Source organism: Rhodococcoides corynebacterioides, assembly GCF_019834675.1.
Taxonomy (GTDB): domain Bacteria; phylum Actinomycetota; class Actinomycetes; order Mycobacteriales; family Mycobacteriaceae; genus Rhodococcoides; species Rhodococcoides corynebacterioides_A.
Window position 1 is genome coordinate 1 of sequence record NZ_JABUBU010000010.1, and the last position, 55,572, is coordinate 55,572.

57 protein-coding genes and 2 pseudogenes (1 of these 59 only partly in view) are annotated in these 55,572 nt (G+C 71.4%); 29 read left to right on the forward strand and 30 right to left on the reverse strand.

The annotated features are described in order from the left end of the window. Positions 1 to 215 precede the first annotated feature (215 nt). Positions 216 to 1,052 (forward strand): DUF559 domain-containing protein, encoded by an 837-nt coding sequence (locus tag HQ603_RS11755; RefSeq protein ID WP_308126483.1) that lies wholly within the window; start codon positions 216 to 218, stop codon positions 1,050 to 1,052. Positions 1,053 to 1,212: 160 nt separating this feature from the next. Here the strand turns inward: HQ603_RS11755 and groL are convergent, their stop codons facing one another. The 3 genes from groL to HQ603_RS11770 form a co-directional block, all read right to left on the reverse strand. Further along, positions 1,213 to 2,838, reverse strand: a complete 1,626-nt coding sequence (groL, locus tag HQ603_RS11760; RefSeq protein WP_068099370.1) for a chaperonin GroEL — start codon at positions 2,836 to 2,838, stop codon at positions 1,213 to 1,215. Between the two features lie 213 nt (positions 2,839 to 3,051). Further along, the gene (locus HQ603_RS11765; RefSeq protein ID WP_308126484.1) at positions 3,052 to 3,573 is read right to left on the reverse strand and encodes a DUF6764 family protein; all 522 of its coding nucleotides are present in this window, start codon (positions 3,571 to 3,573) and stop codon (positions 3,052 to 3,054) included. A gap of 310 nt (positions 3,574 to 3,883) precedes the next feature. Then, positions 3,884 to 4,822 (reverse strand): LysR substrate-binding domain-containing protein, encoded by a 939-nt coding sequence (locus HQ603_RS11770; RefSeq protein WP_308126485.1) that lies wholly within the window; start codon positions 4,820 to 4,822, stop codon positions 3,884 to 3,886. Between the two features lie 90 nt (positions 4,823 to 4,912). On the opposite strand from HQ603_RS11770, the gene HQ603_RS11775 reads away from it, so the two are divergent. Further along, the gene (locus HQ603_RS11775) at positions 4,913 to 5,323 is read left to right on the forward strand and encodes a DUF5997 family protein (protein WP_371831044.1); all 411 of its coding nucleotides are present in this window, start codon (positions 4,913 to 4,915) and stop codon (positions 5,321 to 5,323) included. A 38-nt stretch (positions 5,324 to 5,361) separates the two neighbouring features. Here the strand turns inward: HQ603_RS11775 and HQ603_RS11780 are convergent, their stop codons facing one another. Further along, the gene (locus tag HQ603_RS11780) at positions 5,362 to 5,694 is read right to left on the reverse strand and encodes a hypothetical protein (protein ID WP_222684730.1); all 333 of its coding nucleotides are present in this window, start codon (positions 5,692 to 5,694) and stop codon (positions 5,362 to 5,364) included. A gap of 293 nt (positions 5,695 to 5,987) precedes the next feature. On the opposite strand from HQ603_RS11780, the gene HQ603_RS11785 reads away from it, so the two are divergent. Beyond that, positions 5,988 to 6,371, forward strand: coding sequence for a DUF1304 domain-containing protein (locus HQ603_RS11785; protein ID WP_308126486.1), 384 nt, complete (start codon positions 5,988 to 5,990; stop codon positions 6,369 to 6,371). A 79-nt stretch (positions 6,372 to 6,450) separates the two neighbouring features. Here the strand turns inward: HQ603_RS11785 and HQ603_RS11790 are convergent, their stop codons facing one another. From HQ603_RS11790 to HQ603_RS11815, 6 genes are read right to left on the reverse strand one after another with little or no spacing between them, the layout of a single operon-like run. Beyond that, positions 6,451 to 7,002 (reverse strand): hypothetical protein, encoded by a 552-nt coding sequence (locus HQ603_RS11790; protein ID WP_222684731.1) that lies wholly within the window; start codon positions 7,000 to 7,002, stop codon positions 6,451 to 6,453. After that, positions 6,999 to 7,793, reverse strand: a complete 795-nt coding sequence (locus HQ603_RS11795) for a hypothetical protein (protein WP_222684732.1) — start codon at positions 7,791 to 7,793, stop codon at positions 6,999 to 7,001. Before HQ603_RS11795 ends, HQ603_RS11790 begins: the two co-directional genes overlap by 4 nt. Next, on the reverse strand, positions 7,786 to 7,965 hold the full coding sequence (locus tag HQ603_RS11800) for a DUF2273 domain-containing protein (protein ID WP_068099361.1): 180 nt from the start codon (positions 7,963 to 7,965) through the stop codon (positions 7,786 to 7,788). The genes HQ603_RS11795 and HQ603_RS11800 overlap by 8 nt, the downstream gene beginning before the upstream one ends. Positions 7,966 to 8,012: 47 nt before the next feature. After that, positions 8,013 to 8,315 (reverse strand): hypothetical protein, encoded by a 303-nt coding sequence (locus HQ603_RS11805; protein ID WP_222684733.1) that lies wholly within the window; start codon positions 8,313 to 8,315, stop codon positions 8,013 to 8,015. After that, entirely contained in the window at positions 8,312 to 8,698 is a 387-nt protein-coding gene (locus HQ603_RS11810) for a hypothetical protein (protein ID WP_261773751.1), read from the reverse strand. The genes HQ603_RS11805 and HQ603_RS11810 overlap by 4 nt, the downstream gene beginning before the upstream one ends. Beyond that, a complete protein-coding gene (locus tag HQ603_RS11815; RefSeq protein ID WP_222684734.1) occupies positions 8,695 to 9,168 on the reverse strand; it encodes an Asp23/Gls24 family envelope stress response protein in 474 nt (157 codons plus the stop codon). Before HQ603_RS11815 ends, HQ603_RS11810 begins: the two co-directional genes overlap by 4 nt. Positions 9,169 to 9,330: 162 nt before the next feature. On the opposite strand from HQ603_RS11815, the gene HQ603_RS11820 reads away from it, so the two are divergent. From HQ603_RS11820 to HQ603_RS11855, 8 genes are all read left to right on the forward strand, one after another. After that, the gene (locus HQ603_RS11820; RefSeq protein WP_222684735.1) at positions 9,331 to 9,903 is read left to right on the forward strand and encodes an RNA polymerase sigma factor; all 573 of its coding nucleotides are present in this window, start codon (positions 9,331 to 9,333) and stop codon (positions 9,901 to 9,903) included. Further along, a complete protein-coding gene (locus tag HQ603_RS11825; protein ID WP_222684736.1) occupies positions 9,894 to 10,349 on the forward strand; it encodes a hypothetical protein in 456 nt (151 codons plus the stop codon). The genes HQ603_RS11820 and HQ603_RS11825 overlap by 10 nt, the downstream gene beginning before the upstream one ends. A gap of 68 nt (positions 10,350 to 10,417) precedes the next feature. Continuing rightward, positions 10,418 to 10,870, forward strand: a complete 453-nt coding sequence (locus HQ603_RS11830; protein WP_222684737.1) for an SRPBCC family protein — start codon at positions 10,418 to 10,420, stop codon at positions 10,868 to 10,870. A 47-nt stretch (positions 10,871 to 10,917) separates the two neighbouring features. Beyond that, the gene (locus HQ603_RS11835; protein WP_222684738.1) at positions 10,918 to 12,099 is read left to right on the forward strand and encodes a PQQ-dependent sugar dehydrogenase; all 1,182 of its coding nucleotides are present in this window, start codon (positions 10,918 to 10,920) and stop codon (positions 12,097 to 12,099) included. 146 nt (positions 12,100 to 12,245) lie between these two features. Continuing rightward, the gene (locus HQ603_RS11840; protein ID WP_222684739.1) at positions 12,246 to 12,515 is read left to right on the forward strand and encodes a GlsB/YeaQ/YmgE family stress response membrane protein; all 270 of its coding nucleotides are present in this window, start codon (positions 12,246 to 12,248) and stop codon (positions 12,513 to 12,515) included. A gap of 115 nt (positions 12,516 to 12,630) precedes the next feature. Beyond that, positions 12,631 to 13,344: a phosphatidylserine decarboxylase gene (locus tag HQ603_RS11845; protein ID WP_222684740.1), complete on the forward strand. Its 714-nt coding sequence runs from the start codon at positions 12,631 to 12,633 to the stop codon at positions 13,342 to 13,344. Next, positions 13,344 to 14,252 carry a CDP-alcohol phosphatidyltransferase family protein gene (locus HQ603_RS11850; RefSeq protein ID WP_308126498.1) on the forward strand — a complete coding sequence of 303 codons (909 nt, stop codon included), beginning with the start codon at positions 13,344 to 13,346 and terminating at the stop codon, positions 14,250 to 14,252. The genes HQ603_RS11845 and HQ603_RS11850 overlap by 1 nt, the downstream gene beginning before the upstream one ends. Before the next feature lie 582 nt (positions 14,253 to 14,834). After that, a complete protein-coding gene (locus HQ603_RS11855; protein ID WP_222684741.1) occupies positions 14,835 to 16,994 on the forward strand; it encodes an AAA family ATPase in 2,160 nt (719 codons plus the stop codon). 8 nt (positions 16,995 to 17,002) lie between these two features. Here HQ603_RS11855 and HQ603_RS11860 read toward each other — a convergent pair whose 3' ends face one another. Beyond that, positions 17,003 to 17,755, reverse strand: coding sequence for an isocitrate lyase/PEP mutase family protein (locus HQ603_RS11860; RefSeq protein ID WP_222684742.1), 753 nt, complete (start codon positions 17,753 to 17,755; stop codon positions 17,003 to 17,005). Positions 17,756 to 17,825: 70 nt separating this feature from the next. On the opposite strand from HQ603_RS11860, the gene HQ603_RS11865 reads away from it, so the two are divergent. The 7 genes and pseudogenes from HQ603_RS11865 (at position 17,826) to mnhG (ending at position 25,760) form a co-directional block, all read left to right on the forward strand. Beyond that, positions 17,826 to 19,223 (forward strand): hypothetical protein, encoded by a 1,398-nt coding sequence (locus HQ603_RS11865; protein ID WP_222684743.1) that lies wholly within the window; start codon positions 17,826 to 17,828, stop codon positions 19,221 to 19,223. A gap of 164 nt (positions 19,224 to 19,387) precedes the next feature. After that, positions 19,388 to 22,213 carry a Na+/H+ antiporter subunit A gene (locus HQ603_RS11870; RefSeq protein WP_222684744.1) on the forward strand — a complete coding sequence of 942 codons (2,826 nt, stop codon included), beginning with the start codon at positions 19,388 to 19,390 and terminating at the stop codon, positions 22,211 to 22,213. Beyond that, positions 22,210 to 22,782 (forward strand): Na(+)/H(+) antiporter subunit C, encoded by a 573-nt coding sequence (locus HQ603_RS11875; protein WP_222684745.1) that lies wholly within the window; start codon positions 22,210 to 22,212, stop codon positions 22,780 to 22,782. Before HQ603_RS11870 ends, HQ603_RS11875 begins: the two co-directional genes overlap by 4 nt. Then, on the forward strand, positions 22,779 to 24,428 hold the full coding sequence (locus tag HQ603_RS11880; protein ID WP_222684746.1) for a Na+/H+ antiporter subunit D: 1,650 nt from the start codon (positions 22,779 to 22,781) through the stop codon (positions 24,426 to 24,428). The genes HQ603_RS11875 and HQ603_RS11880 overlap by 4 nt, the downstream gene beginning before the upstream one ends. Further along, on the forward strand, positions 24,425 to 25,045 hold the full coding sequence (locus tag HQ603_RS11885; RefSeq protein ID WP_222684747.1) for a Na+/H+ antiporter subunit E: 621 nt from the start codon (positions 24,425 to 24,427) through the stop codon (positions 25,043 to 25,045). The genes HQ603_RS11880 and HQ603_RS11885 overlap by 4 nt, the downstream gene beginning before the upstream one ends. Continuing rightward, a pseudogene (locus HQ603_RS11890) lies at positions 25,042 to 25,293 on the forward strand (monovalent cation/H+ antiporter complex subunit F); the annotation flags it as partial. The gene HQ603_RS11885 and the pseudogene HQ603_RS11890, both read left to right, overlap by 4 nt. Before the next feature lie 107 nt (positions 25,294 to 25,400). Next, positions 25,401 to 25,760 carry a monovalent cation/H(+) antiporter subunit G gene (gene mnhG, locus HQ603_RS11895; RefSeq protein ID WP_222684749.1) on the forward strand — a complete coding sequence of 120 codons (360 nt, stop codon included), beginning with the start codon at positions 25,401 to 25,403 and terminating at the stop codon, positions 25,758 to 25,760. 17 nt (positions 25,761 to 25,777) lie between these two features. Here mnhG and HQ603_RS11900 read toward each other — a convergent pair whose 3' ends face one another. From HQ603_RS11900 to HQ603_RS11915, 4 genes are all read right to left on the reverse strand, one after another. Further along, positions 25,778 to 26,944, reverse strand: coding sequence for a glutamate--cysteine ligase (locus HQ603_RS11900; RefSeq protein ID WP_222684750.1), 1,167 nt, complete (start codon positions 26,942 to 26,944; stop codon positions 25,778 to 25,780). Further along, positions 26,913 to 27,632: a superoxide dismutase[Cu-Zn] gene (sodC, locus tag HQ603_RS11905; RefSeq protein ID WP_222684751.1), complete on the reverse strand. Its 720-nt coding sequence runs from the start codon at positions 27,630 to 27,632 to the stop codon at positions 26,913 to 26,915. The genes HQ603_RS11900 and sodC overlap by 32 nt, the downstream gene beginning before the upstream one ends. A gap of 88 nt (positions 27,633 to 27,720) precedes the next feature. Beyond that, entirely contained in the window at positions 27,721 to 28,287 is a 567-nt protein-coding gene (locus tag HQ603_RS11910; protein ID WP_308126487.1) for a LytR C-terminal domain-containing protein, read from the reverse strand. A gap of 23 nt (positions 28,288 to 28,310) precedes the next feature. After that, on the reverse strand, positions 28,311 to 28,619 hold the full coding sequence (locus tag HQ603_RS11915; RefSeq protein ID WP_068099346.1) for a DUF3263 domain-containing protein: 309 nt from the start codon (positions 28,617 to 28,619) through the stop codon (positions 28,311 to 28,313). A gap of 214 nt (positions 28,620 to 28,833) precedes the next feature. Between HQ603_RS11915 and HQ603_RS11920 the strand changes: the two genes are divergently transcribed. The 3 genes from HQ603_RS11920 to HQ603_RS11930 are packed head-to-tail and all read left to right on the forward strand — an operon-like array spanning position 28,834 to position 31,311. Next, the gene (locus HQ603_RS11920) at positions 28,834 to 29,427 is read left to right on the forward strand and encodes a peptide deformylase (protein WP_222684752.1); all 594 of its coding nucleotides are present in this window, start codon (positions 28,834 to 28,836) and stop codon (positions 29,425 to 29,427) included. Between the two features lies 1 nt (position 29,428). Then, positions 29,429 to 30,400: an N-acetylglutamate synthase, CG3035 family gene (locus HQ603_RS11925; RefSeq protein ID WP_308126488.1), complete on the forward strand. Its 972-nt coding sequence runs from the start codon at positions 29,429 to 29,431 to the stop codon at positions 30,398 to 30,400. Positions 30,401 to 30,411: 11 nt separating this feature from the next. Beyond that, positions 30,412 to 31,311, forward strand: a complete 900-nt coding sequence (locus HQ603_RS11930) for an exodeoxyribonuclease III (protein ID WP_222684753.1) — start codon at positions 30,412 to 30,414, stop codon at positions 31,309 to 31,311. A 29-nt stretch (positions 31,312 to 31,340) separates the two neighbouring features. On the opposite strand, the pseudogene HQ603_RS18955 reads toward HQ603_RS11930, so the two are convergent. Both HQ603_RS18955 and HQ603_RS11935 read right to left on the reverse strand, forming a co-directional pair. Then, positions 31,341 to 31,592, reverse strand: a pseudogene (locus HQ603_RS18955) (GNAT family N-acetyltransferase); the annotation flags it as partial. A 100-nt stretch (positions 31,593 to 31,692) separates the two neighbouring features. After that, positions 31,693 to 32,019, reverse strand: coding sequence for a GNAT family N-acetyltransferase (locus HQ603_RS11935; protein ID WP_222684754.1), 327 nt, complete (start codon positions 32,017 to 32,019; stop codon positions 31,693 to 31,695). A gap of 141 nt (positions 32,020 to 32,160) precedes the next feature. Here HQ603_RS11935 and thiD point away from each other — a divergent pair, with 141 nt between their 5' ends. Continuing rightward, positions 32,161 to 33,024 (forward strand): bifunctional hydroxymethylpyrimidine kinase/phosphomethylpyrimidine kinase, encoded by an 864-nt coding sequence (gene thiD / locus HQ603_RS11940; protein ID WP_308126489.1) that lies wholly within the window; start codon positions 32,161 to 32,163, stop codon positions 33,022 to 33,024. Here thiD and HQ603_RS11945 read toward each other — a convergent pair. From HQ603_RS11945 to thiO, 7 genes are all read right to left on the reverse strand, one after another. Beyond that, complete coding sequence (locus tag HQ603_RS11945) at positions 32,986 to 33,804, reverse strand: adenylate/guanylate cyclase domain-containing protein (protein WP_222684755.1); 819 nt, start codon at positions 33,802 to 33,804, stop codon at positions 32,986 to 32,988. The genes thiD and HQ603_RS11945 overlap by 39 nt on opposite strands. A 10-nt stretch (positions 33,805 to 33,814) precedes the next feature. Further along, positions 33,815 to 35,347, reverse strand: a complete 1,533-nt coding sequence (locus HQ603_RS11950) for a M28 family metallopeptidase (protein ID WP_222684756.1) — start codon at positions 35,345 to 35,347, stop codon at positions 33,815 to 33,817. 79 nt (positions 35,348 to 35,426) lie between these two features. Then, the gene (locus HQ603_RS11955) at positions 35,427 to 36,221 is read right to left on the reverse strand and encodes an ABC transporter permease (RefSeq protein WP_222684757.1); all 795 of its coding nucleotides are present in this window, start codon (positions 36,219 to 36,221) and stop codon (positions 35,427 to 35,429) included. Next, the gene (locus HQ603_RS11960) at positions 36,218 to 37,186 is read right to left on the reverse strand and encodes an ABC transporter ATP-binding protein (RefSeq protein ID WP_222684758.1); all 969 of its coding nucleotides are present in this window, start codon (positions 37,184 to 37,186) and stop codon (positions 36,218 to 36,220) included. The genes HQ603_RS11955 and HQ603_RS11960 overlap by 4 nt, the downstream gene beginning before the upstream one ends. Before the next feature lie 157 nt (positions 37,187 to 37,343). Beyond that, on the reverse strand, positions 37,344 to 38,102 hold the full coding sequence (locus tag HQ603_RS11965; protein WP_222684759.1) for a thiazole synthase: 759 nt from the start codon (positions 38,100 to 38,102) through the stop codon (positions 37,344 to 37,346). Then, the gene (gene thiS, locus HQ603_RS11970; protein WP_222684760.1) at positions 38,095 to 38,301 is read right to left on the reverse strand and encodes a sulfur carrier protein ThiS; all 207 of its coding nucleotides are present in this window, start codon (positions 38,299 to 38,301) and stop codon (positions 38,095 to 38,097) included. The genes HQ603_RS11965 and thiS overlap by 8 nt, the downstream gene beginning before the upstream one ends. Next, positions 38,298 to 39,425: a glycine oxidase ThiO gene (thiO, locus tag HQ603_RS11975; RefSeq protein ID WP_308126490.1), complete on the reverse strand. Its 1,128-nt coding sequence runs from the start codon at positions 39,423 to 39,425 to the stop codon at positions 38,298 to 38,300. Before thiO ends, thiS begins: the two co-directional genes overlap by 4 nt. Positions 39,426 to 39,598: 173 nt before the next feature. Between thiO and thiE the strand changes: the two genes are divergently transcribed. Next, entirely contained in the window at positions 39,599 to 40,279 is a 681-nt protein-coding gene (gene thiE / locus HQ603_RS11980) for a thiamine phosphate synthase (protein ID WP_222684762.1), read from the forward strand. Here thiE and HQ603_RS11985 read toward each other — a convergent pair. Then, positions 40,262 to 40,966: an NUDIX hydrolase gene (locus tag HQ603_RS11985; RefSeq protein WP_222684763.1), complete on the reverse strand. Its 705-nt coding sequence runs from the start codon at positions 40,964 to 40,966 to the stop codon at positions 40,262 to 40,264. The two genes, thiE and HQ603_RS11985, sit on opposite strands and share 18 nt — an antisense overlap. Positions 40,967 to 41,111: 145 nt before the next feature. On the opposite strand from HQ603_RS11985, the gene HQ603_RS18960 reads away from it, so the two are divergent. The 4 genes from HQ603_RS18960 (at position 41,112) to HQ603_RS12000 (ending at position 47,267) form a co-directional block, all read left to right on the forward strand. Next, the gene (locus HQ603_RS18960) at positions 41,112 to 42,416 is read left to right on the forward strand and encodes a hypothetical protein (protein WP_261773753.1); all 1,305 of its coding nucleotides are present in this window, start codon (positions 41,112 to 41,114) and stop codon (positions 42,414 to 42,416) included. Then, positions 42,413 to 43,396, forward strand: coding sequence for a glutamate ABC transporter substrate-binding protein (locus HQ603_RS18965; protein WP_371831045.1), 984 nt, complete (start codon positions 42,413 to 42,415; stop codon positions 43,394 to 43,396). The genes HQ603_RS18960 and HQ603_RS18965 overlap by 4 nt, the downstream gene beginning before the upstream one ends. After that, a complete protein-coding gene (locus HQ603_RS11995) occupies positions 43,393 to 45,777 on the forward strand; it encodes a serine/threonine-protein kinase (RefSeq protein ID WP_308126492.1) in 2,385 nt (794 codons plus the stop codon). The genes HQ603_RS18965 and HQ603_RS11995 overlap by 4 nt, the downstream gene beginning before the upstream one ends. A 326-nt stretch (positions 45,778 to 46,103) precedes the next feature. After that, positions 46,104 to 47,267 carry a DICT sensory domain-containing protein gene (locus HQ603_RS12000; protein ID WP_222684817.1) on the forward strand — a complete coding sequence of 388 codons (1,164 nt, stop codon included), beginning with the start codon at positions 46,104 to 46,106 and terminating at the stop codon, positions 47,265 to 47,267. Positions 47,268 to 47,318: 51 nt separating this feature from the next. Here HQ603_RS12000 and HQ603_RS12005 read toward each other — a convergent pair whose 3' ends face one another. From HQ603_RS12005 to fgd, 3 genes are read right to left on the reverse strand one after another with little or no spacing between them, the layout of a single operon-like run. Beyond that, entirely contained in the window at positions 47,319 to 48,506 is a 1,188-nt protein-coding gene (locus tag HQ603_RS12005) for an acetate kinase (RefSeq protein WP_222684764.1), read from the reverse strand. Beyond that, entirely contained in the window at positions 48,503 to 50,593 is a 2,091-nt protein-coding gene (gene pta, locus HQ603_RS12010; RefSeq protein ID WP_222684765.1) for a phosphate acetyltransferase, read from the reverse strand. Before pta ends, HQ603_RS12005 begins: the two co-directional genes overlap by 4 nt. Before the next feature lie 15 nt (positions 50,594 to 50,608). After that, complete coding sequence (fgd, locus tag HQ603_RS12015) at positions 50,609 to 51,622, reverse strand: glucose-6-phosphate dehydrogenase (coenzyme-F420) (RefSeq protein ID WP_068099333.1); 1,014 nt, start codon at positions 51,620 to 51,622, stop codon at positions 50,609 to 50,611. A 179-nt stretch (positions 51,623 to 51,801) separates the two neighbouring features. On the opposite strand from fgd, the gene HQ603_RS12020 reads away from it, so the two are divergent. Continuing rightward, a complete protein-coding gene (locus HQ603_RS12020) occupies positions 51,802 to 52,464 on the forward strand; it encodes a hypothetical protein (RefSeq protein WP_222684766.1) in 663 nt (220 codons plus the stop codon). On the opposite strand, the gene HQ603_RS12025 is transcribed toward HQ603_RS12020, so the two are convergent. After that, on the reverse strand, positions 52,451 to 53,452 hold the full coding sequence (locus HQ603_RS12025; protein ID WP_222684767.1) for an isopenicillin N synthase family dioxygenase: 1,002 nt from the start codon (positions 53,450 to 53,452) through the stop codon (positions 52,451 to 52,453). The genes HQ603_RS12020 and HQ603_RS12025 overlap by 14 nt on opposite strands. Before the next feature lie 52 nt (positions 53,453 to 53,504). Beyond that, positions 53,505 to 54,788: a GNAT family N-acetyltransferase gene (locus tag HQ603_RS12030; protein WP_222684768.1), complete on the reverse strand. Its 1,284-nt coding sequence runs from the start codon at positions 54,786 to 54,788 to the stop codon at positions 53,505 to 53,507. Positions 54,789 to 54,881: 93 nt separating this feature from the next. Here HQ603_RS12030 and HQ603_RS12035 point away from each other — a divergent pair, with 93 nt between their 5' ends. After that, positions 54,882 to 55,572, forward strand: partial view of an HAD-IIA family hydrolase gene (locus tag HQ603_RS12035; protein WP_068104775.1) — the 5' portion only. Its footprint extends 71 nt past the window's final position; 691 of the gene's 762 nt are visible here — the first part of the coding sequence; the start codon lies at positions 54,882 to 54,884; the stop codon falls past the right edge of the window.

The window sequence follows — 55,572 nt, forward strand, 5'->3', positions numbered from 1 at the left end:
CCCGAGACCCCCGACCGCAATCTCCCCCTCCCGGACCGGCGCGACAGCCCCCGTCACTACGTCCCCGGCCGCTGACCGCGGGCGTGGGCGTCCACTACCCGCTCGATTCGACGGGATCCCGTCGATGGCGCGGAGTTGTGGATGGTGGCGCCCGCTCTCCACAGGCCCCGGATGCACCCTGGTCTCGCCCTCGGGTCCGCCGCCACACTCGGGTGGTGGTCGTTCTGAGTCGAGCCGAGTTGCTGCGCAATGGAATCAGTGGGAGTGCGCTCTCTCGTCGTGTCGCGGCGGGAGCGCTCCACCGAGTGCTGCCCGCGGTGTACTCGACCACTCCGCCGAGCTACGAGGACCGGTGCCGCGCCGTCCTGGTCTGGAAACCCCACGCGGTTCTGAGTCACGACACCGCCGCCTGGTGGTGGGGTCTGCTGAGCAACGAGCCACACCTGGTGCACGCCACCGTCCCACCGTCCGCCTCGTATCGGGGCCCGACGTGGTGCGTGCTCCACCGACGCGACATCACCACTGTCGTGTATCGGGAGACGCTGCCCCTGGTGACCGCGGAACAGTGCTTCGTCGACGTCGCGACGACCCTGAACGAGGACGCCCTGGAACGCTTCGTCGACCACGCGCTCACCCGACGGATGCGCTGGCGCGCGGTTGCCCGGGCCTGTGACGCGGTGCGGGTAATGCACGGTGTTCCTGCCGTCCGGGAGCAGCTTCGGCGGGCCTGCCCGCGCACGCTCTCCGAGCCCGAACGTCTCGTGGCACGCGCACTGGCACGACGGAACTTCCCCCTCGAGATCAACGGCGAGGTGGGGCCCTATTACGGCGACCTGGTGGACCGACGAGGCCGCGTGATCGTCGAGATCGACGGCCGCGAGTTCCACATCGACGCGTACACGTTCACGCAGGACCGCATCCGGCAGAACCACCTGATTCTCGACGGATGGCTGGTGCTGCGGTACTCGGCGGCCACCGCCATGGCGCGGACCGACGAGGTGGTCGAGCAGATCATCACGGAGGTACGGCGGCGGCGCAAAGCGCGGGCGTGACGTACCGCAACTCGGGCATTCCGACGGGATCCCGTCGATCCGGTCGATTCGAGGGCAGAAACGCCCGGCAGTTCGGCCCGGGCGGAGACCTCACCGCACACACGCCGACGCCCGGCCCACCGCGAGGGTGGACCGGGCGTCGAACGAGGTGGAGCAGGACTCAGAAGTCCATGCCGCCCATGCCGCCGGTCGGGTCGCCCGCGGGCGCTCCGGCCTTCTCCGGCTTGTCGGCGACGACGGCCTCGGTGGTGAGGAACAGAGCCGCGATCGACGCTGCGTTCTGCAGAGCCGAGCGGGTGACCTTGACCGGGTCGTTGATGCCGGCAGCGAGCAGGTCCTCGTACTCGTTGGTCGCGGCGTTGAGGCCGTGGCCGGTGGGGAGGTTGCGGACCTTCTCCGCGACGACGCCGGGCTCGAGGCCGGCGTTGAACGCGATCTGCTTCAGCGGTGCCTCGAGGGCGACGCGCACGATGTTGGCACCGGTGGCCTCGTCACCCGAGAGGGTGAGTCCGTCCAGAGCCGGCGACGACTGCAGCAGAGCCACGCCACCACCGGCGACGATGCCCTCCTCGACGGCGGCCTTGGCGTTGCGCACGGCGTCCTCGATGCGGTGCTTGCGCTCCTTGAGCTCGACCTCGGTGGCAGCACCGGCCTTGATGACGGCGACGCCGCCGGCCAGCTTGGCCAGACGCTCCTGCAGCTTCTCGCGGTCGTAGTCCGAGTCGGAGTTCTCGATCTCCGAGCGGATCTGCGCGACGCGACCGGCGATGGCGTCGGCGTCGCCGGCACCCTCGACGATGGTGGTCTCGTCCTTGGTGACGACGACCTTGCGAGCCTGGCCGAGCAGCTCGAGTCCGGCGCCCTCGAGGGACAGGCCGACCTCTTCGCTGATGACCTCGCCACCGGTGAGGATGGCGATGTCGGCGAGCTGAGCCTTGCGGCGGTCACCGAAGCCCGGGGCCTTGACGGCGACGGACTTGAAGGTGCCGCGGATCTTGTTGACCACGAGGGTGGAGAGCGCCTCGCCCTCGACGTCCTCGGCGACGATCAGCAGCGGCTTGCCGGACTGGATGACCTTCTCCAGCAGCGGCAGCAGGTCCTTGACCGTGGAGACCTTGGAGCTGACCAGCAGGATGTAGGGATCCTCGAGGACGGCTTCCTGACGCTCGGCGTCGGTGACGAAGTAGCCCGAGATGTAGCCCTTGTCGAAGCGCATGCCCTCGGTGAGCTCGAGCTGCAGGCCGAAGGTGTTGGACTCCTCGACCGTGATGACGCCTTCCTTGCCGACCTTGTCCATGGCCTCGGCGATGAGCTCGCCGATGGACGCGTCGCCCGCGGAGATACCGGCGGTAGCAGCGATCTGCTCCTTGGTGTCGATCTCCTTGGCGGACTTCAGCAGGGACTCGGTGACGGCGGCGACGGCGGACTCGATGCCGCGCTTGAGGCCGAGCGGGTTCGCGCCGGCCGCGACGTTGCGCAGGCCTTCGCGGACGAGTGCCTGAGCGAGGACGGTCGCGGTGGTGGTTCCGTCACCGGCGACGTCGTCGGTCTTCTTGGCAACTTCCTTGACCAGCTCGGCGCCGATCTTCTCGTACGGGTCCTCGAGCTCGATCTCCTTGGCGATGGAGACGCCGTCGTTGGTGATCGTGGGGGCGCCCCACTTCTTCTCGAGCACGACGTTGCGACCCTTGGGGCCCAACGTCACCTTGACTGCGTCGGCGAGGCTGTTCAGCCCACGCTCGAGGCCACGACGTGCCTCTTCGTCGAACGCGATGATCTTGGCCATTGCGAAGTGATCCTCCGGATTGGGGGTGACACGCGAAGCGACCGCGGTTGGGGCCGCTCCAATTCCAATTCCGGCCGAGTCGGTGCCCGCGACGGACGACCAGGGGTGTCGACGATTCCCGATCTCACCTCTTCGACCTGGCACTCACACTACATGAGTGCCAGGTCCGATTCTGGCACTCGACCCTGTCGAGTGCAAGCCCTCGAGGTGCCGTCAGAATCCGGCGATGCAGGCCCGCCCGGTCGAGAGGTCCAGCGCGAAGGAGTTGAGGCCGGCGCAGTTCACACCCGTCTCGGTCGACGCGCTCGCGCCGCCGCCGTAGCCCGCCACGGCGATGGCCGTCGCACCGTTCGACGCCGCCGAGCGGCTGATGCCGCCACCGAGCGCGAAGGAGTACGACGTGCCGGCGCCGCTGACGGCGCTCAGTGCGGTACCGAAGCCCGTCGCCGTCGCGTTGGCGGATCCGCCGTCGGCGACGGAGACCGCGGTGCCGCTGTCGCTCGCGTCCGACCGCGCGACGCCCGGCGCGGTGGCCTTGGCTCCGCAGCTGGCCGTGCCGTCGATCCTGATGTCGTTGGCGGACGGGGGCGAGACGCACGTGACGGGCGCCGCGGTGGCGGTCGCGGTACCGAGCACCGCGCCGAACGACAGGACGGCCGAGGTGGCGGCTACGGCAGCGGCGGCACGGCGGACGCGGGCGGAACGAGCGGACGAGAAGGCGGCGAACAGCGTCACGGAGAACTCCTGGAGAACGACGAGCGAAACGGCGAGAGATCCCGCCCACGGGGGCAGGCACGGCGAACCTTACCGGCCCCACCCGGCCGACGAGGGGCGGCGAACGTAACGATTCGGTGTGCGCCCGAGCCCCGGGTCGGCGGACGTGGTCGCCGCGCTCGGCCGGCACCCGCGCGGCCGGCTCCGACGCCGTCCGACCACTCCGAAAACGCTGCCGCTCAACGCATTCCGGTCCCACTGGCCGTCAGCTCACGCCCGCACGCGCCACCGAGGCATCGCCCTCGGGAGGGCAGCACGGGGTCGGGCGCGGTCAGCGCGCTCGCTTGCGCCGAGAGGCGGGACGCGGCGGCGTCTTCTGCGCGGGATCGGCGCCCTTCCGCCGCGTGGCACGCGCGGCGGGATCGGCACCCGTGCGCCGCTCGGCGGCGGCGCGGGAACTGTGCGCGGACCGCCCCCGGACGATGCCGAGGAACTCCTGCCGGGGGTCGCTGTCGATCTCCTCGCCGTCGCTCCCTGCGCCCTCGACGGGCCAGGCGAGGAACACCTGCGTCGACGGTGCGTCCGTCACCGGCCGGTAGACCAGGTCCTTGCGCGCGTGGAGCCGAGCGAGCGAGTGCGGAAGCACCACCGGCCCGACACCGGCGGCGACCATCTCGAGCGTGACGGCGACGTCGTCACCCCGCTCCTGCATCGATTCGCCGTCGAGGTCGGCGAGGGTGACCGCGTCGTACGCGGCGACGGGATGGTCCTTCGGCACGACGACGACGGCCACCTCCGCGTACAGCGGGACGGTGTGGAGCCCGTCGCGGTCGGCGGGTTCGCGCACGAAGCACATGTCCACGCGGCCCTCGCGAAGCGCCGCCAGCTGGTCGGGCTCCTCGATCACCTCCGCGGTGAGGGGGGTCTCGGGGAAGCGGTCGGCCCAGATTCGGGTCCACTTGGTCACGGTGACGCCGGGAACGAATCCGATGCGCAGGGTGGGCACGGGCTCGGGGGCGGGCTCCGCGCGTCGTCGTTCGTCGTCCGCGGCGATGACGGCGCGGGCGTGCGTCAGCAGGGTCTCCCCGGCGGCGGTGAGGTGCGTTCCCGACTCGTCGGTGACGAACACCCGCTCGCCCACCTCGGCCTCGAGGTCGCGGATCGCCGCGCTCAGGCGCTGCCGGGAGACGGACAGCGCACGCGCCGTCCGGCCGAAGGCGCCCGTCTCGGCGACCGCGACGAACCAGCGCAGGACGGTCGGATCGGTCACGCGATCAGGGTAGGGCACCGGTCGGACAGTGGTGGGGAGTCGATCGACGTCACGGCGTCGGGGCGGTGTCCGCGCCGTTAGGCTGATGCCGTGAGCACCGGAGACACGTCCCAGTCCATGAAGCCGCTGACCGCGGCGGGCAAGCTCGGCATCTACCTGCCGGCCGCACCGGAGGACTTCCGCACCGGCAGCATCACTCGCGCCGAGGTGGATGCGCTGCGCGCCGACCCGCCGGAGTGGCTACGGGTGCTCTGGGAATCGGGGCCGTTCCCGCGCGACGTGGTGGCGCGCAAGCTCGGCGTCACCAACACGGCGCTGGCCCGCAACGGGGTGTCGGACGCGCTCACGCAGGAGCAGATCGACGCCCTGATCGGGGAGGAACCCGAGTGGTTGACCCGCGAGCGGGCGAACCTCGTGGAGGTGCAGCGCGAGGCTACGCGGGTGAGGGAGAAGGAGATCGAGCGGCGCGAGCGGACCAACCGCCCGCCCAAGAACCGCTGAAGCGGGGGTCCGGCTCCGCGCCGGACCCCGGCCGCCGATCAGACCGCTGCGGAACGACGACGGGCGAACGACGCGTGCACGTCCTGGTGCGCCGTGCGGCGCTGCGTCACCTCGTCGAGACCGCCGACCAGCGCGGACACGAGGCCGGCCGGGTCGGTGAGCCACTGACGTTCGATGGCCGCGACCTCGTCGGGCAGCAGCAGGCCGGTGTACCGCAGGTCGGTCACCCACCGGTCGATGTCGCCGTGGTCGATGGAATCGAGTGCGGCGCGGTCCACGCCCGACTCGAACTCGTCGCAGAACACGGCACGCACCAAATCGGTGTGCCCGGGATTGACCATGCGACGTCGGTTCTCGAGTAGCTCGTACATCCGCATCTCCCCGATACGAGGCGCCGCGTGGACGCCGTCCAAACTGGGTGTAACGAGTTCGGGAACGTGAGCGATACAACAATCCCGGTCGTTGACGAGAGCGTACGCCCCGTGCGGCCATTACGCAGACCCTCGTAACAATTCGTGATCCGCCACAAACACGTACGTCATGGATACCGTTCGTTTTCGTTGTGGGGTTCCTACAAACATCCGCGAGAACCATTGTTCGACCATTGTGGGAATCCGCGTGTCGCCATCGGCGTGTCGAGGCGCGCCGGGCGCATACTGCGATCGTGACCGCTCTCGCCACGATCGCCGCGCTGCTCGCCGCCGCGATCCACACCTATATCTTCGTTCTCGAGTCGCTCGCGTTCGACACCGCGGGACGACGTGTGTTCGGCGTCCGCGACGACGCCGAAGCCCGCGCGGTGAAGCGCTGGGCGTTCAACCAGGGCTGGTACAACCTGTTCCTCGGCATCGGCGCCGCGGTGGGCGGCCTGGTGCTGTCGTTCGGCGAGGCTCACGTCGGCGCGGCGCTGGTCCTGTTCGCCTGCGGGTCGATGGTCGGTGCCGCAGCCGTGTTGGGCTCGACCGACAAGGCGCTGCTGCGCGCCGCCGCCGTTCAGGGCGGGCCGAGCGCGATCGCCGTCGTCGCCGCGGCGATCAGCCTGATCTGACCGTCCCCCGACACGGGCCGTGCCGGGGAACGGGCCGTGCGGACGGCCCGCCGGGGGCGACCCCCCGGCGGCGGCCGGCTCAGGACGAGAGCAGAACCCGCACGGCGACGGCGTTGTCCCCGACCACCGCGGCGACGTGCCGACGGACGGTGGCGAGGTCCGTCGCCGCCGTGGCGAGGGACGCGTCGGCCTCGGTACGGGCCAGGACGGTGATGACGGGAACGCGGGAGCCGTCGCTCCGCTCCCACCGCAGCCGCGAGCGAGCGGACCGGATGCCGGGCAGGTCGCGGGCGACGTCGGCCGCCTGCTTCGTCACGGCCCGCAGATCGACGGTGACCGATCCCGGCACCGACGGATCCGAGCTGAGCGTCAGCTCGCGTCCCGCCGACGACGGCAATCGGCGCAGCAGCGACCACAGCAGCAGCAGCACGAGCACGACGCCGGCTCCACCCAGAGCCCACGGCCACCAGGAATCCGACTGCCGATCGGCGACCGCGCCCACGTTCAGGGAGTCGAGCTCGAACGGCAACGACCCCTGTTGCCACAGCGCCGCACCGACGCCCAGGGCGACCAGGGCGGCACCGAGAATCAGCACGCCGAGACGGTCGAAGAACGCCGTACTGCGCTTCACGACGCCGCTCCCTTCGTGTCGGTGGTGGTCTCGTCGGCCGACCCTGCAGCGGTCGAGGTGGCGGACTCGGCGGGCGCCGCAGCGAGCTTCGCGCGGTCACGGCGGTGGATCCACACGTCGTCGGCCAGGTCGGTCGGCCGGTAACGACGGCCGCGCCACTTGAGCGCCGCGAGCACCATGAGGGCACCGACCACCGCGGCGGCGATGCCGCCGGGCACCATCCACGACTGCGGCCCCAGCCCGTTCAGGTAGTCCAGTGCGGATCCGGTCCACGCGGTGCCCGGCACCCATCCCCAGAGGACGACCGCGTCACGGATGAGCACCGCGGCTCCCGCCAGCAGCGCGAGCGTCCACAGGAAGGCCCAGGGCGTGGCCGCCGGTGCGGCCAGGGGCCGAGGAGCGGGCAGCAGATCCGCCGTGGACCCGGCTGCGGCGGCGACCTCGCGGTCGGTCGACGCGAAGTCGCCCACCCGCACGTCGACGGACTCGGTTCGCAGTCCGGAGTCGGTCATGCCGCGCGCGATGTCGCGACGCAGATCGTCGGCGACGGTCACGGCCGAGCGCGGCCACGTCACCGTGACGTCCGCGGCGGCCCGGACCGTGCGGCCCTCCTGGGTCACCTTCACCCGCGACGGGCGTCGACCGAACGTGCCGCCACCCGAGACCACGCCCGTCGTGCGGCTCAGCGAGGCGTCGGCGATGCGCTCGATCGCGCGGTCGAGCACCGTGAGCGAACCCCGCTCGCCGGGCTCCGCGAGCGGGGCGGGGCGAGCGTCGTCGGGGTCAGCCACGGCCGCGGCCGCGCAGCAGGGATTCGGGATCGAAGTTTCCGTCCCGGTAGGCGCCGACGGCGAAGCCGATGGCCCCGAGCACGAGCGCGACCAGGAAACCGGTGAACCCGCCGGCGGCAGCCGCGACGGCCAGCAGCAAGCCGGCCAACAGTCCGATGGTGGAGGAAGTCATGGTGCTCCGATCGCTGGGGTGGGTGGTGCGGGTCGAGAAAGATGAGGTCAGGGCCGCGGCGGGGGCGTGATGTCGACGTACGCGCGTCGGCGAGGCAACGCACGTCCCGCGCGTCGGACGAGACGCAGAGCGCGTCGTCGGGCCGTCGTCACCACGACGACGTCGACCGGCGTCGAGCGCGGACCGGCGACCTCGCGGTCGACGATCCCGAAGCGGCGATCGACGTCGCGCAGGGCGCGCATCAGTCGATCCGCGTCACCTCCCGCATCCGGGTGGTGAGCGCGAACCGCCGCACGACGAGCCTCGCGGTAGGCGGGCTCGTCGTGCGACGGTCGGTGCGGGTCGGTCACGGGGCGGGGGTACCCCCGCCGAACCCGCTCGACTCCGAGCTGCCGTGCTCGAGACCGGGCGTGCCGGTGTCCCCGACTCGATCCGGCGAGGCCTGCTCGGGCGGAACGACGTCCTGCACGAGCACGTTGACCGGCTTGTCGACGATCGCGCGCACCGCCCGACGCACGGCGTCCGCGGTCTCGCGGACGACGGCATCGGTGGTGACCGCGATGTGGACCTCGGTGGCGTCGTCACGCACCGCGACGCCGGCGACACGCCGCCCCGGCAGGTAGGTGCCGATCTCGCCGAACACGCCACCGTGCAGGAACGCGACGCCGGGAACCGCCGTCACGGCCGCAGCGACGCGATCGGCGACGTCCTCACCTGCCGGAGACGCGGTCATCGGACGCGCGCGGGTGCGGGCTCGTCGTGCTCGTTGTCCTCTTCGAAGAGGTAGACGTCGTGGACGGTGATGTTGACCTCGGTCACCTCGAGGCCGGTCATGCGCTCGACCGCGTCGATGACGTTGCGACGGATACCGGCGGCCAGGTCGGCGATGGACACGCCGTAGTCCGCGACGATGTCGATGTCGACGGCGGCCTGACGCTCGCCGACCTCGACGGACACGCCCTGCGAGTGGTTGACGCGGGCGCCCGGGATGCGCTCGCGGAGGGCGCCGATGGCGCGGGTCGCGCCGCCGCCCACGTCGTGCACACCGTTGACCTCACGGGTGGCGATGCCGGCGATCTTCGAGACCACGACGTCGGCGATGGTGGTCCGCCCGTCGGAGGCGACCAAGGTGCCCGAGTCCTCGCTCTTGGTGGTCTTGTCCAGCGAGTTCGCCGAGGTGGTCGAACCGGTCGATGCAGTCATCTCCGAATCATCCTTTCAGGTCGTTGGTGTCAGGAGTAGGTCGCGGCCGAGCCGCGGAAACGTGCGCCCTTGTGACGTATGACACACCACGTATGCCACACCCGGTCGGGTCCAACCCTCCTCGAGCCGGTCCGAGACGGCGTCGGAACCGAATACCGGGACATGCAGGCCACGACACCCGCAGCGTCGACCGGAGCGCGGGACTCCGACGCATTGGTCGACGCCGCCGTTCTCGGCGACCGGGCGGCGTTCGAGACTCTCGTGCGAACGCACGGACCAGCGATGTACCGCTTCGCCCGCAACATGGTGCGTGACGACGGCCTGGCCGAGGAGATCGTGCAGGACGCCTTCGTCGCCGCGTGGAAGAGCCTCGAGCACTACCGTTCCGACTCCGCGCTGCGCACGTGGCTGTTCGGCATCGTCAACCACAAGGCCATCGACGCCACCCGACGCCGGGTGCCGCGACCGGCCGAGGACTGGCTGTTCGAGGAGGCGGTCAGCGACGCCGTCGCCGATCCCGCGGCCGCCGCCACGGGGTCCGACTTCCTCGCGGCCCTGCGTCGTGTGCTGGCGGATCTGCCGGAAGTGCAGCGGTCCTGCTGGTTGTTACGTGAAGTGGAGGGAATGACTCACGTCGAGATCGGGGAGACGTTGTCGATGTCCCCGTCCGCGGTTCGCGGACAGGTCACCCGTGCTCGACGCACTCTGAGCGAGAGGATGGCCCCATGGCGGTGACACTCGACGACGGCGCAGGGACGGACCCGCTCCTGGACCGAGCGGCACAGGAACTGCGCGACGAGGAGACGCCCTCCTGGGTGGCGGCCAGCGCGGCCATCCTGGCGACGCTGCGGCGCACCACCCGGCGGACCACGCCCGTCGACGCCGCGTTCCCGGGCGGAGCGGGCGGCGACTCGCTCCGGATCGGCGACCACGTGGTGCGGCTGTCGATCCTCCGGTCCCTCGGCGACCTGCCCAGCCGCGTGCGCGCCGTGGACCTCACCCTCGAGGGGCGGACGGTCACCGGAGCCGAACTCGACATCGCGATCCCGTACCTGCAGGACCTCGACCACCTCGTCGCCGCCATCGAGGCGCGGGTGACCGAGGCGTTGCGCGAGATCCTCGGCACGACCGTGTCGTCCGAGGGCGTGCGGATCCACGTGGTGGACGTTCTCGCTCCCTGACGTCCGGATACAGTGCGGGTCGATGCCGTGACGCCCGGTCACGGACACCGACGACGGGACCGACCGCCATGGCCACCTCTCTGTCCGCCTCCATCGACGTCGAGGCCTCACCGGCCGCGGTCTGGGCGGTGGTGTCCGACCTGAAGCGCATGGGCGAGTGGAGCCCGCAGTGCAAGAAGATGACGGTGCTGGGGGGCGACCCGAAGGTCGGCACCCGCACGATCAACCTGAACAAGCGCGGACCCCTGCTGTGGCCGACCACCGCGAAGGTGATCCGGTTCGAGCCCGAGCGTCGTCTGGCCTTCCGGGTGACCGAGAACCACACGATCTGGTCCTACGAGCTCGAGCCGACCGCGACGGGCACCCGCGTCACCGAGCGTCGTGAGGCGCCGGGCGGAACCACGGCGGTGTCGAACGTGATGGTTCGCCTGGCCTTCGGCGGGCAGCGCAACTTCGACGGCGAGTTGGAGCGGGGCATGAACGCGACGCTGGCCAAGATCAAGGCCGCCGCCGAGAAGTAGCGGCTGCGAACGGGACGAATCCGGCGCCGCGTCCGTACGGTGGAGGTATGACTCCACGCCCGGCCGTGCTCACCGCCGCTGTTCTCGCCGCCGGGCTCGCGGCGTCGGCGTGCGCGTCGTCGGCGGAGGCCGACAGCAGCCCCGCCACCACCACGCCGCCGCCCGTCGCGGCGGAGCCGGGCACGGCGCCGCCGCCGGTGTCCGTCGACGTCGTGGCCGGCGGGCTCGATCACCCCTGGGACGTGGTGCGGGCACCGGACGGCACGGTGCTGTTCACGGAGCGGGCGGGGTCGTTCACGGCGGTGCGTCCGGGCAGCGAGCCGACGCCGGTCTCCGCGGACCTCGGCGATCTGTTCGCGTCGTCGGAGACGGGCTTGATGGCGTTGGCGCTCTCGCCCGGCTTCGAGCAGGACCGCACCGTCTACTCGTGCCAGGGAATCGAGTCCGGCGACGGCCGGTCCGTGGGGGTCGTGGCCTGGACCGTCGCACCCGACTGGTCCGCACTGACCCGCGAGCGCACGGTCATCGACGGCTTCCCGGTGTCGACGGGACGGCACGGTGGGTGCCGCATCCTGCCGCGTGACGACGGCACCCTGCTGATCGGCACGGGTGACGCCGCGCAGCCGTCCAACCCGCAGGACCCGGAATCGCTGGGCGGCAAGGTGCTGCGTGTCGACGCCGCCACCGGCGCCCCCGCGGCCGACAATCCGGACCCGGCGTCACCGGTCTTCACGCTGGGCCATCGCAACGTGCAGGGGCTCGCCGAGCAGCCCGGCACCGGCCGGGTGTACTCGGTGGAGCAGGGCAGCTCGCGCGACGACGAGGTCAATCTTCTGATCCCCGGCGGCAACTTCGGGTGGTCGCCCGATCGCAGCGGATCCGGGTACGACGAGTCGGTCGCCATGACCGACCCCGACCGGGTGCCGGGTGCGCGCGGTGCGGTGTGGAGCTCCGGGCCGTCCACCGTCGCGACGGCGTCGGGGACCTTCCTCACCGGATCCGGTTGGGGAGCCTGGGACGGGGCACTCGCCGTCGGAGTGCAGAAGGGGCAGCAGGTTCTGCTGCTGCGTCTGTCCGAGGACGGCACCACCGTCACCGAGCAGGCCACCCTGCCGGAGCTGAGTGAGTTCGGTCGGATCCGCACCGTCTCGGCGCAACTCGACGGCTCGCTCCTGGTGACGACGGACAACGGCGACACGGACTCGGTTCTGATCGTCGCGCCGGAGTAGCGACCTCGACACCGATTCGAGGCCCGATCGTGATGCCCCGTGGCTAATCGTGGCGTTTCGCTGCCCGGGGGCAGGGGTAGCCGATTGCCGACGTCGTGCCTGGACTTCGGGTCGACGGAGAGTCTCGAGTCGGAAGAGGTATGGACATGGTCGAGCTCGGTTGGATTGGTTGGATCATCATCGGCGGTCTCGCGGGCTGGATCGGCAGCAAGATCATGAAGACGGACGCGCAGCAGGGCATCATTCTGAACGTCGTTGTGGGCGTTGTCGGTGGACTCATCGCTGGCTTCGTGGCGAGTCGCGTCTTCGGCATGGAAAGCGGGGGCTGGATCTACAGTTTCGTAGTCTGTCTGATCGGCGCCTGCATCCTGCTGTTCATCGTCAAGGCGGTCACCGGACGTCGCTCGCGCGTCTGACAGTCTCCGTGGTCCTCGGGGCCCCTCACGTAACCTCGTGAGGGGCCCCGAGGCATCTGTCCGGCCGCGCGGGCCCGCACTCGATCCACCCGTAACCCCGACGTAAGAGGAGATCGTGGCCCGACGCCCCGTCCCAGCAGGCACGCCCGAACCGACCGGCCTCGGCCACATCGTGGATCTGATCCGCTCGTCGATTCCTCCGCTGCATCCGGCCGGCGCCCCGTTCGTCGCCGCGCCGCTCGCCGTGGCCGCACTCGGCCGCCGTCGTCGTGCGGTGCGCACCGTCTCCCTGCTCACCGCGGGCGCGATGGCCGGCTTCTTCCGTCATCCCCCGCGCGTGCCGCCCAACCGGGCCGGGGTCGTCGTCGCTCCCGCCGACGGCGAGGTGGCGCTGGTCGACGTCGCGGTCCCTCCGGCGGAACTCGACCTCGGGTCGGAACCGCTGCCGCGCGTGAGCATCTTCCTGTCGGTGCTCGACGTGCACGTCCAGCGAGTTCCAGTGTCCGGCAGCGTGATCGACGTCGTACACAAGGCGGGCCAGTTCCTCTCGGCCGATCTCGCGGACGCCAGCGTCGTCAACGAGCGCACCTCGATGCACCTGCGGACACCCGCGGGGCACGACCTCGCCGTCGTGCAGATCGCCGGTCTCCTCGCGCGGCGCATCGTCAACCACGCCTCGGCGGGTGACACCCTCACCATCGGCGACACCTACGGGCTGATCCGGTTCGGCTCGCGCGTGGACACCTACTTCCCGGCGGGATCGCGCCTGACGGTCCTGCCCGGCCAGCGAGCGGTGGGCGCCGAGACCGTGCTCGCCGAACTCCCGTGATCGCTGCCGCCGAGTCCGCGGCGTCCGACGGGGAAGGCGGCCGCACCGGGCCCGTGCGGTTGCTGCCGAGCGCTGTGACGGTCCTCGCGATGTGCGCGGGGCTGTCCGCCGTGAAGTTCGGCCTCGACGGCCGACTCGGGTTGTCCCTGGCCATGATCGGGGCCGCGGCCGTGCTCGACGCACTCGACGGACGCATCGCGCGCATGCTCGACGCCACGTCGCGGATGGGCGCGGAACTCGACTCGCTCGCCGACGCCATCTCCTTCGGCGTCGCGCCCGCCCTGGTGCTCTACGTGACGCTGCTCGAGGGCAGCAGCGGCGGGTGGGTCATCGCGCTGATCTACGCGGTGTCCATCGTCCTGCGCCTCGCGCGGTTCAACACCCTGATCGACGACGATTCCCGGCCCGCCTTCGCGGGCGAGTACTTCGTGGGCGTCCCGGCGCCGGCGGGCGCGTTGATCGCCCTGACCCCGCTCGCCGTGGAGGAGCAGTGGGGCACGGGGTGGTGGTCGTCGTACTACGTCGTCGCCACGTGGGTGGTGCTGTCGGCGCTGCTCATCGTCAGCCGCATTCCCACCCTGGCCCTCAAGAGCGTGTCGGTTCCGCCGCGCATGGCCGCGATCCTGCTGGTCCTGGTAGGGCTGGCGGGCGCCGCGTTGATCACCTTCCCGTTCGTGCTCCTCATCGTGTTGATCGCGCTCTACCTGGCGCACATCCCGTTCGCGGTGCGCTCCAAGCGGTGGGTCGCCGCGCGTCCGGAGACGTGGGAGGCCAAACCCGCGGAACGACGCGCGGTGCGGCGGGCGGCGCGGCGGGAACGTCCGGGGATCGTGCGGCGTCGTCGTCCCGCGCAAGCGAGTCGTAGTTCGGCGCGTCTTCGCTTGCGCCACCCAGGTGGCAAGACGTAATCCACCGCGTTCATCGTTCTTCGTACCCGCGCCAACGCCGGCGAAGGTAGGGGCACGCTTCCCGAATCGGTTTCGAGCCAGTCAGGGGCGAGCGCCGCTGCCGGCTTCTTCAGGAACCCGCAGAGGAAGCACCTCCGTGGGGGTTGACAGGACCGCCTGCCACGACGAACTGCCCACACCGCCAACAGGGTTGTGGGGTTGCTCCGTATGCAACGTTCTGCGCTGCGATACACCGGCCGCAGAACACGCGCATCATTCCGCTTGGCGGCCTCGGCGTCCCGTCTGGGGCAACGAGGGCGGCGAGTATGCCGAACGGCCCGAAAAGCAAGCCGACGAAGAACCAGCTGCGGCGTCGGTTCTTGTCCACCGCTATGAGCATGGTGGGGACCGAAAACACAAGCAGCGACAAGAGCAGCAAGACCTGAAACGGCGTCATGGTTATCTCCTATTAGTGACCGGCGCGAAGCATACCGGCTGGCCGCGGGCCAACTCGTGCGGAGTGAAGCGTCAGCGCACAGAGGCGGGTCTCTGCTGTCCGGTCGACGGAATTGCAGCACTGCCTACATCGCTAGTCTCGACGGGGTGAGCGCCCCCGAACTGTCCCTGACCGTCCGTCTCACCACCTCGGCCGCCGACGCGCGCCGCGGCATCGTCCGGATCCACCCCGAAGCGCTGCTGGCGCTGGGCCTGCGGGAGTGGGACGCGGTGGAGTTGGTCGGAGCGCGGCGGACGGCATCGGTGGTCGCCGCGAGCACGGTGTCGCCCAGCGGGATCGCGTTGCTGGACGACGTGACGCTCTCCAACACCGGCCTGACCGAGAACGCCACCGTGGTCGTCCGCCCCGTCCGGGTGGCGGGCGGGACCACGGTCACCGTCCACGGCGGGACGGCCGTGGCCGCGCTCGACGACGCCACGCTGCGCCGCGCGCTGCTCGGCAAGGTGGTGAGCGCGGGCGACGCCGTGTCCCTGCTGCCCCGCGACCTCGGGCCGGGAACGTCCACGGCCTCGGTGTCGGCGACGTTGTCCCGCACCGTGGGGGTGGCCTGGACCACCGAACTGTTGACCGTCACCGCCACCGATCCTGCTGGGCCGGTGAGCATTCAGCCCAACACGTCGGTGACGCGCGGTGCCGCCGCCGTGGCGACGACCGCCGCCGACGAACCTCGGGACCGTGCGTCCGAACCGACCGTCGCCGTCGACGATCTGGTGGGCGCCCGCGAGCAGGCCGCCACGCTCGGCGAGTGGCTGGAGTTGGCCCTCGACCGTCCGGACCTGCTGCGTTCCCTCGGCGCGTCACCGCGGCTGGGGGTGCTGGTCACCGGACCCGGCGGCGTCGGGAAGGCGACGATGGTGCGTTCCGTCGCCGCGCGCCGACGTCTGGTCGAGATCGACGGCCCGTCGGTCGGGTCCACCGCCGCCGACGATCGACTGGCCGCCGTGACGCGCGTCGTCGACACGGCCCGCGCCGCCGAGGATCCCACGGTGCTGCTCGTCTCGGACGTCGACGCCCTGCTGCCCGTCGACGCGGACCCGGTCTCGACGTTGGTGCTGGATCGTCTGCGGTCCGCCGTCGCGTCGTCGGGAGTGGCGTTGGTGTGCACCACGTCTCGGCCCGACGCCGTCGACGCCCGGCTGCGCGATCCGGACCTGGTGGACCGGGAACTGACGCTGCCCCTGCCGGATTCGACCGGGCGCGCCCGCCTGCTCGACGTGCTGCTCCGCGAGGTGCCCACCGAGGGCCTCGCCACCGGTGAGATCGCGCTGCGGACACCGGGTTTCGTGGTGGCGGATCTCGCCGCCCTGTGTCGGGAGGCCGCGGTGCAGGCGGCGGCACGCGCGCACCGCACCGAGTCGACCCCGGTGTTGACGCAGGAGGATCTGGTCGGCGCGCTGGCCGTGATTCGGCCGCTGTCCCGCTCGGGCACCGAGGAACTGGTGGTCGGGAGTCTCGAGCTCGACGACGTCGGCGACATGGTGGAGACCAAACAGGCGCTCACGGAGGCGGTGCTGTGGCCGCTGCGCCACCCGGATTCGTTCGCCCGCCTCGGCGTCGATCCGCCGCGCGGGGTTCTGCTCTACGGGCCGCCGGGATGCGGCAAGACGTTCGTGGTTCGCGCTCTCGCCAGTTCCGGTCAGCTGAGCGTGCACACCGTCAAGGGCGCCGAGCTGATGGACAAATGGGTGGGCTCGTCGGAGAAGGCCGTGCGCGAGTTGTTCCGTCGCGCACGCGATTCCGCGCCGTCGCTGATCTTCCTCGACGAGGTCGACGCGCTCGCGCCGCGTCGCGGACAGAGCAGCGATTCCGGCGTCGGCGATCGCGTGGTCGCCGCCCTGCTCACCGAGCTCGACGGCGTGGAGCCGCTGCGGGACGTCGTCGTCCTCGGGGCGACCAACCGGCCCGAACTCATCGACCCGGCCCTGCTGCGCCCGGGCCGACTGGAGAAGGCGGTGTTCGTGCCGCCGCCCGACGCCGACGCGCGGCGCGCGATCCTGGCGACGGCGAGTCGGTCGGTCCCGCTGGCGGAGGACGTCGACCTCGCCGCGCTCGCCGAGGATCTCGGCGGCTACTCCGCGGCGGACTGCGCCGCCCTGCTGCGGGAGGCCGCACTCACCGCCATGCGGCGGGACGTCGACGCCGCCGTGGTGACCGCGGACGACGTCGCACGGGCGTGCGACGCCGTCCGGCCGTCACTGGACGCCGCTCAGGTCGCGGCGTTGCAGGCGTACAGCATCTCGCGCTGAGAACGTGTTCAGCGCCAGGCGGCGAGCACCTCGGCGGCCCGCTCGGCGAGCACGGCCTGGAACAGCGGGCCGAAGCTGACCCGACCCACGCCGTGGGCGGCGAGCGCTGACGGGGTGTTCTTCGCCGGGTGTCCGATGGCGTTGACGGGCAGGGGCAGCTCGGCGGTGAGCCGCTTCTGGTCGTCGTCGGAGTGGAAGCCGACCGGGTAGAGGGAGTCTGCGCCGGCCGCGGCCGCGAGCTTCATCCGGGCGATCGCACGATCGACGCGGTCGTTCTCGTCGCCGATCTGCTTGACGAAGAGGTCGGTGCGGGCGTTGATCACCACGTGCACGTCGGTGGCGTCGGACGCGGCGCGCAGCGCGCCGACCAGATCGGCGTGCTCCTGCGCTTCACGCAGCCGGCCGCCCTCGCCGTGCACGGTGTCCTCGATGTTGAGGCCGACGGCGCCCGCGTCGATCAGGCCCTGGATCAGCCGCGTCGGGTCCTCGCCGTAGCCGGACTCGATGTCGACGGAGACGGGCACGTCGACCGCCGCGGTGATCTGCCGGACGCGGGTGAGCAGATCGTCGAACGTCATGCCCTCGTTGTCGGACTTGCCGATCGAGTCGGCGACGGGATGCGAGCCCACCGTCAGCGCCGAGAACCCCGCCGTGACCGCGAGGTTCGCCGACCAGGCGTCCCACACGGTGGGCAGGATGACCGGATTGCCCGGAACGTGCAGGTCGAGGAGGGTGGTGGCCTTCTGCGCGAGTGTCGTCATGGTGGGTACGAACCCGCCCCCTGCGGCGGACATTCCCGGTGCCACGATCGGGACCGATAGGTTCGGTGCAGTGAGACGACTGCGCGCCGCCCCTCCCACCCTCGCGGCCCCCGTTCTCGCGGCGTCGGCATCCGGGGCGCTCGCCGCCGTGGCGTGGTCCGGGCCCCGCACCGCGCAGTGGCCGTTCGCCGCCGGCGTGGACGATCTGGTCCGCTGGCAGTCCGCGCAGTCGACCGCGACGACGGTGGGTCAGGTGCTGGCCGTGGCCGTCGCCGCGTACCTCCTGGCCGTGGCCGAGAGTGCCCGACGGCTGCCGTGGATCCTCGCCGTCGTCGCGATCGTGCTGCTCGCGTTCACCAAGGTCGCCCTCCCCGAGTCCGCGAGTCTGTCCGTGCTCATCGCGCTGCACGGGGTGAAGTCCGCGGCCGCGGGGGTTCTGGTCGGACTCGCCCTGCACGGGGTGCGGCACCTCCGCGGCGGCTGGGTCGGCCTCGCGTCGGGACTGCTCGGCGGCACCGCCCTGGCCTCGGTCGGAACGCGAGCGACCACCGACGGGTTCGTGGCGCGGCGACTCGACAGCAGCAGTGTCTTCGGCGAGCCCGCCTGGTGGCTGGTGGGCGTCGCCGTCGTCCTCGCCGTCGTCGCCGCCCTGGTACCGGGGCCGGGGCCGGGGAACGAGCCGCGATCGGCCGAAACTACGCCCGACGCCCCGCGCCGCGACCTCCTGCGGCTCGTGGTCTTCGCCGTCCTGGTCGCCGTCGTCTGCCGGGTCGGCGTCGAGGTGGTCGGCACCGGCGAGTACTCCCTCGCGCTCGCGATCGCCGCGCTGGTGGTCGCCCTCGTCGTGATCGACCGCGTGGCCGCGCGCTGGGACACCGCCGACGCCCGCACCGTCGTCGCCACCGTCCTGGCCACCACCGCCGCCGTCGCCCTGTGGAACACGCTGGCCCGGACGACGACGTCGGAGACGGTCCTGCTCGCCGTCGGTCTCGCCGGACTCGCCGCCGGGGCGCTCGCGGCGTGGCTGCTGCCGGTCGGGCGGATCACGTCGTGGCTCGCCGGGCTCGCCCTGGCCGCCGCCCCCGCGGCTGCGAGCCTGCTGGACGCCGAGCCCGCTCCGGCCGTCGCGCTGGGTGTCGTGACGGTCGCCGTGCCGATCCTGCTCCTTGCCGTCGCCCACGGCGACGGCGGTCCGCACCCGACGGTTCGCCCCCTCGCCCTCGCTCTGCCGGGCGCCGCGTTGCTGCTGTCGACGGCGGCGCCGCTGCCTGCGTTGCTGCTCGATCAGGTCACCATCGACGACTTCCTGGCCACGCTGGCTCCGCTGGACCCGGCCGACCCGGGAACGGTCACGGGAATCGGGCTCTCCCTCGACGGCGTCACCGCCGACCCCACCCCCACCTACCTCCTTCTCGGTGTCTCGGTGGCGGCGTTCCTCCGACTCCTCACGCTCGCCCGACGCGGCTGATCGCGCACATACCCCTACCCCCCGTGGGTATCCCGGCCCGACGGGACCGCGACCGCGCACGTTAGGATGGTCTCTGCACGGTCGTCCCGGAACGCCGCCACCTCTGCGGCGCCATCGATTCGTCCGACACCCCGCCGCCCAACACGTCACCGACGGAGTGCCACTTGCTTTGGATTCTCGTTGCCCACGCCGCGGCTGCGCTCGGTGCGCCTCTGCTCGTCCGGTGGTGGGGTCGACGAGCGTTCCTTCCGTTGGCACTGGTGCCGGCCGCGTCGCTCGGCTGGGTGATCGGGAACTGGAACACCGAGCAGCGCCTGGACATCGAGTGGGTGCCGGGTCTGTCGATGGACATCGACATGCGGTTCGACTCGCTCGCCGCGGTCATGTGCACCCTGATTCTCGGAATCGGGACGTTGATCCTGCTCTACTGCGCCCGCTACTTCGAGGACGACGAGCCACGTCTGGGCATCTTCGCCGCCGAGATGGTGGCGTTCGCGGGCGTCATGTTCGCGCTGGTGACCAGCGACAACATGCTCATGCTCTACATCTTCTGGGAACTGACGACGGTGCTGTCGTTCCTGCTGGTCGGTCACTACGCCGAGCGGGCATCGTCCCGCCGAGCCGCCACCCAGGCCCTGCTGGTCACCACGGCCGGTGGCCTGGCGATGCTCGTGGGCATCATCGTGCTGGGGCAGATGGTGGGCAGTTACAACCTGTCCGACGTCGTCGCCGCGGCCCCGCGCGGGTGGTTGGCGGGGGTGGCCCTGGTGCTCGTGCTCGTCGGCGCGCTGAGCAAGTCGGCCATCGTTCCGCTGCACTTCTGGCTCCCCGGCGCCATGGCCGCCCCCACCCCCGTCAGCGCGTACCTGCACGCCGCCGCGATGGTGAAGGCCGGCATCTACCTCGTCGCGCGGCTCGCCCCCGGCTTCGCCGACGCCGGTCCCTGGCGAGTCACGATCCTGACGCTCGGTCTCGCGTCGATGCTGGTCGGCGGCTACCGCGCACTGCGGGCCTACGACCTCAAGCTGGTGTTGGCGTTCGGCACGGTCAGTCAGCTGGGCTTCCTGGTGGCCATCGTGGGCATCGGCACCCGGACCGCGCTGCTCGCGGGTCTCGCGATGGTGGTGGCCCACGGATTCTTCAAAGCGGCGCTGTTCATGGTGGTCGGCATCATCGACCACAGCACGGGCACCCGCGACGTCCGGCGGCTGGCGCACCTCGGTGACCGCGCCCCGGTGCTGTGCGCGACGGCGGTGGTCGCGGCCGCATCGATGGCGGGCCTGCCGCCGTTCCTGGGATTCGTCGGGAAGGAATCGGCGTTCGAGGCCGCGATCGACTCCGACGCGTTGAGCCCCGGCGCGTCGGCGGTGGTTCTCGGCGCGATGGTCCTCGGATCGATCCTCACCGTGGCCTACAGCCTGCGCTTCGTCTGGGGCGCCTTCGGCCGCAAGAAGCTGCGCGCGCCCAGCGCCGCGGTGGCCGGAATGCACGCCCCCGGTGCGTTCTTCCTCGCCCCGGCCGTCCTGTTGGCCGCGCTCGGACTGGTCGGCGGACTCGCCGCACCGGTGATGGACCGCCTGCTCTCCCCCTACGCCGAGACGGTGCCGTCGTACGGCGCGAAGGTCTACCACCTCGCGCTGTGGCACGGCTTCTCCCTCCCGCTCGGCATGACGGCGATCGTGATCGTGGTCGGTGTCGCGCTGTACACGGTGCACAAGTCCATCGCCCGCGCCGTCCCGCAGTCGCCGCTCAACGCCGACCGCATCTACGACCGCACGCTGTACGCGATGGACCTGCTGTCGCTGCGCCTCACCGGAACCACCCAGCGCGGTTCGCTCCCCGGCACGCAGGCCACGATCCTCGCCACGCTGGCCCTGTTCCCGCTGATCTCCCTGCTCGTCTACACCCGTACGGGCCTCGAGACCCGGCTCGCGGACTCGCCGGTGCAGATCGTCGTCGCCGTCGTCATGGTCGCCGCCGCGGCCGGCGCGATGGTGATGCGCAACCGCCTGGCCGCGGTCCTGCTCGTCGGCGTCACGGGCTACGGCGCCGGGGTGATGTTCGTGCTCCACGGCGCCCCCGACCTCGCGCTCACGCAGTTCCTGGTCGAGACCCTGACCCTGGTGGTCTTCGTGCTGGTCCTGCGCAAACTGCCCGCGGAGATCGACGAAGGCCGCGCCTTCGGCCGCAAACCGCTCCGCGCTCTGTTGGCGATCGGGGTCGGCGTCATGGTCACCCTGGTCGGGGCGTACGCCATGAACGGCCGCAACTCCCGGCCCATCGCCGAGCTGTTGCCCGACGCGGCGTACCTGCTCGGCGACGGCCGCAACGTCGTCAATGTCATCCTGGTCGACATCCGCGCGTGGGACACGTTCGGCGAGATCTCGGTGCTGCTGGTCGCGGCCACGGGTGTCGCCAGCCTGGTGTTCCGCAATCGGCGGTTCGGCAGCGCTCCGCGGGTGTCCGACGCCCCGAACTCCATGGACAGCACCCAAGCGGCGTCGGAGATCACGTGGCTCTCCGGCAGCGATCTCATCGATCCCAAGCACCGGGTGCTCGTCCTCGAGGTCACCACCCGGCTGGTGTTCCCCACGGTGATGATGCTGTCGATCTACTTCTTCTTCTCCGGCCACAACGCCCCCGGCGGCGGGTTCGCCGGCGGTCTCACCGCCGGTCTCGCGCTGGTCCTGCGCTATCTCGCGGGCGGTCGCTACGAGCTGGGCGAGACCCTGCCGTACGACGCCGGCAAGGTGCTGGGCGTGGGTCTGCTGTTCGCGGGCGGCGCGGCGCTGACCTCGCTGTTCCTCGGCGCGCCGGCCCTGTCCTCCGCGACGTTCGAGGTGACCCTGCCGATCCTCGGCGACATCAAGATGGTCACGGCGCTGTTCTTCGACGCCGGCGTCTACCTCATCGTGGTGGGACTGGTGCTCGACGTCCTCCGCAGCCTCGGCGCGCGCCTCGACGCCCAGATCGAAACGAGCCAGCAATGACCGCCAACATCACGATCCTGGCGTTGGTCGCCGTCCTCGTCGCGGCCGGCGTGTACCTGCTGATCGAACGCAGCATCGTCCGCATGCTGCTCGGTCTGCTGCTGCTCTCCAACGGCCTCAACCTGCTGATCCTCACCTCGGGCGGGCCCAACGGCAATCCCCCGGTGGTGGGGCGGGTGTCCGACGCCGGGGCGGGCGATGCCGATCCGCTCGCCCAGGCGATGATCCTCACCGCCATCGTCATCACCATGGGCATCGCGGCGTTCGTCCTGGCCCTGGCCTACCGCTCGTACACCATCAACGTCGCGGACGTCGTCGAGAACGACCCCGAGGACACCAAGGTCGCCCAGCGGCGCAGCCTCGCCGACGCGCCGGATCGCGACAAGTCCGACGACCCGGTCACCGGCGAACCCGGCGAGGCCGGCGACGCCTTCGACAAGGACGGAAATCCCATTCCTCTCGACCAGATCGCCAACCGCGAGGACCTCGAGTGCTACGAGGACCTCCACGAGGGCCGCTTCCTCGACCGGGACGACGACACCGACGCACGGACGGCGACGGACGCATGACCCTCCCCGCCTCCATCGTCACCCCGCTCATCCCGCTGCCGGTCCTGATCCCGCTGCTGGCCGCGGCGCTGACCCTCGTGCTCGGCCGGCGCCCCCGGGCGCAGCGCATCATCACGATCGTCGCGCTCGTCGCCGTCACCGCCGTGTCCTCAGTGCTGCTGTTCCTGGCCGACCGCGACGGCACCACCGCGCTGCAGGTCGGCGGCTGGGAAGCGCCGCTCGGCATCACCCTGGTGGTGGACCGACTCTCGGCACTGATGCTGGTGGTCTCCGCCGTCGTCCTGCTCGCGGTCATCGTCTACGCCGTCGGCCAGGGCATCCGCGACGGCGATTCCGAACAGCCGGTCTCGATCTTCCTGCCGACCTACCTGGCCCTGACCGCGGGCGTCTGCAACGCGTTCCTGGCCGGTGACCTCTTCAACCTGTACGTCGGGTTCGAGGTCCTGCTGGTGGCGTCGTTCGTCCTGCTGACCCTGGGTGCGAGTGCCGAACGCGTCCGCGCCGGCGTCTCGTACGTCATGGTCTCGGTGGTCTCGTCGATGATCTTCCTGGCCGGTCTGGCCGCGGTGTACGCGGCGACGGGCACCCTGAACTTCGCCCAGATGGCGCTGCGTCTCGACGACGTGCCGCAGGGCACCCGGATGGCCATCTTCGCGATCCTGCTGGTCGCCTTCGGCATCAAGGCGGCCGTGTTCCCGCTGTCCGCGTGGCTCCCCGACTCGTACCCGACGGCGCCGGCCCCGGTCACCGCCGTCTTCGCGGGCTTGCTGACCAAGGTCGGCGTCTACGCGATCATCCGCACGCACACCCTGCTGTTCCCGGACGGCTCGATGGACAACGTGCTGGCGATCGCGGGCCTGCTCACCATGGTCGTCGGCATCTTCGGTGCCATCGCGCAGAGCGAGATCAAACGTCTGCTGTCCTTCACCCTGGTCTCGCACATCGGCTACATGATCTTCGGCGTGGCGCTGTCGACCAAGGCGGGGCTGTCCGGTGCGGTGTACTACGTGGCCCACCACATCCTGGTGCAGACCACCCTCTTCCTGGTGGTCGGTCTGATCGAGCGGCAGGCCGGCTCGTCGTCCCTGCGACGTCTCGGCAGCCTGGCCGCCGCCAGCCCCTTCCTCGCCGTGCTGTTCCTGGTGCCGGCCCTCAATCTCGGTGGCATCCCGCCGTTCTCGGGTTTCATCGGGAAGGTGGCCCTGCTGCAGGCCGGCGCGGACAAGGCCAGCGTGCTGGCCTGGGTCCTCGTGGCCGGCGGCGTCGTCACCAGCCTGCTGACGCTCTACGTGGTGGCGCGCGTGTGGACCAAGGCCTTCTGGCGAGCGCGGGCCGACGCCCCCGAGGGCGACATCTCCGACGATTCGCCGACGGCGTTGCTGGACAACGCCTCCGACGTCAGTTACGACTCGCGGGTCGATCCCGGCCGGATGCCGGTGGGCATGCTGGTGCCGACCGTCGGCCTCGTCGTGGTCGGGCTGGCGTTGACGGTGTTCGCCGGACCGATCATCGGCATCAGCGACCGCGCGGCCGACGATCTGCGTGACCGCACGGTCTACATCACCGCGGTGCTCGGCGGCACCGAGGACCCGGTGACGTACGGCGTGGACGCCGGGGCCGACGCGACCGGAGGGGGCGTCCGATGAGGTTCCTCACGCGTGATCTGCTGCTGCGCCTCGCCCTGCTCGCGTGGCTTACCGGGGTGTGGGTGCTGTTGTGGGGCAACGTCTCCCCCGCCAACATCCTCGGCGGTTTGGCGGTGGCGCTGTTCGTGACCACCGTGCTGGCCCTGCCCCGCGTGCCCGTCGAGGGCCGCGTGCACCCGCTGTCGATCGTGCGGCTGCTCGGTGTACTGATCTGGTACGCCGGAGTGTCCAGCGTGCAGGTCGCGTGGGCGGCGATCCGGCCCGGCGAGGCCCCGATCAACGCCGTGCTGCGGTACCCGGTACGCATCAAGTCCGATCTGGTGCTCACGTTCCTCGTCGACGCGCTGAACATGGTGCCCGGCACCCTGGTCCTCGAGATCGACCGCGAGGAGCGCGTGCTCTACATCCACGTCTTCGACGTCGGCAAGCCCGACGCCATCGATCAGTTCCGCACCATCGCGCGCACCTACGAGGACGCGTTCATCGCGTCCTTCGAGCGCGACCGCGAATGGCACCCCGCCGTCACGTCGTCGCACAGCACCACCGACGAGGAGGAGGCGGTGGCCGAGACCGCGCGCGACATCTCCACCGACTTCTCCGGGAAGGACCGCACGTGACCGTCGTCCTGACCGTCGCCGGCCTGATGATCCTCACGGCCGCCGTCATCACCACCTACCGACTCCTCGCGGGGCCGAATTCCCTGGACCGCCTGGTGGCCGTCGACACGCTCATCGCGCTGGTGATCTGCGGCGTCATGGTGTGGGCCGTCTACACCCGCGACACCACCCTGGTGCCGGCCATCGTCGCCCTGTCGGTGGTCGGGTTCGTCGGATCCGTCTCCGTCGCCCGGTTCCGCGTCCCCGACGACGCGGCGAGCCGCGCCGCCACGAAGCGACTCCCCCACCCGCCCACGCGGGACGACATCGAGTCCACCTCCGCCGGAACGCCCGCCGAGTCCACGGAGCAGCAGCGATGAACCTCGTGTCCGACATCGTGACGTCCGTGCTGATCCTGTCCGGCGCCGTCCTCGCGCTCACCGCCGCGATCGGCGTGGTGCGGTTCCCCGACACCCTCTCCCGCATGCACGCGGCGACCAAGCCGCAGGTGGTGGGGTTGATCCTCATCCTGCTCGGCGCGTTCAACCACCTGCGCGGCAACGTCGACATCTGGATGATCGCGCTGGTCGGCGTCTTCACCGTCCTGACCGCGCCGATCATCGCGCACACCGTCGGGCAGGTCGCCTACCGCGAGCAGCGGGTCCGCAAGGGGCTGTTCATGGTCGACGAGCTGCGGGCGGACGAGAAGGGCGAGCACGAGGACCGCACCGACTGAGCTCCGACGCCGAAGCGTCAGGGCTCGCGCAGCTCCCCGATCAGTGAATCGACCACCGCGGTCAGATCGCCCCCGTGCGCTCGCGCCACGGCGCGCTGACGCTGGTACGACGCGCCGCGGCGGGGAATGTCGGCGACGGCGGCGAGCTCGTCGGCGCAGCCGAGCGATCGGGCGACGGGCGCGAGACGCTCGAGCAGGTCGTTCAGGTCGTCGGTGACCAGGCGCTCGTTGCTGTCGGCGTCGAGGATGATCTCGGCGTCCAGTCCGTAACGGGCGGCCCGCCACTTGTTCTCCTGCACGTGCCACGGGGGCACGGTGGGCAGCGTCTCACCCGCGTCGAGCCGGCGGTCGTAATCGACCACCAGGCAGTGGATCAGCGCCACCAGCCCCGCGAGCTCACGCTTGGTGGAGACGCCGTCGCACACCCGGATCTCGAGCGTGCCCAGCCGCGGCACCGGACGGATGTCCCAGTGCATCCCGCCGAGTTGCGAGATCACCCCGGTCTTCATCTGGTCGTGCACGAAACCCTCGAACTGCGACCAGGTCTCGAACTGGAACGGCAGTCCCGCCGTCGGCAGTTGCTGGAACATCAGGGCCCGGTTGCTGGCGTAGCCGGTGTCCGACCCCGCCCAGGTGGGCGACGACGCCGACAGCGCCAGCAGGTGCGGGTACTGCAGCAGCAGCGCGTTGAGGATGGGGAACACCCGGTCCGCGGACCGCAGGCCGACGTGGACGTGCACGCCCCAGATGAGCATCTGCCGGCCCCACCACTGGGTGCGCTCGATCAGCTCGTCGTAGTTGGGCGAGCGGGTGAGCTGCTGCGACGACCACTCCGCGAACGGGTGGGTGCCCGAGCAGAACAGGTCGACGCCCAGGGGGTCGGCGGCGCGGCGGACGAGGTCGAGCGACTCGCTCAGATCGTCCATCGCCTCGCCGACGGTGTCGCAGACGTCGGTGACGAGCTCGACGGTGTTGCGCAGCAGTTCCTTGGTCACGCGCGGGTTCTCGGCGAGCGCGCCGACCCCGTCCATGACCTCGGCCGCCGTGTTGGACAGATCGCGCGTCGTCCTGTCGACGAGCGCGATCTCCCACTCCACGCCGATGGTCGACCGCGCCGACCCGACGAACGGAACCTCGACCGGACCGGCCGCTCTACTCGGCTTCGACCACGGCGCAGGCGACACGGCCGCCTGCGTCACCCGTGGCCAACGTGGTGGCGTCCGGCACCGCGGCACCGTCCGGGAGGGTGTAGCGCGGGGGGATGTTCGCGAAGTTGTCCGCACCCGCGTGCACGATCACCGCGACGCCGCCGGACAGGTCGTCCAGCGTGACGGCGTCGGTGGTGGTGGTCAGGGTGGCGGTGCCGTCCTCGCGGGCCTGCAGCGACGTCAGGTCACCGCTGGCCGGGTGGCCGGTGTTGCCGCCCACCTGCAGGTGGCCGCCCGCGGAGAGGAAGTCGCCGGGCTCGCCGCCGGTGGGGGCCACCGAGTTCGGCTCGCACACCGGGTTCTGGTGCATGTGCAGTCCGTGGAAACCGGGCGTGAGCCCCTCGGCCTCGACGGTGACCTTCAGGTGCCCGTCCTCCTCGGTGAAGGAGACGGTGCCGACCGACGCGCCCGACGGATCGCGGAGGTCACCGGTCATGTCGGCGGACTCCGTCGCCCCGCCCTCGGAACCGCCCTCGGCCTCGCCGCCGTGCGACTCGCCGCCGTGGGACTCCATGCCGGCGGGCGGCGCGGAGCTGGTGAACACCGGAGGGGTGGTGCCGGGGATGTCGCTGGGGTTCTCGTTCGCGCTGCACGCCGAGAGGGCGAGGACGGCGACGGCGGCGAGGGGCGTCGCCACGATCGTTGTGCGCTTCCAGCTGGCCATGGTCACTCTTCTCCTGCGTCCGGACGAAACGGGCGGTGATGCGGTTCCCCGAGTGATCCGGGGGTCTCGCCGACGACTCTAGTCGGCGCTATCGGGTGACGATGATGACGATCCCCGGCGACGCACTCGCGATGCCGGCGAAGCGGGGCTCCGACCCGAATCCGAGGGTGCGGGCGATGCGTTCGGCCTGCGCCTGCTGGCCGGGGACGGCGGGGTCGTAGTAGACGGTGGAGGCCGCGATGACCCCGCTCGAGTAGTTGCCCGTCTCGCCGACCTGGAAGCCGGCGGCCTCGAGACGGGAGGCCGTCTCCGCGGCCAGCCCGGAGACGTCGCTGTTGTTGAGGACGCGCACCTCGCCGGCGGCGGCGCTGCCCGACGTCGTGGCGGTGGTGGTGGTCGTCGGCGCGCCCGAGGACGTGGACCCAGCCGTGGATCCGGCCGGCGGCGCAGCCGACGCGGTCCCAGTGGGGGCCGCACCCGCCGGGGACGCGGCGGTGCTGGTGGCGGCGGCGGGTGCGGCGGCCGTCTCGTCGTCGCCCGATCCGGTCAGCGAGAAGATGCCGATACCCGCGAAGACGACGGCGAGGGACAGCAACGCCATGGCCAGGGCCCGCAGCGGCGGGCCGGCGGAGGAGTCGTCGGGACGGGTACTCACGGGGGTCGAGCTTAGGCGACGGCTCAGATCTCGAAGCCGAGGCGGCGGGCCGCGCGGGCCTTCTGCCGGCTGGCACGCAGCCGCCGCAGGCGCTTGACCAGCATCGGGTCGGCGGCCAGCGCCTCCGGCTTGTCCACCAGGGCGTTCAGCACCTGGTAGTAGCGGGTAGCCGACATGTCGAACAGTTCCTTGATGGCCTCTTCCTTGGCGCCGGCGTACTTCCACCACTGTCGCTCGAAGGAGAGAATGTCGTGTTCCCGACGGGTGAGGCCGTCGTCGGGCTCGTCGGCAGGGGCCTCGGACCCGTGACTACGCGCAGCAGCGCTGTCCATCTCGCTCCTCGTCCATCCGCATCACGGGCGGTGAATCACACCCGTGTCATCTTCGGTCGCAATCTAACCACGCGGGGGTGGGCGGCGTCGGTCGCGGCGGCCCAACACGCCGCGCCGGGCGTCGGGTCGCGGGCGGGTGGTCGCCTGCGGGCGTGCGCGGACCGCCTGCGGGCGTGCGCGGGCCGCGCGCGGGCGGCCGGTACCCTCTCCAGCCATGGCCATCCTCCCCATCCGGATCGTCGGCGACCCCGTGCTGCACACCCCCACACAGGCCGTGACGGCCACGCCGGACGAGATCGCGCCGCTGCTCGCGGACATGTACGAGACGATGGATGCCGCCAAGGGCGTGGGCCTCGCCGCCAACCAGGTCGGTGAATCGCTGCGCATGTTCGTCTACGACTGCCCGTTCGAGGACGAGGACGGCACCGTCACCCGGCGCCGCGGCGAGGTGATCAACCCCGTGCTCGAGACGTCCGTGATCCCGGAGACCATGCCGGATCCGGAGGACGACGACGAGGGCTGCCTCTCCGTTCCCGGCGAGCAGTACCCCACCGGGCGCGCGGACTGGGCCCGCGTGACGGGCACGGACGCCGCGGGCAACCCCATCACCGTCGAGGGGCGCGGCTTCTTCGCCCGCATGCTGCAGCACGAGACCGGTCACCTCGACGGATTCCTCTACGTCGACGTCCTGGTGGGCCGCAACGCCCGCGCGGCGAAGAAGGCGATCAAGAAGAACGGGTGGGGCGTGCCCGGGCTGAGCTGGGTGCCCGGCACCGTCGCCGATCCCTTCGGTCACGACGACGACTGACGTGCGCATCTCCGTCGGCGACCGGGTGGTGGTGCGGTACCGGCGGCGGGACGCGGCGGGCGCGCCGCCGCTCAGCGACGTCATCGGGATTCTCACCGACCTGTCCCCCGACGTCCTCACCGTCGAACGCGAGTCCGGCGTCACCGTCGCGATTTCCCGCGCCGACGTCGTGGCGTGCAAGGCAATTCCCCGCAAACCCGTGCGCGCGAGCGAGATTCGTGCCCTCGAGCACGCTGCGGCCGACGCGTGGCCGGGTGTGGAACAGGACGTCGTCGGCGGCTGGATGCTGCGCGCGGGCCACGGCGTGTCGCTGCGGGCGAACTCCGCGCTCCCGGTGGATCCGGCGGCGGCCACCGCCGACCTGCTCGGCGCCCTCCCCGCGGTGGTGCGGTGGTACACCGAGCGCGGCCTGGTGCCGCGACTGCAGCTCCCGGACCGCCTCCTGCGCACCCCGGCGGGGTGGCGGGCGGGTCCCGACGTCGTGGTGCTGACCGCGCCGGCCACGGTCCACCCCACCGCGGGCAGTGCCGTCACGGCGACACCCGACGCCGCGTGGTCGGCCCACCATCCCCGGTTCCGGGACGTCCCGGACGTGCTCACGGCCGTGCTCGGCGGCGAGGTCGCGTTCCTGTCTCGGCGTGACCCGTCGGGAACCGTCGTCGCCGTGGCCCGTGCCGCCGTCACCGCCACACCGGACGACACCCGCGTGGTGAGCATCGCGGCGGTGGCGACGCATCCGGACCACCGCCGTCGGGGACACGCGGCCGCGCTGTGCCGCGACGCCGTGTCGTGGGGCGCCGAGCGGGGCGCGGTCACCGCCCTCGTCCAGGTGGAGTCGGGGAACGCCGCCGCCGCCGCGCTGTACGCAGGGCTGCGGTTCGCCGAGCACCACCGGTATCGCCATGCCGAGCCGGAGGCGACGGGGCAGGCACAGCCGGAGGCGACCGGCTGGGCGACCGACCGCCCCGGGTAGCGTGGACGCCCATGCGCCTCGCCACCTGGAACGTCAATTCCGTCCGCTCCCGGGTCGACCGGATCGTGGACTGGCTGGGCCGCTCGGACGTCGACGTCCTGGCGATCCAGGAGACCAAGTGCAAGGACGAGCAGTTCCCCTACCAGCGCTTCGCCGACATCGGCTACGAGGTCGCGCACGTGGGCCACAGCCAGTGGAACGGCGTCGCGATCGCCTCGCGGGTGGGCCTGACGGACGTGCGGACGGAGTTCGAGCACCAGCCCGGGTTCCACAAGGACCCCGCGGAGACGCCGGTGGTCGAGGCCCGCGCGCTGGGCGCCGTCTGCGGCGGGGTGCGGGTGTGGAGCCTGTACGTCCCCAACGGCCGCACGCTCGACGACCCGCACTACCGCTACAAGCTGGACTGGCTCGCCGCGCTGCGCGACGACGCCCGGTCGTGGCTGGACGCCGACCCGGAGGCGCAGGTGGCCCTGGTCGGCGACTGGAACGTCGCCCCGACCGACGACGACGTGTGGGATCCCGCGCTGTTCGAGGGCCGCACGCACACGTCCCCGCCGGAGCGGGCGGCGTTCGAGGCGGTCGTCGACGCCGGGTACGCGGACGTCGTCCGGCCGTTCACGCCGGGTCCGGGCGTCTACACGTACTGGGACTACACGCAGCTGCGCTTCCCGCGTCGTGAGGGACTGCGCATCGACTTCGTCCTCGCGTCACCGGCGCTCGCGGCGCGGGTGGTCGGCGCGGAGATCGACCGGCAGGAGCGGAAGGGCAAGGGCGCGAGCGATCACGCGCCGGTGGTGGTGGACCTTTCCACGACCTCCGACACACGGTCGGCCTCTACGGCCTCTGCAACACGGTCGGCCTCCACGGCCTCTGCAACACGGTCGGCCTCCACGGCCTCCTCCGGATCCTGATCGGCGACCAGCGGTAGGTACTCCGGCTCGGCGGCGATGACCCGTCGCACCATCGCGCAGGCGGGCCAGACACGCAGGTTGCCCATGCGCAGGATGTCGAGCGCGCCGCGGACCAGCACGGCTGCCCACCCGTGGTCGCCGTACTCCTCCTTGACCACGGTGTGGCGCAGGACGACGGTCTCACCGATCACGTCGTACGCGAGGATGCCGGCGAGCGCGCCGTCGACCGTCAACTCGACGCGCGACAGCTCGGGATTGTCGGCGACGAGGCTGTCACTCATCACACCATTGTGAGCACGAACCTGTGACTTGTGGGAGCAGAGTGACGACTGTTGCCGAATTGCGATCCGGCCGACCCCGTCGCCGGCCCGGCAGGAATGGTCAGTCCGGCGCCATGAGGTCGCGGTACTGCGGGTTTTCGGCGACGAAGCGCTGGACGTAGGAGCACACGGGCTTGACCTTCCACCCGTACCCGCGGGCGGCGTCCAGCGAGCTGCGCACCATGACGCCGGCCAGACCGCGGTGCCCGAAATCCTCGGTGATGACCGCGTGCAGGAAGCTGACCACGGGGGCACGACGGGCGTTCCGCCCGGGCGCATCCACCGGGTAGTAGCCGACGATGCCGACCAGATCCCCGTTCAGCCGCAGCTCGAAGCGGTTCTGATGAGGGTTGTCGGTGACTTCGGTGACGGGAGCGTCGGACAGCATGGCATCTCCTGGCAGCCGAGGGTGGACACGACGGGTTCGTGTGTGACCTGAGCCACTATTCCACACCGGGCGGTGGGCCGTCGGGTGTCGCGCAGAATCGTGGGGAACTCACAGGAAACACCCCCGGTAGGGTTTCGACGTGTGACTCCCTCCCACCTGTTGCCGCTGCCGGCCCCGGGCGAGACGCCGCGCCGCGTCCTCACCATCGCGGGCACCGATTCCGGCGGCGGGGCCGGCATCCAGGCCGATTCACGGACCATCGCGCTGTGCGGACTGCACGCCTGCGTCGCGGTCGCCGCGGTGACCGTGCAGAACACCGTCGGGGTCAGCGGATTCCACGAGATCCCCCCGCAGATCGTCGCCGACCAGGTGCGCACCGTCGTCTCGGACATCGGGGTGGGAGCCGCCAAGACCGGCATGCTGGCGTCCACCGAGATCATCGAGGCGGTGGCCGACGTCGCCGCCGAACTCGGCATCGGTCGCGACACCGACGTTCCCCTCGTCGTCGATCCGGTGTCGGCGTCCATGCACGGCGATTCGCTGCTGCACGCCGACGCGCTCGACGCCGTGCGGCACCGCCTCATTCCCCTGGCCACGGTGGTGACGCCGAATCTCGACGAGGTCCGGCTCATCACCGGCATCGAGGTGGTCGACGACGCCTCGGCTCGCGCCGCGGCGGAGGCGCTCCACGCCCTGGGTGCGCAGTGGGCCGTGGTCAAGGGCGGCCATCTGCGCACCTCGTCCACCAGCACCGACCTGCTCTACGACGGCGACCGCATGCTCGAGTTCACCTCGCCGCGTCTGCCCACCGGCAACGATCACGGCGGCGGGGACACCCTGGCCGCGGCGATCGCGTGCGCCCTCGCCCACGGTCGGTCGGTGCCCGACGCGGTCGCCTTCGGCAAGGAGTGGGTCACTCGATCCCTGGCCGCCGCCTACGATCTCGGCGCCGGCCACGGGCCCGTCTCACCGCTCTGGCGCCTGCACGAGTCGGTTGATGCGTAGTCCCTCCGGCACGCCGTCGAGTTTCGGCGAGAACAGCCCGCGCCGATAGGGTTTCGCGGACAGACGCAGCGCGGCGAGCACCTCCGGGGAGACCGTGTCCAGCGCCGTCGAGGAGATCATGACGTTGCCGTCGGCGCCGGCCTGCATCACGCGTGCCGCCACCGTGACGTCGACGCCGAGCCAGTCCGATCCCACCGCGCGCGGTCGTCCGGTGTGGATCCCGACTCGCATGCGCGGGGTGTAGCCGTCCACGGTCACGCGGGCCAGCGCGTCGCGCGCGTCCATCACCGCCCCGACGGCGTTGTCGGCGCTCGGGAACACCGCCATGACGCCGTCGCCGAGCCGTTTGACGATGTGCCCGCCGCGGTCCTGCATCGGCCGCTCGACGGCGCGCGCCACCTGCTTGAGCAAAATCAGCGTCGTCGCGTCGCCGGCGGACAGGGACCACGTCGAGAATCCGACCAGGTCGGTGAACACGATGGTGACGTCCCGCTCACCCCGACCGCGGCCGGTGCGTTCGAGCAGCGCCTGCCAGACCTGGAGGGCGCCGAGCGAGACCTCCTTGGCCGCACCGGGTTCCTCGCTCTGCAGGCGATCGGTGACGCGGGCGACCAACCGCGCGGTGCCCGGTCCCGCCGTCGACAACGGGTCGCCGAACGTCGGATCGCCGGGCAGCACGCCCCGGAGTTTCCGAACCGCGTCGACGACGCGATCCGTCCGGTTCACCGTGCGCGCGGTGTCGACCACGGCCCGCAGCGCCTCGCGGGCGGACGGGCTCACGCGCTCCGACTCACTGGCTCTGACGCGCGGCGGTGCGCTGCTCGCCCACGGGCACACCGTTGGGACCGGTGACGGACTCGGCGTAGGTGCCGATGCCGTAGGCGACGGCCTGCGAATTCACGGCCAGCGCATCACGATTGACGTTCGCGAGGGTGTCCTCGGCGGTGTGGTAGTTGGGGTCGTAGGCCTCGTCGGCCGTCCCGCCCCACCGCGCGGCCTGCTCCTCGGTCTTGACGTCGTCGGCGCCGCTGAACACGCCGCCGGCCGGGATGCCGACTTCGATGAAGGGGCCGTAGTCGGACCGACCGTCGAAGTCGGTGCCGTCGGCGTCCTTCGCGGCCAGGCGCTCCTCGAACGTCCGCTCGATGGCGTCCGACCCGGCGGGGCCGGCGGGTGCGCCCTCCTTGTCGGAGTCGTCACCGTCGTAGACCAGGTAGCCGGGGTTGTTGGACCCGACCATGTCGAAGTTCAGGTACAGCGCGATCGCGGCGGCGTCCTCCTCCGACAGGCCCTCGACGTATTTCGTCGAACCCACCAGGCCGAGTTCCTCGGCGCCCCAGAAGCCGAAGCGGACGGCGTTGGTGGTCTGCGGCGCGCCGCCCATCCGCAGCGCGGACTCGAGCACCGCGGCGACCCCCGTGCCGTTGTCGTTGATGCCCGGACCCTCGGGCACGGAATCCAGGTGCGCACCGGCCATGACGACGTTGTCGGTGTCCCCGGTGGTGGTCTGTGCGATCACGTTGCGACTGGTGGTGGTGGTCGTCTCCGAGTCGACGGCGACGGTCACCTCGCCGCCGGCGGCGGCCAACGCCGCCCCGTCGTCGCGGCTGACGCCGAGCGCCGGGATGCGGGCGTCCTGCGTGCTCCCGAGCGTGCCGGCGTCGAGCGGGCCGTCCTCGTTGTTGGCCACGATCACGGCGGCGGCGCCCAGATCGGCCACGACGACGCCCTTCTGCGCGAACGGGCAACTGCCCCGCGAGACCAGGACCACGGCGCCCGTCACGGGCAGTCCGTCGTAGTCGGTGGCCTCGCAGCCCGGGGTGTCGTCGGTCGGCGCCACCACCAGTGGCGCGGTGACCGTGCCCGCGGGCGAGTAGGTGAACGCGTTCGACGGCACCTCCCGGTCGCCGGCACGCAGCGAGGCCGACCGCAGGTCGTAACTGTCGAAGGAGAACTCGGGGGTCTCGACGTCGAACCCCGCGTCGCGCAGCGCCCCGGCGACGTAGTCCACGCTCGCGTCGTACCCGGGGGTGCCGGCGGCGCGGTTGCCGTCGTTCGCCTCGGCGATCGACGTCAACTCCTCGAGATGCCCGACGACGGCGTCGAGCGTGACCGCGTTCGCCAACGCGTCGCCGGTGACCGGGGCGCCGAGACCGTCGGACGACGCGGCGCCGGACGACTGCGCTGCCGACGACGACGACCCCGCGGCCGAGGTGGTCGCGGGGTCGTCGGTGGAACTGTCGCCGGAGCAGGACGTCAGCGTCAGGGCGCCGACGGCGCAGACGGCGACGGACATCGCGAAGCGGGTGCGGTGCGTCCTCATGGCCGTCACCCTAATGCGGTCGGCCCGGTCGCGCGGGCGGTCCGCGGCGACCGGGCTCGGACGGACCCGAGACCACCCGTCAGGCGTCGCGCTTGTTCACCACGACGATCGAGGCGCCGAACACGATGGCGACGAAGGCGGCGAAGTACAGCAGGCTCACCCACGGTCCCCAGTGGAAGTCCACGCCGCCGGGAGCGCCGAGGAAGTTGTTCGCGTTGGTGAAGGGCAGGAACGGCATGATGTCGCGGCCGATGCTGCCGAACAGGTTGAACAGCGACTCCACCAGCAGCGGCCAGAGCAGCAGCAGTGCCACCGCGGCGGCCGACTGTCGCAGCAGCGCACCGACTCCCACCGCGAGGAACACGCACAGGAAGGCGTAGATCGGGACGCTGTAGATCGAGCGCCACGCGTCGCCGCCCTCGAGCACCAACGCCCGGCCGGCGTCCTCTCCGGCGAAGCCCTTGGCCAGGTAGAAGCCACCGAGCGCCAGGACGAAGGACAGGACGGCACCGACGACGCCGATGAGCAGCGACTTGGTCACCAGCACCGACGCGCGAGAGGGGATGGCCTGGAACGTCGTTCGGATCAGACCGAAGCGGTACTCGCTGGTGATGGCCAGCGCCGCCAGGATCATCAGCACCAGGACGCCGAAGCCGCTGACCCCGGTGACGGCGTCGGCCGTGGTGGGCAGGAACGGCTCGAAGTCCGGGGTGTTGCCCGAGGCGATCGAGTTCTCGTAGGAGTTGTACGCCGACCGGGCGGAGATGCCCAGGATGGACGCGATGCCGAGCCCGAGCGCGATGATCGCGATGGTGCACCACCACGGCGATTTGGTCGTGGTCAACTTGATGCGTTCTGCGGCAAGCACACTCATCGCAGTGCTCCTCCCATGCTGGTGGTGGTCCGGTCGGCGCCGGAGTCGTCCGCGCCGTGGTACTGGACGTCGTCGCCCGTGAGCTTCATGAAGGCTTCCTCGAGCGATCCGTGCTGCGAGGACAGTTCGTGGAGTGCGATGCCGTTCCGGGCGGCGATGTCGCCGATGGCCTCGGTGGTGGAATCGGCGACGACGAGGGCCGGACGGAGCTCGTCCGCTCCGCTCGGCTCGCGCACCGTCAATCCGGCGGTGGTGAGGGCGCTCCGCAGGGCGTCGAGCTGCGGACTGCGCACACGGACCGACGATTCCGAGGCGTGGTCGACGAAGTCCTGGACCGAGGAGTCCGAGATGAGCCGGCCGCGGCCGATGACGATCAGGTGTTCCGCGGTGAGCGCCATCTCCGACAGCAGGTGGGACGAGACCAGCACGGTCCGGCCCTCAGCTGCCAAGCGCTGCATGAACTTTCGGATCCAGACGATGCCCTCGGGGTCGAGGCCGTTGACCGGCTCGTCGAACATCAAGACCTTCGGGTCACCGAGGAGGGCGCCCGCGAGACCGAGTCGCTGCGACATGCCCAGGGAGAACCCGCCCGCCTTCTGCTTGGCCACCTCGGAGAGGCCGACCAGGCGCAGCACCTCGTCCACGCGGGACGACGGAATGCCGTTCGACGCGGCCATCCACTGCAGGTGTGCCTTCGCGGACCGGTTGGGGTGCACCCACTTCGCGTCGAGCAGCGCGCCGACCGTCTGCAGCGGGTTGGTCAGCTCCCGGTAGGGCCGACCCTCGATGAGCGCGGTCCCGGACGTCGGCTGGTCGAGCCCCAGGATCATGCGCATGGTGGTGGACTTGCCGGCACCGTTGGGCCCGAGGAACCCGGTGACGATGCCCGGCCGGACCGTGAAGGTGAGGTCGTCGACCGCCTTCTTGGCCCCGAACTGTTTGGTCAATCCCGTCACTTCGATCATGGTGACCACCCTGCCGCGCGCACCCCCGCGCGCACATCGGTCCCCGGTCCCCATTTCGCGTCGTCCGAAAGGATGACCCGGGGCCCGAGAAGTCTCGGGAGGTCTCGGGGACGGCTCGGGGACGGCTCGGGGGTCGGTCGGTGCGAGGAGGGGTCGGTCAGGGCAGGTCGGGTGAGGACGCCTGCGCCCAGAACCGCTTGGGGATGCGCCCCGCCCGCCGGGCCGACCGGCCCGCACGCACCGCGTCCGCCATCGCCGACGCCATGAGCTCGGGATCGCGCGCCCGCGTGACGGCCGTGGCCAACAGCACTGCGTCGCAACCGAGTTCCATCGCCAGGGCCGCGTCGCTGGCCGTCCCGATGCCGGCGTCGAGCACCACCGGGACGCCGGCGGCGTCGGTGATCATCTCGATGTTGTGCGGGTTGGCGATACCGAGCCCGGTGCCGATCGGCGACCCCAGCGGCATGACGGCCGCGCACCCGATGTCCTCGAGCCGACGGGCGAGGATCGGATCGTCCGTCGTGTACGGCAGGACGACGAATCCGTCGTCGACCAGTTGCTCGGCCGCGCGGACCAGTTCGACGGCGTCGGGCAGCAGGGTCCGCTCGTCGGCCACCACCTCGAGCTTGACCCAGTCGGTCCCCAGGGCCTCGCGCGCCAGCTGGGCGGTGAGCACCGCCTCGTCGGCGCCGCGGCACCCGGCGGTGTTCGGCAGGATCGCGATGTCCAACCGGCGCAGGAGATCGAGCACGCCGGTTCCGCCCGCGGCGTCCACGCGCCGCATCGCGACGGTGGTCAGCTCGGTTCCCGACGCCACCAGGGCGTCCTCGAGCACCGCGAGGTTGGCCGCGCCGCCCGTCCCCATGATGAGGCGGGACGAGAAGGACCGACCGTCGACGACGAGGTGGTCAGCCACCCTGCACCGCCGTGAGCACCTCGACGCGCCAGCCGCGCCCGAGTTCGCTGTCCCACCGGGACTTCGGCAGGACCGCGCCGTCCACCGCGACGGCGATGCCGGCGTCGGGCAGCCCGAGGGCGGTGAGCATGGTGCGGACGGATGTGCCGGGCTCGAACTCGTGGTCCTGGCCGTTGACGGTGACACCGATCGGAATCACGGGTGTGCTCCTGTTCTGCTGAGGTTCTGCGGTCGGTCCGAGCCGGACCGTCGGGTGGGTGAGCAACAGGCGGCCTCGGGCAGGACGTCGCCGCGCAGGGCCGCGACCACCGCGTCGGCGGTGATCGGAGCCAGCAGCACCCCGTTGCGTCCGTGGCCGGCGGCGACGATCGTCCGCTCGTCGACGGGTCCGATCATCGGCAGGTTGTCGGGGCTGCCGGGGCGCAATCCAGCTGCGGCCTCGACGAATTCGTAGTCGGCGATGCCCGGCAGCACCCGTTCGGCATCCGCCAGCAGATCCCGTACGCCCGCGACGGTGACGGCGGTGTCGTCGCCGTGCTCGTACTGCGTGGCCCCGACCACCAGACCGTCCGCGCGCGGGACGAGGTAGACGGCGCGGCCGTTCACCGTCGCCCGGACGGTGCGCTGCGGCGGCGGCACCGAACCGGCGCGACGACGCAACCGGAGGATCTCCCCCTTCACCGGACGCACCGAGACACCGGGCAGCAGAGCGGAACTCGCCCACCCCGCGGCGACCACCACCCGGTCCTCCGGGAGTGCCTCGAGGTCGGCGACGGCGTCCGTCGTGAACCGCACGCCGAGCGCGCGGCACGACGCCACCAGCGCCGTCAGCAGCGCGCGGTTGTCGACGGCCAGCTCCGTCGGGCAGGACAGGGCCGCGCGGCCCCCGACGCCGGGTTCGAGCGCGCGCAGCGCCGGCCGCCCGAGCATCTCCACCTCGTGGCCGCGGGCACCGACCCATTCCGCGACGGTGGTCAGATCGGCCACGTCCGCGGAATCGAAAGCGACCGTGAGGGTTCCGCGCGCGGTGACCACGTGCTCACCCAACTCCGGGGCCACCGCGCGCCACCGACCCAGCGACGCGGCGCCGAGCGCGAGCAGATCGTCCTCACCCGGCCATCCCTCGGAGAACGGGGCGAGCATGCCGCCCGCGACCCAGCTGGCGCCGTCGGGACGACCGGGTTCGCCGCGGTCGATCACCCGCACCGGGTGACCGGCCAGGGCGGCGGCGCGGGCGGCGAACAGCCCGACCACGCCGGCGCCGACGACCGCCACGGACGGGCGCCCGTCGGTCGTCGGTGGTGGTGCCTGATGCGACGTCACTGCGATGCCATCTCCTCCCTGCGCCGGCATGATCCGGATCAGGTGATTACGGTCAGGGCGCTTCCGCCGTGACGGCGGACGTCCCACTCTCAGCCCCCTGCGGGACTCCCGTGTGCTCTCGTGTCGTTCGTGCGTGCACTCCGAACGTGTCACGACAGACTACCGTCGACCCCGTGACCACCACACGGCCCTCCGCCCGCGATCGACTCGCCGACGCCCGGCTCTACCTGTGCACCGACGCCCGACGCGAGACCGGCGACCTGGCCAAGTTCGTCGACGCCGCGCTGTCCGGGGGCGTCGACATCGTGCAGCTGCGGGACAAGGGCTCGGCCGGCGAGGCGCAGTTCGGACCGCTCGAGGCGAAGGACGAGCTGGCGGCGCTCGCGATCATCGGCGCCGCGTGCCGACGGCACGGGGCGTTGCTCGCGGTCAACGATCGCGCGGACCTCGCGCTCGCGGCGGGAGCCGACGTGCTCCACCTCGGCCAGAACGACCTGCCGACGCACTACGCGCGCCGCATCCTCGGTCCCGACGTCGTCATCGGACGGTCCACCCAGAACCGCGCGCAGGCGACGCTGGCCGACATCGAGGACGGCGTCGACTACTTCGCCGTCGGTCCCGTGTGGGCGACGCCCACCAAGCCCGGCCGGTCGGCGGCGGGTCTCGACGTGGTCCGCGAGGTCGCGGAGTCGCACCCGACCCGGCCGTGGTTCGTCATCGGCGGCGTCGACGCAGAGAACACCCGCGAGACCGTGGCCGCGGGGGCGTCGCGCATCGCCGTCGTCCGAGCGATCACGCGCGCCCGCGACCCGGAGGCCGCGGCGCGGGACCTGCGGTCACAGCTCGGCGGCTAGGACCGATCCGACGGCGCGGCGGACGGCGTCGTCGGCGGTGATGACCACCGTCGTGCGCCGGTCGGCCGTGCCCGCGGTGCCGTCGTTCTCCCCGCGGACGGCGTCGATCGTGTCCTCCACGCGCTCGGTCGCCACCACCGCCACGATCCACCCGAACCCGCGCTCACCGAGATCGACGGTGCGCGGCTCCGGCGTCGTCACGACGTCCGGTCCCAGCACGGCCCGGACCGGAACCGAGCGCAGGGCCGGCCAGCTCCGGGCGAAGCTCGGGTGCAGCGGCAGCGACTCGACGTCCTCCTCCGCGACCCACCGCAGTTCGGTGCTCTCCCCGTTGGGCACGGTGGCGAGCTGGGTGTCGGCGTCGGCGATCACCGTCGTGTAGGACCAGCCGGAGTCCTCGGTCCACGTGACCCGCTCGGCACGCACGGTCAGCGAGTCCCGCGCGATCCCGGCCTCCTCGCCGGCCTCCCGCACCGCGGCACCCTCCGGGGACTCGTGGCTGTCGATCGCGCCGCCCGGCAACGCCCAGGTGCCGCCGTGATGACTCCACCCGGCGCGGTGCTGCAGCAGCACCGTGGCCCGGCCCGTCGGACCCGGAGCCCGCAGCAGCAAACCCGCCGCCCCGTGCCGGCCCCACCGCCGGCTGCCGTCGCTGCCGAAGACCCAGCCGTCCCCGTCACCACGCATCGCTCACCCTCCGGACCTCGTGCACTCGACTACAGCTTATGGCGCGACCGCGCAGGACTCCTGTGCCGGAGCGCCTCGGGGCCTATGCTCGAGACCGGATCCGTGGCGCGCGGTTCCCGCGAGGGCGAGGAGGCGAGAACTCACCGTGCAGTCGAGTGCGCTCACCCTCCGCGCTCCGGTCGACACCCGCTCCGAACGCGCCGAATTCCTCCGTTCCACCCCGGTCCGCTTCCTCCTGGTGGGCCTGCTGGTGGTGGCCACGCTGGTGACGACGGCGCTGGTCACCAGCGTGACGGTGTCCGATCGGGAGCGCACGCTCGACCAGCTGCTCGCCCGCACCGAGCCGTTGTCCGACGCCGCCCAGAACCTCTACGTCCAGCTCTCCGTCGCCGACGCCACGGCGGCCACCGCCTTCCTCGCGGGCGGCCTCGAACCCGGCGACGTCCGCGACCGGTACACCGAGGCGCTCGGCGCCGCGGCGGGCGAGGTGGTCCGCGCGTCCACCGGCCTGGCCGCGGAGGACGCGGCGTCGCGCAGCCTGCTGTCCTCGATCTCGACCAACCTGCCGCTCTACGCCGGGTTGATCGAGACCGCCCGCACCAACAATCGAGTGGGCAACCCGGTGGGCGCCGCGTATCTCGCGGAGGCGTCGACGCTCATGCAGAACACGGTCCTGCCGTGGGCGGAGAGCCTGCACTCCGGCAAGTCCGACGACGTCTCGGCCGTGCAACGCCGCTTCGCGACGCCGCCCTGGACGGCGCTGCTGTTCCTCGTCGTCTCCCTGGTGGTCCTGCTGGGCGCCCAGGTCTACCTCGGTCGGCGGACGCGACGCACGATCAACCTCGGGTTCAGCACGGCGGCCGTGGCCGTCGTCGTCCTGCTCGGGTGGATGTTGGTGGCCGGGCTGGTCTCCTCGACCGCGACGGACCGGGCGTTGACGCGCGGCGCCGAGCCGCTCGATCTGCTCACCTCCAGCCGCATCCTCGCGCAGCAGGCGCGCACCGACGAGACCATCGGCATGACCCGTCGGACCGCGAACGACGACTACGAGAAGTCGTACACCGAGTCGGTGGCCGCGCTGTCGGACACGCTCGCGTCCCTCTCGCACGACGAGGCCACCCGCACCGCGCGCATCGACGAGACCCGAACGCTGGTCGCGATCTGGTCCTCGGCCCACGACCGACTGAACGCGGCGTTGGACGTCGGGGACTTCGAGTCCGCGGTGACCATCGCCACCGGTCCCGCGCCGGGCGACGCCACCGACGCGTTCGGTCGTCTCGACTCCGCGCTGGTCGACGAGATCGACGCGTCGCGAACGGCGTTGCGCGACAACGTCCAGCGCGCGTCGGGCGTGCTCACGGGACTCACCGTGGGCGCTGCCGTCACGTGCGGGCTGGCGGCGCTCGCCGTCGTCGCCGGCATGTGGTCGCGCATCCGGGAGTACCTGTGAGGCGGCGGGCGGGGGCCGCGACGGTGGCGGTCGTGGCAGCGCTGCTCGCCGGCTGCGCCGACAACACTCCGGTGCCCGCCGCGCCGGCGACGGCGACGGTCGCCCAACCGCTCCCCGACGGCGCCACCACGGACCCGACGCCCACCACCACCACGCCCGCGCCGGACTGCGGGGATCCGCGGGCCAGCTTGCAGCCGGACTACGCGACGCCCGACGGCGCGGGCCGGCCGTCCCCCAACGTCGACGCCATCCGCGCCCGCGGACGCCTCGTCGTCGGCCTCGACACCGGGAGCAACCTGTTCAGCTTCCGCGACCCGGTCACCGGGGAGATGGCGGGATTCGACGTCGACATCGCGCGCGAGGTGGCCCGCGACCTCGTCGGCGACGCCAACCGCATCGAGTACCGCATCCTGTCGTCCGCGCAGCGTCTCGACGCGCTCGCGGCGAACGAGGTGGACATCGTCGTCAAGACCATGACCATCACGTGCGCGCGACGCGAGCGCGTCGACTTCTCCTCGGAGTACTTCCGGGCCGATCAGCGGGTGCTGGCGGTGACGGGATCGGGCATCCGCGGGATCGACGACCTCGCCGGCCGACGCGTGTGCGCGGCCGCGGGAACCACGTCCCTGCAACGGATCCAACGCCTGCAGCCGACCGCCGTCGTGGTGACCGTGCCGAGCTGGGCGGACTGCCTGGTGGTGCTGCAGCAGGGCGGGGTGGACGCGGTGAGCACCGACGACGCCATCCTCGCCGGACTCGCGGCGCAGGACCCGTACCTGCAGATCGTGGGCGGCTCGATCGCCGCCGAACCGTACGGCATCGGCATCACCAAGGGGCACGCCGACGTCGTGCGGCTGGTCAACCGCACCCTCGAGCGGGTGCGGAACGACGGGACGTGGAACGCGCTCTACGCCCGCTGGCTGCGGGTGCTCGGGCCGTCCCCGGGCCCGCCGTTCCCGGTGTACGGCGGTGCGTCGTGACCCGCACCGACGGCACGCGGGACACGGGCGCCGACTCCTCCGACGAGGATCTGGAGGGCACCCGAGCGGCCGTGCCGGACTTCGAGGGCACCCGGGCGGCCGTGCCGGACTTCGAGGGCACGCGGGCAGCAGTGCCCGATTTCGAGGGCACCCGAGCAGCGGTGCCGGACTTCGACACCACCCGAGCGGCCACGCCGGACACCGGCCGGTCGCGCCGCACCACCGCGCCCCGGCCGTCGCGTCGGGTGCGCACGGGGTCGCGTCGTCGACTCGGCGGCGGGCTGGTGGAACTGCCGCGCATTCCCGAGGTGGATCCGGCGACGGCCATCATGTCCGACCCGCGGGTACCGGAGAGCAAGCGGTTCTGTTGGAAGTGCGCCGCTCCCGTCGGGCGGAGCGTGGACGGGCGCCCGGCGAACCCGACGGGTGACTGTGCCCGGTGCGGAACGCATTTCGACTTCGCACCGCTGCTGGAGCCGGGCGAGATGGTGGCCGGGCAGTACGAGGTGCAGGGGTGCATCGCCCACGGCGGCCTCGGGTGGATCTACCTCGCGATCGACCGGAACGTCAGCGACCGCTGGGTGGTGCTCAAGGGGCTGCTGCACTTCGGCAACGCCGAGGCGCACGCGGTGGCCATGGCGGAGCGGCAGTTCCTCGCCGAGGTGACCCATCCCGGGATCGTCAAGATCTACAACTTCGTCGAACATCCGCGAAAGGTCCCGCCCGGCAGCGATTCTCCCGCGAAGGCCGAGAACACCGGGTACATCGTGATGGAGTACGTCGGCGGCCGCACCCTGCGCCAGATCATGACCGACGATCCGTCGCGCACCAAGCTTCCCGTCGAGCAGGCCATCGCGTACGTGCTCGAGGTGATGCCGGCCATGGCGTATCTGCACTCGATCGGGTTGGCGTACAACGATCTCAAGCCCGAGAACATCATGGTCTCGCAGGACCAGATCAAGCTGATCGACCTCGGCGCGGTCGGACCGCTGGAGGGCTACGGCTACCTGTACGGCACCGCCGGATATCAGGCCCCGGAGATCGTCCGCACCGGTCCCACCGTGGCGTCGGACATCTACACCGTCGGCCGCACCCTCGCCGTGCTCACGCTCGAGATCGCCTCGGAGAAGGGACGATACGTCGACGGTCTGCCCGACGACGCCCCCGTGCTCGCCGAGTACGAGTTCTACGATCGGCTGCTGCGTCGCGCCGTCCACCCCGACCCGGACGCCCGGTTCCGCAGCGCCGACGAACTCGCGAGCCAGCTCGGCGGCATCCTCCGCGAGGTCCTGTCGCAGCAGACGGGCAAGACCCACCCCGGCCTGTCCACGGTGTTCTCCCCGCAGCGCACCACGTTCGGCACCGACGAGCAGGTCGCCGTGACCGACGTCTACATCGACGGCCGGCACCGCGTCGCCCGCCTCGACCCCCGAGACGTGGTGGCGGCGTTGCCGGTTCCGCTCATCGACACCTCCGACCCCAGCGCGCAGCTCATCGCCGCCGCGGTCCACAGCGAGCCCCACCAGACCCTCGACTCGTTGCGCCTCGCCCGGGAGAACGGCGTCGACCGTGTGGTGGGTGACGACGCGCTCGGCTCCGTCGAGGCCGTGCTCACCGAAGCCCGCGCCTACCTCGACCTGGGTGAGGGCGACGCCGCGGCCGAGGTGCTCGCGCGGCTCGACGGCGTCACCGGGAACTGGCGGGTGGACTGGCATCGAGGTACGGCCGCGCTGCTCGGCCGGAATTTCGTCGACGCCGCTCGACGATTCGACGCCGTGCTCTCCGCCGTCCCCGGCGAGATCGCGCCGAAGCTCGCGATGGCCGCCTCCGCCGAACTGCTCGCCCAGCAGACCGGCGACGAGGACCACGAGACCTGGTGCGTCACCGCCGAAACGATGTACACCTCCGTGTGGCGCACCGACCGCACCATCGTCAGTGCGGCCTTCGGAGTCGCACGACGCATGACCGAGCGGGGTGCGATCCTCGACGCCATCTTCACCCTCGACCAGGTGCCCCCGACCTCACGTCACTACTCGATGGCCCGGATGACCAGCGTGCTCACCCTCCTGTCCGGGCCGGTGTCCGACATGACCGAGGGCGCCCTCGTCGAAGCCGCCAACCGCATCGAGGCCCTCCCCGCCCGCGAGCCCCGTGCGCTGCAGTTGCGCACCGTCGTCCTCGGGACCGCGCTCGACTGGATGGAGTCCGGCCGCGAGCCCGAGACCTCCCACCGCCTGCTCGGGGTGCCCTTCACGCGCGACGGCCTGCGCACCGGGGCGGAGTCGGCTCTTCGTGCCCTGGCCCGCACCGCGCGCACCCGGTCCCATCGCTTCGCCCTGGTCGACCTCGCCAACGCCGTGCGGCCGCAGTCTCTGTTCTGACCCCGGCGCCCGCTGCGCAGCGCCCCTCGACCTGCGCAGATTCCCGCCACCCGCGCACGTTCCCGCCACATGCACGACTTCCCGCCACCTGCACAGGCTGCAACCGGTGAAGGTGACCAGAACCTGCGCAACTGCGACCGTGCCCCCGCCGCGCAGCGCGCCGCTCCTTCGCACAGGCCCCGGAGCAGTAGGTGTGACGCCCCGTCCCCTCGTTCCGTACGGTAGAGGGAACGTCGAGACCCCGGCGCCGATCGTTGTCGTTCGTACGTGAGGGGAGTTCGTTGACGCGAACCCACGTTCCCGAGTTGCTCGGGGTGGAGGTCCAGATGCAGTTCGCGCCGGTACGCCGTCTCGAGGATGGAGCGTTGGCCGGGGCGGAGCTGCAGGTCCGGGGTCCGAGCGGTACCGCTCTCGGTACCGCATCCGCACTGCGCCACGCCGCGCAGCTGATGGGTCAGCGCGCCGATCTGGACGAGTACAAGCACCGGCACGCCCGCACGCCGCTCGCGCGGACCGTCGCCGACCACCTGCCCCTGCTGGTGACCATCGACTCCGAGTCGCCGCTGGCCGCGGAGCCGGCCACCGAGGGTCTCGAGCGCACCATCGTCACCGTCGACGCGACCGACGTGCTGCGCAACCCGCATAGCGCGCTGGCCCGCGTGGTGTCGGCGCGGGCGTCGGGCCGCCTGGTCGCGCTCGACGGGGTCGGGGTGGACGTCCAGGCCGCGACGCTGCTGTCACTCATCGAGCCGGACATCGTCGTGACCGCCGCCGAGCTCCACTCCGGGTCCGCCCGGACGGACATCGGTGCCACCGCCCACGCCCTGTCCGCCTACGTCGAGCGCAGCCACGCCGTGATCGTCGCCGAGGGAATCGACGACGACGCCGCGCGCCTCGCCGCTCAGACCGTCGGCGCGACGTACGGGATCGGTCGCCTGTACCCGGCCGTCGACGATCCCGCGGGTCTGCTCGCCGAGGACGTCGTCCCGATGCCGCACGCCCCCGTGTGGTCCACCCCCATCCCGGGGGACACCACGCCGTACGCAATCGCCTCCGAGCACGCGACGCCGCGGCGCGGCACCAAGCGGGTCCTGGTGCAGATGAGCAAGTCGCTGGAGAAGCAGGCGGTGGCGGCAGGGTCCGCCATGTTGGCGCTGGGGACGTTCCAGCACGCCACGCACTTCACGGATCGGACGGCGCAGCGCTGGCGGCACCTGGCGGACACCATCGGGTTCGCCGGCGTCTACGGCGTCGGGCTGACGCAGATGCTCGACGGCAACACCCAGCACGCGCCGCTGGATCCGGCGGACGACATGGTGAACGAGTGGACCGTCGTGGTCCTCGGGCCGCATCACGCGGCGTTGCTCTCGGCGCGGGACCGTCACGACAACGGACCCGACCTCGAGCGCACGTTCGACTTCGTCCAGACCTACGACCGCACGACGGTCACGCAGGCGGCGCACGCGATCATGCACCGCTTCACACCGTAGGGCCTACGACATCTCACACCGTAGGGCCTACGACATCTCACACCGTAGGACCTACGACGACGTCAATGCGACGGCGGCGCGGGCGATGGCCAGTTCCTCGTCGGTGGGCACCACCAGCACGGTGACCGCGCTGGAGTCGGCGGAGATCACCCGAGCGTCCTTGCTGCGCACGGCGTTACGCTCGGCATCGAGCACGATGCCGTAGTTCTCCAGGTCGGCCAGGGCGGCGGCGCGGACCTCGGGCGAGTTCTCGCCGACGCCGGCGGTGAAGGTGACGACGTCGACGCGTCCGAGCCCGATCATGTACGCCCCGAGGTACTTCCGCAGGCGGTGGACGTAGACGTCGAAGGCCAACCGGGCGTCGTCGTCGCCGTCGTCGACCAGGCGGCGGAGCTCGCGGAAGTCGGTGACGCCGGACAGTCCCTTGATGCCGGAGCGCCGGTTCAGCAGGGTGTCGATGCCGTCGACGTCGAGATCGGCGCTGCGACGCAGGTGCATGACGATGCCCGGATCTATGTCACCGCTGCGGGTGCCCATGACCAGCCCCTCGAGCGGGGTCAGACCCATCGTCGTGTCCACGGCGGCGCCGCCGCGCACCGCCGACGCCGACGCCCCGTTGCCGAGGTGGAGCACGATCTGGTTGAGCGACTGCGGATCCCGCTCCAGGAATTCGGCCACCCGGCCGCTGACGTACTCGTGGGAGGTGCCGTGCATGCCGTACCGCTTGATGTCGTGCTCGCGGGCGACGTCGCGGTCGATCGCGTAGGTCGACGCCGCCGCGGGTAGGGCGTGGAAGAAGGCGGTGTCGAAGACGGCCACCTGCGGCACGTCGGGCAGCTCCCGGCGCGCCACCTCGATGCCCTTCACGTTCGCCGGATTGTGCAGGGGCGCGAGGGCACTGAGCCGGTCGACGGTGGCCACCACGTCGTCGTCGATCAGCGTCGGTTCGCTGAACACGGTGCCGCCGTGGACCACTCGATGACCGACGGCCGTGACACCGGCGTCGGCGAGCGAGAGCCCCGCCTCCGCCATGGTCTCGAAGGCGGTCCGCAGCGCCGCGTCGTGATCCGGGATCTCCAGCGTCCGCTCGGTGGTCTCGCCGCGGTAGGTGACCGCCACCGTCGCGTCGGACTCGCCGATGCGTTCGACGATGCCGTGCAGCACGCCGTCGGCCTGCTCGACGTCGACCACCTGGAACTTCACCGAGCTGGATCCGGAGTTGATCACCAGAACGGTCACTGCTCGGCCCCCTGCGCCTGAATCGCCGTGATGGCCACGGTGTTCACGATGTCCTGGACCAAGGCGCCGCGCGAGAGGTCGTTCACCGGTTTCGCCAGGCCCTGCAGCACCGGCCCCACCGCGACCGCGCCGGCGCTGCGCTGCACGGCCTTGTACGTGTTGTTGCCGGTGTTCAGATCGGGGAAGACGAAGACGGTGGCCTGCCCGGCGACGTCGGACTCGGGCAGCTTGGACTTCGCGACCGACGGGTCGACGGCGGCGTCGTACTGAATCGGCCCCTCCACCAACAGATCCGGCGCCCGATCCCGCACCAGGTCCGTCGCCTCGCGCACCTTCTCGACGTCCGCGCCGGAGCCGGAATCACCCGTCGAGTAGCTGAGCATCGCCACCCGCGGCTCGATGCCGAACATCGACGCCGTCGCCGCCGACGACACCGCGATGTCCGCCAGCTGCTCGGCGGTGGGATCGGGCACGACGGCGCAGTCGCCGTACGCGAGAACGCGATCGGCGAGGCACATGAGGAAGATCGACGACACCGTCGACACCCCCTCGCGAGTCTTGATGATCTCGAACGACGGCTTGATGGTGTGCGCCGTGGTGTGCGCGGCCCCGGAGACCATGCCGTCGGCAATGCCCTTGTGCACCATCATGGTTCCGAAGTACGAGATGTCCGCCATCACCTCGCGCGCCTTCTCCGGAGTCATGCCCTTGTGCTTGCGCAGCTCGGCGTACTCGGCCACGAAGTCGTCGAAGTGCTCCGACGTCGTCGGGTCGAGGACGGTGGCCGCGGACAGGTCGACGCCGAGTTCCCCGGCCCGCCGGGTCACCGCGGTCTCGTCGCCGAGGATGGTCAGGTCGGCGACCTGCCGCTGCAGCAGACGCCCGGCGGCGCGCAGGATGCGGTCGTCACCGCCCTCCGGGAGAACGATGTGCCGACGGTCGGCGCGGGCCCGGTCGATCAGGCGGTACTCGAACATCTGCGGCGTCACCACCGACGGCATCGCGACGTCGAGCCGGGCCAAGATGTCCTCGGCCTTGATGTGCTGCTCCACCACCGCGAGTGCCGTGTCGACCTTGCGCTGCGATCCCACGGCGACGCGGCCGCGGGTGTTCGCGGCCACGCTGGCGGTGTCGAAGGTGCCGAGCTCCGTGGTGAGGATCGGCAGCCGGGGCTGCAGTCCCGCAATGAGTTTCGCGATCATGGGGTGCGGCTCGAGCCCACCGTTCATGACGATGCCCGCGAGGGATGGGAAGCCGTCGGCCTCGTGCGCGTTGACGAGGGCGAGCAGAACCTCGGAACGATCCGCGGGCGCGATGACGACGACGGCGTCGGACAGTCGCTCGAGGATGTGCTCGGCGGTCATGCCGCCCACCATCACGCGGAGCGCTTCCCGTTGCAGCAGTTCGGGATCGCCGCTGTAGAGCTCCCCCTTCATGGCGGTGAGCAGCTCGTCCATGGTGGGCGCGACCAGCAGCGGCACCTCCGGCAGCGCCCACGCCGGCACGTCGTCGGTGGCCAGGCGGTCGATCACCTCGTCCAGGGCGTCCGGATCGCACCGGTTGGCGACGATCCCCGCCAGATGCGCTCGGTGCGTGGACAACTCGGACCGGCAGAGATCGGCCAGGTGCGCGACCTCCTCGGGCGTGCGCTCCGATCCCCGCAGCGCCAGCAGGACCGGCAGGCCGAGATTGACCGCGATACGCGCGTTGAAGCCCAGCTCGCTGGGGCTCGCGATGTCGGTGTAGTCGCTCCCGATCACCACGACGGCGTCGCACTGGGCCGCCACCTCGTGGTACCGACGCACGATCTCCGCGAGCGCGGCGTCGGGATCGGCGTGCACCTCGTCGTACGTCACCCCGAGCGACTGCTCGTAGGTGGTGTCTGCCGTGGTGTGGTCGATCATCAGCTCGAGGATGTAGTCGGTCTCCGACGACGAGCGCGCGATGGGCCGGAACACCCCCACCCGCGCCGTCGACGCCCCGAGCATGGTCAGCAGACCCAGCGCGATCGTGGACTTGCCGGTGTCCCCCTCCGGCGACGCGATGTAGACGCCACGAACTACCCCGCTGGACTCGGTGTCGGCCATGCCGCCCACCCTAGTTCAGCCGAGTCGGCGCAGTCGGGGCTCGAGGTCGGTCCGGAACAACTCCAGGAAACGGCGCTGATCGTGTCCCGGCGCGTGGAAGACCAGGTGGTTCAGGCCCGCGTCGACGTACTGCTTCACCTTCTCGACGGCCTCGTCCGGATCGGACGCGACGATCCACCGCTTGGCCACCTGCTCGATCGGCAGCTCGTCGGCCGCCTTCTCCATCTCGATCGGATCGTCGATGGAGTGCTTCTGCTCCGGCGTCAGCGACAGCGGCGCCCAGAACCGCGTGTTCTCCAGTGCGGCGTCGGGGTCGGTGTCGTAGGAGATCTTGATCTCGATCATGTGGTCGATCTCGTCGACCGACCGCTCCTTCTTCTCCGCACCCTCCGCCACCGCGGGCAGCAGCTTGTCGGTGTAGAGCTCCATGCCCTTGCCGGAGGTGCAGATGAATCCGTCGCCCGCCCGGCCGGCGTAGCGCGCCACCACCGGACCGCCGGCCGCGACGTACACCGGGACGCCGCCGTCGGGCACGTCGTAGATCGAGGCGCCGGACGTGCGGTAGTACTCGCCGTCGAAGTCCACGCGGTCGCCGAGCCACAGCTCACGCATGAGCGAGACCGCTTCCCGCAGCCGCGCGAACCGCTCCTTGAACTCGGGCCACTCGCCGGAGAAGCCGGTGGCGATCTCGTTGAGGGCCTCGCCGGTGCCGACGCCGAGGAAGATGCGGTTCGGGTACAGGCAGGCCATGGTGGCGAACGCCTGCGCGATCACGGCGGGGTTGTAGCGGAAAGTCGGGGTCATCACCGAAGTGCCGAGCTGCAGGCGTTCGGTGCGCTCGCCCACCGCCGTCATCCAGGCCAGGGAGAACGGCGCGTGCCCGCCCTCGTGGCGCCACGGCTGGAAGTGGTCGCTGACCGTGGCGGAGTCCATGCCGGCGGCCTCCGCCGCGACGCCGAGCTCCACCAGCTCACGTGGGCCGAACTGCTCGGCGGACGCCTTGTATCCCAACTTCAGTTCCCGTGCCACGCCGCACTCCTCGCTCCGTCGACCACCTCTGCCGCTCTCGAATGTAGGCGCTGGGGCGTCCGGCCCGGCAGCAGGGACCGTGCGTGGCAGCACACGACCGCGTCCGAACGACGGGTTCCCGCCGATCCGGCGCGGTTGTGTGCCGTCCCGCAGCACCGGCGCGCGCCTAGGGTCGAGCCATGGCCACCCCGCCCGGCTCCGCCCGCACCGACGAGCTCGCCGAACAGATCGTCGGCACCTACTTCGCCCTGCGCGCGGCCCTGACGATCCTGGCGGTGGGCCTGCCGGTGGTGCTGGTCGGCTGGTCGCTGGCCGACCCCGCGCTACCCGTCCTCGGCTCGATCAGCGAGTACTACTGGAGCCCGGCGCGGGACGTCTTCGTGGGCGCGCTCGTCGGCACCGGCATCACCCTGATCTGCTACCGCGGCTACGGCCCGCTCGAGAACCGGCTGCTCAACGTCGCCGGCACCCTGCTCGTGATCGTCGCGCTGGTGCCGACGGACCCACCCGGCGACGAGGCGTTCGGCCTCCGGATGGCAGTGCACGCCGCCGCGGCGGTGGGGTTCTTCGTCACCTTCGCCGCGTCCGTGTGGTGGTGCGCCGACGACACCCTCGGCTCGTCCGACGACTCCGCGCGGCGCATCCGCCGCTACCGCACCGCCTACCGTGTGGTGGCGTTCGTGGTGGTGATCGCCCCGCTCGTCGCGTTGGGCCTCGTCCTGCTCTTCGGTCAGGGTGCGCTGGCCGTGCTGGTGGTCGAGGCCGTCGCCGTGGTCACCTTCGGCGGGTACTGGGCGCTGAAGTCCTACGAACTGCGCGGCACCCGACTCATCGAGACGTGATGCCGTGCTCGCGAGCCGCGACGATCCCATGGTGCCGCGCCGCGACGTCCGGATGCGCCCGCGTCCGCGACTTCCACGCGTTCTCTCCGTACGTGGAGAAGATCGGATTGTCCGGATCCACCTCGACACCACGGGATTCCGCGGCGAACTCGGCGGGAAGGTCGAGCACCGGGATGCGAGCGTCGAGGGCCGGGTTGTAGAAGTAGGGCACCGAGATGCGGTCCTGTCCCGGTTCCGGCGCGACCACCCGATGCCGCGTCGCCCGCAGGTAGCCCCCGGTGGCCACCTCGAGCAGTTCGCCGATGTTGACGACGAAGGTGCCCGGCACCGGTGGCGCGTCGATCCACGTGCCGTCCTCGCGTTCCACCTGCAGTCCGGTCGAGCCCTCCTCGAGCAGGAGCAGGGTCAGCACCCCCGAATCCTTGTGCGCCCCCACCCCTTGCGGGTTCTCGCGGGTGCCGGGATACCGCACGATCTTGATGAGCGTCGCGGGCTGGACGAACGCCGCGTCGAAGGTGTCCTCCGCAGCACCGAGCGACGCCGCCCAGTGCCGCAGCAACCGGGCCCCGAGCGCGGACAGCGCGGCATCCCACTGCTCGACGGCCGGGCGCAGCTCGGGCAGCGCGGACGGCCATCGGTTGGGGCCCTGCAGGTTCCAGTACCCCTGCGCGCCGGGAATCGCGTCGCGCTCCGGGCCGATGTCGATCTGCTCGCGCCAGTCGACGGCGCCGCCCGTCAGCTCACCACCCACCCGGCTGTAGCCGCGGAAGTGCGGCGACTCGAGGTGGTCGATCTCCGCTTTCGCCTCGTCCGGGAGCGCGAAGAACCGGCGCGCCAGAGCGATCAGCTCGGCCCCGACGGCGGGGTCGAGGCCGTGACCGGCCAGGTAGAAGAAGCCGTCGCGGTGGGTCGCCTCACGCAGCGCGGTCCGGAACGCAGTGGGATCCTCGTCCGCCGTGGACAGGTCGAGGACGGGCAGAGCGGTCATGACGGCCTCCCGGGTAGTGCAGTGCTGTGTCGGGCCGCACGGGGCCCGCGGGTCAGAACCCGACCCCGGCGAACGGGGCGAGCTCGGTCGTGAAGAGCGTGTCGGCCGCGGCCGGCGCCGCCGCGTCCCCGGTCACCAACCCGGCCACCGCGAGCGAGCGCCACGACGTCCCGCCGAGCAGCACGGCCGCCAGGTCGCGGACGTGCACTCGCAGCGCGCCGGGCCCGTCGACCCGGTGGACCCCGTCCGGACCCACCTCGACCGTTCCGGCGTTCTCGGGCAGATCGTCGTCGTCGACGGTGATCGTGACGGACGGCCCCGCGCCGTACGTGCGGGCGGCGAGGGCGGCGTCGACGTCGAGAATCCGGAGCCACGTCTCGTCCGAGGTCGACTGCAGACGGACGGCGCGGCGGTCGTGGACCAGCAGCGGCAGCACGGTGTCGACGGGCACCGCGCCGAACGTGATGCGGTCCACCAGGTCGAGTCGGAGCAAAAACCGCAGCAGGTCGGCGAACACCGCGTCGGTGGACGCGTGCAGGTCGTCGACGACGACGCGTCGGTCGGCGCCCGACCACCACTGCGACGGGTCCGCCGGGCGATAGCGCACGTAGCCGTCGTCGCGTCCGTCGGTGGAGTGCACCGCGATCCACACCGGCTTGTCGTCCTCGCGCAGTCGGTGGGCCGCCCACCAGATCGGCAGCCGCGAGACGAAACCCGGCCGGGCCGAGGGGTTCTCGTCGACGATCGCCGCCTGCCGGTCGAGCGCCCCGTCGCGATCGATCAGGCGGGTGGTTCCCGACGTCGCCACGCCGTCGCGCAGCCGCGCGCGGGCAGTGATCACCTCGGCCCGCAGCGACGACGTCGCGACGCCGTACCCGTACCGCCCGTAGATGACGGCCTCCGACGCCCGCAGCGTGGCGACGACGTGGCCGGCGTCTCGCGCGTCGCGCAGCTGGCGGCGCAGCAGGGCGGAGACGACGCCGCGACGCGTGTGGGTCGGCAGCACCCCGACGTGGGTGACGGCGAGGTGTGACACGGCGGCGCCGCCGGGGAGGGTGAGGGTGCCGATGCCACCGTCGGTGGTACCGACAAGTGTCGACGAGTCGGTGGTACCGACAAGTGTCGACGAGTCGGTGGTACCGACAAGTGTCGACGAGTCGGTCGTTCCGACGAGGGTCGACGCGTCGTACGCGCCGTAGGTGAGGCCGGGTTCGCGCAGGGTGGTCACGACCTCGCGGGTGACCGGCAGCCCCGGCAACCCCACCATCGCGGCGCGGAACACCTGCTGGGAGGCGAGCAGCTCGTCGGGGGTGCGCAGGAGGCGGATCTCGACCATTCCGCCAGCCTAGGTCCGCGGTGCTCCCCGGCCGCGACGGGGCAGAATGGACCCGTGACCACGAACCCAGCCGACCACCGGTGGACCTACCTCATGGACATGGACGGGGTCCTGGTGCACGAGGAGCACCTGGTTCCGGGCGCCGACCGCTTCCTCCAGGAGCTGCAGGACACCGGCACGCCGTTCATCGTGCTGACCAACAACTCCATTCGCACGCGTCGCGACCTGCAGGCGCGCCTGCGCCGGACGGGGCTCGAGATTCCCGAGGAGTCCATCTGGACGTCCGCGCTGGCGACCGCGACGTTCCTGCACAACCAGCGGCCGGGCGGAACGGCGTACGTGGTGGGCGAATCGGGCTTGACGACGGCCTTGCACGACATCGGCTACATCATCACCGACATCGACCCGGACTACGTGGTGCTCGGCGAGACGCGCACGTACTCGTTCGAGGCGATCACGACGGCGATCCGCCTGGTCGAGCGCGGCGCGCGCTTCATCGCGACCAACCCCGACGCGACCGGTCCGTCGCGGGACGGCTCGCTCCCGGCGACCGGGTCCGTGGCCGCCCTGATCACGCGGGCCACCGGTCGCGAGCCGTACTACGTGGGCAAGCCGAACGCACTCATGATGCGCTCGGCCCTGCGAGCCATCGGTGCACACTCGGAGAACACGCTGATGATCGGCGACCGCATGGACACCGACGTGGTGTCCGGGCTCGAGGCGGGACTGCAGACGATTCTGGTGCTCACCGGCATCTCGACGCGCGCGTCGGTGGAGATGTATC

Bases quoted from the DNA above. Each gene is read 5' to 3' on its own strand.
- HQ603_RS11935 (WP_222684754.1), bottom strand. From the start codon at position 32,019: ATGCTGTCCGACGCTCCCGTCACCGAAGTCACCGACAACCCTCATCAG.
- HQ603_RS12020 (WP_222684766.1), top strand. From the start codon at position 51,802: ATGGCCACCCCGCCCGGCTCCGCCCGCACCGACGAGCTCGCCGAACAG.
- sodC (WP_222684751.1), bottom strand. From the start codon at position 27,632: ATGGCCAGCTGGAAGCGCACAACGATCGTGGCGACGCCCCTCGCCGCC.
- HQ603_RS11830 (WP_222684737.1), top strand. From the start codon at position 10,418: ATGGCCACCTCTCTGTCCGCCTCCATCGACGTCGAGGCCTCACCGGCC.
- HQ603_RS12000 (WP_222684817.1), top strand. From the start codon at position 46,104: ATGCAGTTCGCGCCGGTACGCCGTCTCGAGGATGGAGCGTTGGCCGGG.
- HQ603_RS11950 (WP_222684756.1), bottom strand. From the start codon at position 35,347: ATGAGGACGCACCGCACCCGCTTCGCGATGTCCGTCGCCGTCTGCGCC.
- HQ603_RS12030 (WP_222684768.1), bottom strand. From the start codon at position 54,788: ATGGTCGAGATCCGCCTCCTGCGCACCCCCGACGAGCTGCTCGCCTCC.
- HQ603_RS11835 (WP_222684738.1), top strand. From the start codon at position 10,918: ATGACTCCACGCCCGGCCGTGCTCACCGCCGCTGTTCTCGCCGCCGGG.
- HQ603_RS11960 (WP_222684758.1), bottom strand. From the start codon at position 37,186: ATGATCGAAGTGACGGGATTGACCAAACAGTTCGGGGCCAAGAAGGCG.
- HQ603_RS11840 (WP_222684739.1), top strand. From the start codon at position 12,246: ATGGTCGAGCTCGGTTGGATTGGTTGGATCATCATCGGCGGTCTCGCG.
- HQ603_RS11815 (WP_222684734.1), bottom strand. From the start codon at position 9,168: ATGACTGCATCGACCGGTTCGACCACCTCGGCGAACTCGCTGGACAAG.
- HQ603_RS11875 (WP_222684745.1), top strand. From the start codon at position 22,210: ATGACCGCCAACATCACGATCCTGGCGTTGGTCGCCGTCCTCGTCGCG.
- HQ603_RS11930 (WP_222684753.1), top strand. From the start codon at position 30,412: ATGCGCCTCGCCACCTGGAACGTCAATTCCGTCCGCTCCCGGGTCGAC.
- HQ603_RS11885 (WP_222684747.1), top strand. From the start codon at position 24,425: ATGAGGTTCCTCACGCGTGATCTGCTGCTGCGCCTCGCCCTGCTCGCG.
- HQ603_RS11955 (WP_222684757.1), bottom strand. From the start codon at position 36,221: ATGAGTGTGCTTGCCGCAGAACGCATCAAGTTGACCACGACCAAATCG.
- groL (WP_068099370.1), bottom strand. From the start codon at position 2,838: ATGGCCAAGATCATCGCGTTCGACGAAGAGGCACGTCGTGGCCTCGAG.
- HQ603_RS11800 (WP_068099361.1), bottom strand. From the start codon at position 7,965: ATGACTTCCTCCACCATCGGACTGTTGGCCGGCTTGCTGCTGGCCGTC.
- HQ603_RS11825 (WP_222684736.1), top strand. From the start codon at position 9,894: ATGGCGGTGACACTCGACGACGGCGCAGGGACGGACCCGCTCCTGGAC.
- pta (WP_222684765.1), bottom strand. From the start codon at position 50,593: ATGGCCGACACCGAGTCCAGCGGGGTAGTTCGTGGCGTCTACATCGCG.
- HQ603_RS11810 (WP_261773751.1), bottom strand. From the start codon at position 8,698: ATGACCGCGTCTCCGGCAGGTGAGGACGTCGCCGATCGCGTCGCTGCG.
- mnhG (WP_222684749.1), top strand. From the start codon at position 25,401: ATGAACCTCGTGTCCGACATCGTGACGTCCGTGCTGATCCTGTCCGGC.
- HQ603_RS11920 (WP_222684752.1), top strand. From the start codon at position 28,834: ATGGCCATCCTCCCCATCCGGATCGTCGGCGACCCCGTGCTGCACACC.
- HQ603_RS12025 (WP_222684767.1), bottom strand. From the start codon at position 53,452: ATGACCGCTCTGCCCGTCCTCGACCTGTCCACGGCGGACGAGGATCCC.
- HQ603_RS11985 (WP_222684763.1), bottom strand. From the start codon at position 40,966: ATGCGTGGTGACGGGGACGGCTGGGTCTTCGGCAGCGACGGCAGCCGG.
- HQ603_RS11915 (WP_068099346.1), bottom strand. From the start codon at position 28,619: ATGGACAGCGCTGCTGCGCGTAGTCACGGGTCCGAGGCCCCTGCCGAC.
- HQ603_RS11820 (WP_222684735.1), top strand. From the start codon at position 9,331: ATGCAGGCCACGACACCCGCAGCGTCGACCGGAGCGCGGGACTCCGAC.
- HQ603_RS11780 (WP_222684730.1), bottom strand. From the start codon at position 5,694: ATGTACGAGCTACTCGAGAACCGACGTCGCATGGTCAATCCCGGGCAC.
- HQ603_RS11880 (WP_222684746.1), top strand. From the start codon at position 22,779: ATGACCCTCCCCGCCTCCATCGTCACCCCGCTCATCCCGCTGCCGGTC.
- HQ603_RS11860 (WP_222684742.1), bottom strand. From the start codon at position 17,755: ATGACGACACTCGCGCAGAAGGCCACCACCCTCCTCGACCTGCACGTT.